Raw genomic sequence first — 57,035 nt, forward strand, 5'->3', positions numbered from 1 at the left:
CGCCTACACCCACAACCAGCAGGTCCGCCCCATGGGCGCCGGACTCGACCTCTACGGACTGCGCAAGGACGGCACCGAGTTCCCCGTAGAGATCAGTCTCAGCCCACTCGAGACCGCCGACGGCCTCCTCGTCTCCGCCGCCGTACGCGACGTCAGCGAACGCAAGGCCGCCGAAGAGAGGTTCCGGGGGCTGCTGGAGGCGGCGCCGGACGCGATGGTCATCGTCGACGACCAGGGCATGATCCGACTCGTCAACGCCCAGACCGAAGCCCTCTTCGGCTACCGCCGCGAGGAACTCCTCGGCCACCCCGTCGAACTCCTCGTCCCCGGCCGCTTCCATCACCACCACACCGAACACCGCAACGCCTACACCCACAACCAGCAGGTCCGCCCCATGGGCGCCGGACTCGACCTCTACGGACTGCGCAAGGACGGCACCGAGTTCCCCGTAGAGATCAGCCTCAGCCCACTCGAGACCGCCGACGGCCTCCTCGTCTCCGCCGCCGTACGCGACGTCAGCGAACGCAAGGCCGCCGAAGAGCGCATCAACGAACTCGCCGCGCTGGTCGAGTCCTCGCAGGACGCCATCCTCGCCAAGACCCTCGACGGTCACATCACGTACTGGAACGCCGCGGCCCAGCGGTTGTACGGGTTCACGGCGGACGAGGTGCTGGGGCGGCACGTGGCCGTGCTGGCACCGCCCGAGCGCGGGGACGAGATCACGGCGCTCCTGAAGCGGCTGCGCCAGGGCGAGAAGGTCGAGCACTTCGAGACGCTGCGGGTCACCCGCTCCGGAGGCCTGCTGGACGTGGACGTCACCCTGTGGCCGACCCGGGGCCGCAACGGCAAGGTCGTCGGGGCGTGCGCGATCGTCCGGGACATCGGCGACCGCAAGCGCGCCGAGGCCGAGCTGACGGAGCTGTACGAGCAGCAGCGGCACATCGCGCTCACGCTGCAGCGCAGTCTCATGGGCACGCCGCCCGCCATCCCGGGCCTCGCCACCGCCAGCCGCTACCTTCCGGCGACCCAGGGCGCGGGCGTGGGCGGCGACTGGTTCGACCTGATCCCGCTGGGCGCGGGCCGGGTAGGGGTGCTGATCGGCGACGTCATGGGCCGCGGCCTCGAAGCCGCCGCCGTCATGGGCCAGTTGCGTTCGGCCGCGCACGCGTTGGCCAAGACCGGAGTGCAGCCGCGGCAGCTCATGCAGACACTGGAGAGCGTCGTCGCCGACCTCGACGTCCCGGACCAGCTGGTCACCTGCTGTTACCTGGTGATCGCCGCCGACACGGGGGAGGTGACGATGTGCTCCGCCGGTCACCTGCCGGTCCTCGTCATCGCGCCGGGCCGGAGCGCCCAGGTGCTCCCGGCGCCCGTGAACGCCCCCCTCGGGGTCGGCGGTGTGATCTACGAGCAGCGCCGCACCACGGTCGAGCCCGGCGCCACTCTCGTGCTGTACACGGACGGGCTGATCGAGACGCCGGGGACCGACATCGAGGACCAGCTCACCGAGCTGATCGCCACGCTGGACAGGCTGCCGGACACGCCGCCCGACCTGGAGGCCGCCGCCGAACACGTCCTGTCCACGCTGCTCCCCGACGCGGACGGGCACGACGACGTCACGCTGCTGCTGACCCAGCTCCCCGCGGCGCCGCTGGCCACGGTCACGACGGACCTGCCCGCCGCCGCCGAGTCCGTACGGACCGGCCGCGACTTCCTGGGCAAGGCGCTTGTCGCCTGGGACTGCACAGGCACGGCGGACGACGCGCTCCTGTTGCTCTCCGAGGTCCTCACCAACGCCGTGCAGCACGCCCAGGGTCCGATCGGGGTGCACGTGTGCCGCACGGACACCGCCCTGACCGTGGAGGTCAGCGACCGCAGCCTGCATCTGCCCCAGCCCCGGCTGGCGACGCAGGACGACGAGTCCGGTCGCGGTCTGCTGCTCGTCCGCGCCCTCGCCGACGACTGGGGTGTACGCCCCACCGACGAGGGCAAGACGACCTGGTTCAGCCTCGGGCTATGAGCTCCGGCGACGCGCCGGGATGACGGAGGCGGCCGCCGCTGTTGTGTCCCTTGGTGGTCGACGGTGTCCCGAACCGGGACGTACAGTACCCCTAGGGGTATTTTTCGAGGAGTGATCGTGGAACTGGATCTCGCGGGTGCGGAACTCAAGTCCGTCCTGAACCGTCTGCGCCGCGCGCAGGGCCAGATCTCGGGCGTGATCCGGATGATCGAGGAGGGCCGGGACTGCGAGGAGGTCGTCACGCAGCTGGCCGCCGCGTCCCGGGCGCTGGACCGGGCGGGTTTCGCGATCATCGCCACCGGCCTGCAGAAGTGCATCACCGACATGGAGGCGGGCCGCAAGGACGGCGAGGACCCCGAGCAGATGCGGACGCGGCTGGAGAAGCTCTTCCTCTCGCTGGCCTGAGCGGCGCCGGAGGGGCTTTCCGTACAACCTCTTGATCGCGGCGGGTGTCTGATGGTCACCAGCACTCGTACTCCCAGAGAGACCGCACGTGACCACCGCCAAAAGACGCGCCCGACTCGCGCTCACCCTCGCCGGACTGATCATCGCCGCCATCGGGCTGATCATCTACGGCCAGGCCGCCGCCGACGGTGACGCCGCCGACCAGGCGGCCATCGACGCCTCCGCCGCCGACTGGGCCGACATCATCGGCTACGAAGCCCACCAGTCCGTCAAGGACGCCGCGTTCGAGGCCGAGCAGGACAAGCGCATCGCCGAGGAGGACAAGACCTTCGGCCTGGTCCTCGCCGGTATCGGCGTCGCGGTGTTCGCCGGCCGCTGGGCCGTCCGGCCGGCGGTGGCCACCAAGCCCGTACCGGCCGCGCTTGCCGTCCCACCCATGCCGGTGACCACCCCCGCCCCGGCTCCCCCGGCCTCGGTCGCCGACGAGCTGACCAAACTGGCCGCACTCCGCGACCAGGGTGTCCTCACCGACGCCGAGTTCGAGCGGCAGAAGCGGCAGCTCCTCGACCGATGACGCGACGGTGCCCGCGGGCACCGTCGCGTCATCGGCAGCGGCTCCTGCCCCTCGGCAGGCGTTCGGGAAGCAGGGCTCCCGTCAGTCACAAGGCGTAGCCGACCTCACCCGGTCGATGATCGCGGTGCTGCCGGACCACATGATCGCGGTGACCGGCGGGCAGTTCATGTACATGGGGTTGCCGCTCTCGATCTTCACGGGGCCGGCGTACTGGCTGTAGGTGCCCTCGTCGGTCTTGCAGCCGCCCTCCCGCAGGCCGGCGCACAACTTCAGCTTCATGTGCTTGGCGCCCGAGGTGTTGTTCTCGAACACGGAGCAGACGCCGTACGCGCCCCGCACGTCCTTGGTGTACGTGAACAGGGTGCCGAACCGGCGGGAGTCGGGCAGGCGTTCGGCGTTGTCCAGCTTGTAGCCGCTGCCGCAGAGCGTCGTCGCGGCGCCGACGGCGGCGGGGTCGGCGGCGGCGACCGCACGGGTGTCCGGGTTCTGAGCGCCACGGGCGGTGAGGTGAACGCCGGTGCCGGCGACGAGACGTTCGCCGTCGGGGGCACTGCGGGCGAACGCCTGCGGGGTGGCCAGGGTCGTGGCGGCGATCACCGCACCGAGGGCGGCCACACGGATGAACTTGCGCATGGGAGTGGGTTTTCCCTTCAGGACATGCCGGGGCCCAGGTGGCGGCATGGCAATGCGCCCCCGTGACGATTCCCCCGTCGTTGACAAGCGCGCCGCGGCAGCTGGTCGGGCTGCCCTACGCGCCGGTAACCATAGGCAGACGCCCGGCCGGAGCGTCAAGGGCCATCGGTGCCGGGCTGATGGGGAGTCACGTCTCCCCGGAGCCGCGACTTCCGACGAATCCTGACTGTTTTCAGCCATTACCGATCTTCACGAATGGCTCACATCTTCTTCCACTTCCGGAGTGGTTGACCGGCTTCACCGGCCATCCCCGCCGTCGACAGCGTCTGTTGGCACAGACTCCGTTTCACTGAGCGACTTTGCGCCACCACTGGATCCGGCCCTTCTGCCGGTGTTTCCCGTGTGTCTACAGTGACGGGCGCCCATCGCAGGCATCGGACCCGACCAGTCCGGCCGGGGCGCCGACCATCCACGGGGACCATCGATCCGCGACTCGCCGCGCCCACCCCTGCCCGCTCACGGAACGGGCCACCGGGACCGCACGGGCATGGCCGGGTTCGCGTACACGCGTGCCGGTCCAGCGCGGCGGAAGCGGCGGCACCCCACCGATGTCGTACTCCCGACACACCAGTGAGGAACACTCATGCGCAGGACGCTGACCACCGTCGGACTCGTCTCAACCGCCGTCGCCCTCGGCGCACTTCTCGCCGGTCCGGCCGCCGCCGCGACGACCGCGACCACCACCACGTTCGACGTCACCTTCCCCGGCAGCAAGCCGCAGACGGAGTACTACGTCGACAACAGCGCGGCACTGAAGAACGGCAAGCTCACCACGAGGTCGATGACGTACTGGCAGATCCTCGACGACCAGGTCATCGACAACTCCAAGCGGTTCACCAGCTTCAAGATCACGAGCCGGGTGGAGGAGCGTCTCACCAAGACCAGCGAGGACCACGTCGTCACCAGCAAGACCTGCGACCTGACCCAGCTCGTCAACGACAACTACACCTGGTTCCAGGACGAGCCCGCGAACAACTGCGTAGCTCCGTCCCCCGTCTACGACGGTGAGGTGTTCTGGTCGACCGACGCCACGATCGTCTACGACATCGAGGGCGACGGACACGGGGCCTTCACCAAGGAACTGACGGGGTCTCCGCTCGTCCACGGCTGAGACACGCTCTCGCACCGGGCTGAGGACGCTTCCCGCCGTACAGGTGGGCGGACCTGACCAGTTCGCCTCCTGTCGGTGAGGCCCCTCGCTTCCGCGCACCACAACTCCACATCAAAACGGGGAACACGGGGAATCTCTCTTGAGAGCAAGAAGACACAGACTCGCGCCGCTGGCCGCCGTGGTGGCCTGCACCGCGCTGACCGGCACCCTCATACAGGCCGCTCCCGCCCTCGCGGCGCCGCGCCCCGGCTCCGCACCGGACCGGTCCGGGCCGACGCCGCCCGCACGCGTCGCGCATCCCGACAGCCTGCTCGGCAGGGGCTGGAAGAGCAGCGCCGACCGGGCCGTGACCGCGGCCGCTGACACCGGCGGGCTGAAGATCATGGTGGCCGACAGCAGCCGGGCATACGAGTGGAAGACCGCCGCCGTCCTGTCGGAACCGGGCCTGACGGCGGACTCGTGGATCGGCAACCAGTGTGTGCTGGACCGCGACCATGTCGCGGCCGTCTACGCTCCGCGCACCTTCACGAACAAGCCCGACCTCATGCAGGGCGGCGCCTTCGCCGCCATCGTCAACACCGCCGACGGGCACGTGACGAAGCTGCCGTTCACGGTGTCCCTGGCCTACTTCGACCCGTCCTGCAACACCCGGACGCACACGGCCGCGTTCACCGCCTTCCGGAACATGAACGACCCCGCCAGGACACGCACCCGTGTGGTCACCGTCGACGCGGCGGGCAGGGCACTCGACGAGGCGGCGCTCAAGGGCGAGGTCACCAGTGCCGTCCCGGTCGCGGACGGTGCGGTGGCCGCGCGCGGCCGCGACCTGGTGCACATCGACCGCTCCGGCAAGGTGAAGAGCCTCGCCACCGGGGACAGCGTCCCCTTCGACATCCGGCCGACGCGGGACGGCCGGATCGGCTTCGTCGACCGCGAGGACACGAAGACCGTGCGGGCGAAGGTGTGGTCCGGGCACGGCAAGCCGGCCCTGGTCGCCACCGGGAAGCTCGGCGACCTCGACCTGATGCCGGGCGAGGCGGGCCGGGTGTTCCTCACCGGCCGCCCCGGGGGAGCCCCGAAGACACAGGGCACCGGGATCACCCGAATCGACGCCCCAGCCGACACGGACATCTCCACCCTGGGCCGGCTCGCCGTCGAACCGGTCCTCACCCCGGGCGTCCGCGCGGGCCTCGCGCACGTCAGGAACGCCGGCAAGGGCTTCTCCAAGGCGGAGCCCCGCCCGCAGGGCGACCCCGCGCCGACCCCCGAGACCGTGGCGGCGGACCAGCCGGTGACGGTCACCAGCACCGCCACCGCCACCGGCAGGAAGGTGGAGCAGACGGTCGCGGACACGACCGCGCCGGGCGGCAAGAACCCCTCGCCCGCGCTCCCCGGCACCGGCGCCAAGGCCGGGCGGCCCTCGCTGTCGGGTGTCGCGGACCCGAACGCGCAGTTCGACCCGCGCGACACCGACCGCATCTGCGCCGTCTCCCGCAACGACGTGAACGCGCAGGCGCTGCAGCCGACGCCGAACCAGGTCGAGTGGGCCGTCGACATGGCCGTCCGCGGCCAGCTGCGCGCACAGTACCTGCGGCAGGGCGGCTACCGCAGCCAGGCCGTCCTCGGCAACATCGACCCGCAGAGCCTGTTCCCGGTGCCGAAGCTGGCGGGCGGTGACGGCAAGGGACGCATCCCGGCGAACGTGCTGCTCGGCATCGTGGCGCAGGAGTCCAACCTGTGGCAGGCCGAGAACGGCTCGATCCCCGGCCAGATGGGCAACCCGCTGGCGGCGATGGACGGTTACTACGGCCGCAAGGCGGTCAAGGACGACCCGAACGCGTACTGGCAGATCCACTGGGACAAGTCCGACTGCGGTTACGGCGTGGGACAGGTCACCGACGGCATGCGCCTGGCCGGGCACGAGAAGACCGACGACAACGGTCACAAGGAGACCGCCCTGTCCCCAGCCCTGCAGAAGCTGATCGCGACCGACTACGCCACGAACATCGCGGCCTCGATGTCGATCCTCGCCGACAAGTGGAACGAGGTCCACGAGAGCGGGCAGAAGGTCACCGTCAACAACGACGACCCGGCGATGGTGGAGAACTGGTTCACCGCCGTGTGGAACTACAACCTCGGCTTCAACCCGGCCTCGGACGCGGGCAAGAACGCCGGCCACTGGGGGCTGGGCTGGTACAACAACCCGGCCAACCCGCTCTACAAGAAGAGCTGGGGCCACCCGTTCATGGACACCGACGTGGACGGCCCGGAGGCGAACAAGGACGCCGCGCGCCCGCAGGACTGGCCGTACGAGGAGAAGGTGATGGGCTGGGCCGCCTGGTCCATCGACACCGGTTTCTCCTACGGCACCGACGGCCACCAGGACTGGCCGGGTGACTCCGGGTTCTCCTCGGCCGGCTTCCAGCCCGCGTGGTGGACGATGAAGGCCTACCGCAGCATGGTCTCGCCGCCGCTGGACGCGTTCTGCAACACCAAGAACGGCTGTGACGCGAACGTCCCGCCGAACTGCTCCAACGAGGACTGCTACAAGCAGTACTGGTGGAACCAGCCCAACGTGACCTGGAAGTCCGACTGCTCCATGAGCTGCGGACACGAGAACATCAAGTACCAGACGCTGATCTCGGAGCCGGGACAGGGCCATCGGCTGAAGGACGGCACCCCGGTGTGCACCGGCGCACCGTCGGGGGCGAAGGTCGTGGCCTCGGTGGCGGACGGGACACCGACGTGGTCCGACTGCGGCCCGGTCAAGTCCGCGGGATCCTTCGGGTTCCACTTCAACGCCGACAAGGACGGCCGCTACGAGGGCAAGGAGGACCTCCACCAGGTCGGCGGCGGCTACGGCGGGCACTTCTGGTACGCCCACACGCGCGACGCCGACCACCTCGGCGGCGACGCCGGCCGGATGACCACCACCGGCACCTGGACCCTCGGGCAGAACATGACCTGGGCCCGCGTGCTGGTGCACCTGCCGGACACCGGCGCGCAGACGCGGCTCGCGGGCTACCACGTCCTGAACAGCGACAGCAAGAGCCCGGAACGCTCCGTGCAGCAGCGCGCCGGGCGCTGGGTGAGCCTGGGCGCCTTCCACTTCACGGGACGGCCGGCGGTGACCCTGTCGAGCTCCACCCAGGACGGCACGGCCGACGAGGACATCGCCTGGGGCGCGGTCGCGTTCCAGCCGCTGGCGGGGAAGCCGAAGAACTCGGTCGTCGCGATGGGTGACTCGTACTCCTCCGGCGAGGGCGCCTCCGAGGGCGACCGGGACTACTACCCGGAGACCAACTACCGCAGCAAGCTGGACGACAACGCCCGTGACGCCTGCCACCGCTCCACCCAGGCGTGGTCGCGCCAGGCGAAGCTGCCCGGGGCGTCGAAGTCCATCGGCGAGCTGGACGACTCGCTGGACGCGAACATGGACTACCACCTGATCGCGTGCTCCGGTGCCCGCACCTACGACGTGCTGACCAAGGAGAAGCAGATCGACGGCGCGTACCAGGGCGGTGTGGTGCAGACCAACAGCCGTGAGCTGCCGCAGATCGACAAGGGCTACCTGGACCAGAACACCACCCTGGTCACGATCTCCATCGGCGGCAACGACTCCCGCTTCTCCGACATCTTCCAGAAGTGCCTGCTGTCCTTCGGCGGCGGCAACTGCAAGGACAAGAAGTTCGAGGAAGGGGACATGGACGGCGACGTCCACGGGCGAGACGGAGGATTCGTCGGGCAGACCCTGGAGACGGCCGTGCCGGGCGTCATCAACCAGGTCGTCCGCCCGGACATCTTGAAGACGCTGGCGCAGATCCACGCGAGGGCGCAGAACGCGAAGATCGTCCTCATGGGCTACCCGCCGCTGCTCTCCGACAAGGGCTCCTGCCTGAAGATCAGTGCGCTCGGTCTGTCCTCGGAGTCCGCGGACTGGCTCAACGCCACCGCCGGCACGCTGGCGGCAGCGATGCAGGGCGCGTCCGACGACGCGAAGAAGAAGGGGATCAACGTCTGGTTCTCCAACCCGGCGAGCGACTTCGCGGGCAAGGGCGTGTGCGGTGACCCGGAGCAGGTCCACGGCATCGTCAAGACGCTCGTGAAGTCCGACAGCCCGAGCAACGACTGGCCCTGGCTCAGGGACTACGGTCTGTCGGCCCAGTCGTTCCACCCGAAGATCGGGGGCGCGCGCCTCTACGCGAACTCCCTCGAGCGCACCATGGCAGGCATGGGCCTGTGACGATCACCCGTGATCGCTCCGATCACTGACCACTCCGGGGCAGCCCGCACAGGGCTGCCCCGGCTTCGATCACGAAGGGACACCGGCGATGAGGGTGAAGTCAGGTCTGCTGCTCGCGCTGCTGCTGTGCGCGGGCACGGCCACCGGCTGCGCTCACGACAATCGAGCCGTGAGCCCGGAGGAGGCCCGGAAACTAGCCGGAAGCAGCCAGGCGGTCGCGGCCCGGCAGAAGGTGGAGAAGCGGCTGCGGAAGGTGGTGCGGGAGTACGCCGACCGCACTCCGCTCACCCTCGGCATGGTCGCGGTGTGGGACGACTGCCGGACGGGGAAGGGCAAGCAGCCGTTCTTCCAGGACGGCAGTGACACGTACAAGATCAAGTGCGGGATGACCGTCACCGCGTACTTCGGTGCCGATCCCCGGCACATGGACGATGTCGTCGACGGAATTCTCACCGCCGGCGAAAGCGGCTCGGACATACCGTTCACGCATGACGAGGCCGGCAGCAAGCTGCTCGCCTACTACCGGCACGACGGCCCGAATCCCAACGGCCCCAAGGACGCGGACCCCAGCGAGGTGTTCGCCTGGGGGGACACGCTGACCTGGGACCCGGTGCGCGACCACGACCCCGGGCGCCTGGTCCGTGAGCCGTACGCCGCGAAGAACGATCCACCGGTGCGGCGGTTCGTGCGGGAGCCGCGGTCGGCGACGGTCGCCGGCGTCCGCAAGCGGTACGGCATGGTGTTCCGGCTCGAGTTGATGTCCGGCGACTACTACACGGTGTTCAAGAGCGGCCGGACGCGGACTGGATGACCCTCTCCCGCCACGGGATCCAGGTCGCCGCGAGGGTGACGATCAGCGCCGAGGCGGCGACCGTGGCCATGCCCAGGGTCAGGCCGCCCGCGCCCGCCACGAAGCCGATCAGCGCGGGGCCGGCGAGCAGGCCCGTCGTTCCCATCGCGGCGACCAGGGACAGCGCGTCCGGGCCGCGTTCGGCGGCGGCCACGTACACGCACGGGGTCACCGCGGCCGCGCCCAGACCGACACAGGCGAAGCCGAGCAGGGTGGGCACCACCCCGCCCGCCGGCAGGGCGAGGGCCAGGCCGAGGCCGGCCACGGCGCTGCCGGTGCGCACCACGCGGGCGTCGCCCCAGCGGTCGCGCCAGTGGTCCGCGCGCACCCGGGCCAGCAGCATCATGGCCGAGACGACGGCGATGCCCATCGGCGCGACGGCGGGCGAGGCCCTGACGACGTCCTTCAGGTAGAGCGTGGACCAGTCGTTCATGGCGCCTTCGGTGATGGTGCCGAACGCCATGGCGCAGCCCATGACCAGGGTCTTCCCGGAGGGCGTGGCCAGGCGTGACCGCTTCTTCGGGGTCTCGGGGCCAGGGACCGTGTGCGGCAGCAGGCCCCGGCGCGCGGCGGCGAGCAGCAGGAGCAGGAGCGCCGCCGCCACCGCGAAGTGGGCCGGGACGGACGGGGTGACCGCGGTGACGCCGGAGGCCAGGAGCGCGGCGGCGAGCAGGCCCGCGCTGAACGTGGCGTGCAGCTGGGACATGGCGGTGCGGCCGTGGGCCGCTTCCAGCGCCGCGCCCTGCGCGTTCATCGCGACGTTCAGGCAGCCCACGGCGACACCGTCGGCGCAGATCACCAGCAGGGCCAGCGGGTAGTCCGGCACCACCGACAGGGCGGCCAGCAGCGCGGTGAGGCACAGGGCGGAGGCGAGGGACAGGCGTCGGGAGCCGACCCTGCGCATCAGGTGGGCGACCAGCGGGAAGGAGGCCGCCGCGCCCGCGCCGCAGGCCATCAGCAGCAGACCCACCTCGCCGGCGCCGAGGTCCAGCCGTGCCCTGAGTGCGGGCAGCCGCGCGGCCCAGGTGGCGTACTGCAGGCCGAGGAAGCAGAACAGCGCGGCGATGGACCACTTGGCGCGGCGGAAGTCGGAGCGCTCCATCAGCCGGCCCTCCGGTGCGCGGAGGTCACCGGCGCGGACATGTACACCGCGTCACCGCCGTAGCCTGCGGGCAGTCGTGCCCCGGGGTGCGGCTGGTAGCCGTTGGTCCGCCAGAAGGGCTCCTTGCCGGCGACCGCGATCAGCGACATCGTGCGGTAGCCGCGCGCGTCCGCCGCGTGGGTCAGGTGGCGCACCAGGCGGCTGCCCAGTCCGCTGCGCCGCAGGGGGGCGCTGATCACGAGGTCGTGCAGATGGAGGTTGGGCGACCGGTGGGCGACGCGCTCCGGCCGGGTCAGGTCCGGGTAGCGGAACATCGGGTAGGGCAGGGCCAGTACGTAGCCCGCGAGGCGGCCGTCGAGGTCCAGGACGAAGCAGGTGCCCGCCGCGGCCCGGGAGCGCAGTCCGGCCTCGCCCTCGGTGAGCGAGGTGTCCGCGTACGCCCCGGCCTCCAGGGCCGCGACCTGGGGCCAGTCGGCCTCGGTGATGCCGCGTATCACGTCTGTCATGTCAGTGTTGTCCTTCCGGACCGCGCGTGCAGACGCACGGCAGCGGGCGGATGCCGTTGAAACCCCGGGTGGTGTAACTGGTGGCGTAGGCGCCGGCGGAGAGGATCCAGACCGGGTCGCCGGAGGCCGCGGCGCGGGGGACGTGGGCCGGGTGCCGGCCGCCGCCGTAGGCGTCGTCGCTGTCGCAGGTGGGGCCCGCGACGACGGCGGGTACGCGGTCCCCGTCCGGGTGGGTGGGGAAGAGCAGCCGGTGGCTCACCTGGTCCATCTCGTACAGGCCGTTGAACCGGCCCACGCTGAGGTAGAGCCAGCGGGCGTGGCTGCCGTCCGGCTGTGTCCGCCCGGTCAGGCGGTAGACGTGCGCGCGGATGGCTCCGTGGTCGGCGACGAGGTGCCGCCCGGGTTCCATGACGAGGCCGAGCGGGCCGGCGGTGAGACCGCTCAGGCGCTCCATGCCCTCGCGGATCACGGTGAGGATCTTGTCCAGGGGCGGGTCGAGGGGTTCGCCGTGCCGGTCGAGGTAGCCGAGCGCGGGCAGGCCGCCGCCGAGGTTGACGTGGTCCGGCGCGATCCCCAGCCCGTCCAGCGTCACGAGCACCTCGGCGAGCAGGTCGAGGGCCTGCTGCCAGGCCTCGCCGGTCATCTGCTGGGAGCCGACGTGCACGGAGAGGCCGGCCGGGGTGAGTCCGGACGCGCGGGCGGTGGTGAGGATGCGCACGGCGTCCCCGGCGGAGCAGCCGAACTTGCGGTTCAGGCCCCACAGGGCGCCGTCACCGCTGGTGGCGAGGCGGCAGAACACCCGGGCGCCGGGCGCGTGTTCGGCGATCGCCAGGACGTCCTGGAGGCTGTCGGTGGCGAAGGTGCGGACGCCCAGCCGGTGGGCCTCGGCGATGTCCGCGTCGGACTTGACGGTGTTGCCGTAGTGCACGCGGTCGGCGGGTACTGCGGTGCGCAGGGCCTGCCGGATCTCGGCGGGGCTCGCCGCGTCGAAGCCGGCGCCCCGGTCCGCCAGGCACCGCAGGACCTCGTCGACGGGGCAGGCCTTCAGGGCGAAGCGGACCTGGACCCCGGGCAGTTCGGCGCGCAGCCGGTCGAGTTGGTTCTCGATGCCGACGAGGTCGTAGACGATGCGGTCCGCCGGGGCGTCGGCCAGTGCGGCGGCCAGTCGCGGGCCGGGTCTCACGGTGACCCGCTTCCGGGTGCGGTGTCGCGGGCCGCGTCGACCAGCGCGGGCCAGGCTTCCACGAGCAGGGCGAAGTCGTCGATGTCCCGGCGGGCCCGGTCCAGCAGTTCCTCGCGCCGGTACGTGAGCCGCTCGGCGAACTCCTCGTAGCGCCCGCCGAGTGTGCGGTAGGCGGTGTCGATCCGGTCCAGGCGCCACGCGTTCTCGGCGCGGTCCAGGGTGGTGCTCTCGCGCAGGAACTCCACGACCGGTCGGGCCCGTACGCGCTGCCGGTCGTCCAGGAGGGCGGCGCCCGCCGCCGCCATGCGGTCGTAGACGTGGTGTAAGTACAGCATCGAGAGCAGGAACTTCACGAAGCGGGTCTGGTACGCGAGGAAGCCCGCGTCGGTGCGGCGTTCCGGGGTGTGGAAGTTCTCGATGTGCCGGTTGTGCAGGACGCCGGGGAGCGTGGCGTCGTGGACCAGGTGGGTGAGGAAGTAGTCGCTGCCGATGGTGTCGGTGGCCGGGGGCAGCGGGATCCGCTCGTACACGTCGTGGTGGAGGGCGATGTTGCACATGTCCACCCGCATCGGGTCCACGAGGGTCAGGGTGGAGTGGTCGCGGGTGAAGGGGGTGGTGCCCGCTCCGGTGAAGGACTCCTCCACCAGCCGGTGCCTGGCCTCCGGGTGGCAGTCGGCGGGCGCCCACAGGCCGACGACGTCGTGGTAGACCCCCTCGTCGAGGCGCCTTATCTCGGCGATGTCGACGGAGAGTTCACCGATGAAGGAGGCTCCGGCCAGGGACACCGGGCGGCCGGTGTGGGCCGGGTCGAGGTCGGTGACGGTCACGTGGGCCGAGGCGTCGGCGGCCCGCAGGCCCAGCGAGGGCAGTTCGTGGTGGACGGGGAAGACCTTCTCCCCGTGCCGGACCTGGTAGGTGCTGTCGGAGTCCCTGCGGTGCACCGACCGGCAGCCGAGGGCGGCGGCCAGCAGGAAGGCGCGGTCGGTGCAGGCGCCGTAGGAGACGCCGGCGGGGAGCAGGAGGCCGAGCATGCGGTCCGGCTCGGGCAGGCCGGCGCGCCGGATCGCGCGGCGCAGGAAGTCCCGCTGCGTCTCCTCCCCGAGGTGGTGCACGGTGACCCCGGCCGTCGGCGGGAGCCGCGCGACCACGCGGGCGTGTTCGGCCCGGGTGCGGTCGTCGCAGGAGTCGAGGATCAGCAGCTGGACGTCGGCGCCGAAGTGCCGTGCCGCGTAGGTCGCTTCCTCGTGGATGGCGCGGATGGTGGCGGGGCAGGCCCGGTTGGTGGGCAGGCACAGACAGACGCGGTTCACTGTGCCCCTTCCGTGCCGGACCAGGAGTCCAGGCCGAGCACCCTGCGCCCGAGTCCGTCGAGTTCGGCGGGTCCGTAGCGCAGCGCCTCCGGCCGGCGGGCGTCACCGAGCAGCGTCGCGTTCCAGTCGGGGGTGCTGAGCGTGCGCCAGGACTCGACGCGGGACCGCCGCAGCTCCGTGTGCTCCTCCAGGGCGGGCATCATCGACAGGTACTGGACGGCCCGCAGGCCGTGGTCGGAGCGGTTGGGTGCCACGCCGTGCGCCAGCAGCCCGTTGAAGATGAGCAGGTCGCCGGCCTGGAGGTCGGGCCGGACCACGGGGAACTCGGCGCGGTCGGCGGCCGGGCGGACCGGGTCGCGGCCGGCCGGCTGGGCGAGGCGCCACTCCTCGAAGCGGCGGAACAGTTCGGGGGCGCACTGGAATCCGCCGAGTTCGGGGCGGGTGTCGGTGAGCGCGATGATGCCCTGGACCCGCTGCGGCAGTACGGCGAGGGTGGTGTCGACGTCCCAGTGCAGCTCGATGTCGAAGCCCTCGTCGGTGGGTTCGATCAGGGAGCGGGAACGGGTTCGGATGTTGGGCGGGTTGAGGTTGAGCCGGTCCAGGGTGACCCACAGCTCCTCGCAGTCCCAGACGTCCACGAAGGCGTCGTGGACGCGGCGGGTCTGGCGGCTGTCCCAGATGAGCTGGTGGTGGTAGGCCTCGACGAAGCCGTAGATGAACAGGTGCCGGTCGAGTTCGGAGCGGAACTCCGGTTCCACGTACCAGGTTTCGGGGCGGTCGGGGTCGAGGCCCTGGAAGTCGAGGGCGAGGCCGAGCAGGCCCTTGGCCTCGCCGGGGGTGATGGCCTCCCGGACGACGACGTAGCCGTAGGTCTGCCAGAAGGCGAAGTCCTCCTCGGACAGCACCCTCAGGGGCTGGGACTTCTCCAGGTCGCGCAGCGGGGTCGGGGCGAGATAGGTCTCGCCGTCCGCGCTGAAGTAGGGGCGGCCGGAGGCCGCTCGGTGGAGGTAGGGGGTGGTGGGCTGGTGCATGCCGTCACTCCGTGGTGATCGAACAGAAGCGCCCTCCCAAGCTGGACTAGACCAATTGAGGGTGTCAACGACTACCGGTCGGTACCCCGGCAAAGTGCCGCCCGACTGCCGCCGCAATGCCGCTTGTCGGGCATGGGAAAGGCCGGCACCGGGCCCCGGTGGGGGGCTCGGTGCCGGCCTGGTGACGGCTCCGGCGTGGCTGCCTCAGCCCGCGACGACGGCCTCCGCCGCCGCCACACCGCAGACGCGGGCGGCGCCATGGGTGGCGATGTGCGCGGCGCCGCGCGGCGCGGCCTGCGGGACGCCCATCTCGACCACGACGGTGTCCGGGCGGGCGGCGAGCAGGGCGTCCAGGGCGGAGCCCATCCAGCCGTGCCGGTGCTCGTCGCGGACCACGGCGACGATCCGCCGGCCGCCCGCCGCCGCGAGGGCCTCGCGGCCCGCGTCGGGCCCGGTGAACGAGCCGGCCGTGCTGCCCGGGAGCAGCCGCGTCAGCTCGGCGGCCACGCCCCACGGCGTCTCGTCGCCGACGGCGATGTTCGGCGCCGGGTCGAACCGGGCCACGTACACCGGTTCCGTGACCGGCGCGGCGGCTCCGCCGCGGGTCACGGTCAGCGCGCGGCGGGCCGCGACCAGGCCGATCTCCGGTTCGGGCACGACGGTCCCGGCGTCCTTCCGGGCCGCGGCCGTCCACCCCGCCAGTTCCCGCACCCGCGAGGCCGCGTCGGCCAGCCGCTCCTCCGGCAGCTCGCCGGAGCGCACGGCGGCCACCAGCGCGTCCCGCAGGTTCAGCACGGTGGCCTCGTCGCACAGGCCGCCGCCGACGCAGATCGCGTCCGCGCCCGCCGCGATCGCGAGGACCACCCCGTGCTCCAGGCCGTAGGTCCCGGAGATGGCGCGCATCTCCATGCCGTCCGTGACGATCAGGCCCTGGTAGCCCAGTTCGCCGCGCAGCAGGTCGGTGAGGACACGGCGGGAGAGGGTGCCGGGGCGGTCCGGGTCGAGGGCCGGGACCAGGATGTGCGCGCTCATCACGGCCCGGCTGCCGGCCGCGATCGCGGCGCGGAACGGGGGCAGTTCACGCGCGTACAGCGTCTCGGCGTCCACGTCGATCCGCGGCACCGCGTGGTGGGAGTCGACGTTGGTGTCGCCGTGCCCGGGGAAGTGCTTGGTGCACGCGGCGACACCGGTGGACTGCAGGCCCTCGACCCAGGCGGCGGTGTGCCGGGCCACCAGGTCGGTGTCCGCGCCGAAGGCCCGCACCCCGATGACGGGGTTGTCCGGGTCGGCGTTGACGTCGGCGGACGGCGCCCAGTCGAAGTTGACGCCGCAGGCGGCCAGGCGCCGGCCCAGCTCGCGCGCCACGCCCCGGGTGAGGCCGGGGTCGTCGACGGCGCCGAGCGCGTGGTTGCCGGGGAAGGACGAGCCGGTGCGCACGTCCAGGCGGGTGACGTCCCCGCTCTCCTCGTCGATGGCCACCAGCAGGTCGTCCCGCTCCGCGCGCAGTTGCGCGGTCAGCGCGGTGACCTGCTCCTCGGTGACGACGTTGCGGCCGAACAGGGCGACGGAGGCGAGGCCTTCGCCGAGCCGGCGGCGCACCCAGTCCGGGGCGGTGGTGCCGTCGAACCCCGGCTGCAGCACGGCGAACGCGTCCCGGGTGAGGGTGTCCGGCCCAGTGGCGAGTGTGGTCATCGGGGGCGTCATCCCTTCACGGCGCCGTCGGTGAGACCGCTGACAGCCTTGCGTTGCAGGAAGATGAACAGGATCAGGATGGGCAGCGCGAACAGGGACGAGGCTGCCATCGTGGCGCCCCAGTCGTCACCGAAGGCGGTCTGGAACTGGGACAGCCACAGCGGCAGGGTCTGCTTCTCGATGTCCTTGTTGAGGATCAGGACCAGCGGGAACTCGTTCCAGGCGGTGATGAAGCCGAACAGCGAGGTGGCCATCAGACCGGGGGCGAGCAGCGGGAAGATCACCCGGACGAAGGCCTGGGTACGGGTGCAGCCGTCGACCATCGCGGACTCCTCCAGCTCCTTCGGCACGGCGGCCACGTAGCCGCGCAGCGTCAGGATGGTCAGCGGCAGCACCATGATCGCGTAGAAGACGGTGAGCGGGACCAGGCTGTCGAGCATCTCGTTGTCGCGGACCAGCATGTAGATGGCGATGACCATGACCTCCCAGGGCGCCATCTGCGCCAGCATGAAGGTCACGATGAAGCCGCGCCGGCCCCTGAACCGCATCCGGGCGAGCGCGAAGGCGGCGAACAGGGCGATGACGAGTGACAGCAGCACCGCGCTGACCGTGACGGTGACGGAGTTGAGGACCAGGGTCCAGAAGTGGTCGGCGTCCACGGCCTTGGCGAAGTGGCCGGCCGTGATGTTCGTCGGGAACCACACCGGGTTCTCGGAGATGATGTCGCCGGTCGGTTTGAAGGCCGTCGCGAACATCCAGTAGACGGGGAACACGAAGCCGGCGAAGAGGATGACGGCGGTCGCGTTGGGCCAGATACGGCCGAAGACCGAGCGCTTCACAGCTCGTCCTCCTCTTGCTTGAGCACCATGCGCAGGTAGTACGAGGTGATGACGAGCAGCACCAGGATGGTCAGGAAGGAGATCGCCGCGCCGACTCCGAAGTGCTGGTTGCCCACGCCCTCGACGAAGGCGTAGATCGGCAGGGTCTCGGTGAGGTGGTCGGGGCCGCCCTCGTTGATCGCGAAGATCTGCGGGAACGCCTTGAACACCCAGATGACTTCGAGGAACGTCGTGGCGTAGAGGAACGGCCTGAGGAACGGGAAGGTCACCGAGGTGAAGCTCTTCCACGCGCCGGCACCGTCCAGGGACGCGGCCTCGTACAGCTCCTTGGGGACCGTGGTGGTGGCCGCGTACAGGTTGATCGCCACGAACGGGATCGACTGCCAGACGATCAGCAGCGTGATCACGGAGAAGGTGGAGAGCTGGGAGCCGAACCAGTTGTAGTCGGCCATGGAGTGCCAGCCGAGCTTGTCCAGCACCCAGTTGACGACGCCGAAGCGCTGCGCGAACAGCCACTGGTAGACCGTGGTGGCCGCGATGACGGGCATGGCCCAGGCGAGCACCAGGCCCAGCAGGAGCAGCAGCCGCATCTTCTTGCCCAGCCGGGCCAGCAGCAGCCCGGTCAGGGTGCCGAGCAGCATGATCAGGACGACGTTGACCGCGGTGAAGACCACCGACCGTTCGACGACGTGCCAGAAGTCCGAACCGGACAGGACCTCTTCGTAGTTGTCGCCGCCGTTCCACTCGGTGAGGTGCTGGATGAGCTGCCGCGGGTTGAGGTTCTGGAACGACAGCATGCCGTTCTTCACCAGGGGCCAGCCGAGCAGGATCAGTGTGGCCAGCAGTGCCGGCAGCAGGAGCAGATAGGGAGCTGCGGCGCCGCGGCGGGCGGACGGGGCGGAGCCGCCGTCCTCACCCCTCGGCGGCGCCGGCACCCGGGCCTTGTGGACAGCGGGCTCCCCGGCCGTGTCCGTGCCTTCGGTCTGCACTGACATGAGTTGCCATCTCTTCCGTGACCGTACGGGCCGTGTGGGCTGTACGGGCTGTACGGGCTGTACGGGCTGTACGAACGACTGAGCCGGGGGCGTCCGCCGACGCCCCCGGCGCGGGTCATCAGTTCTGCTGGGCCAGGCGCTTGTTGATCTCGCCCTCGACCTGCTTGGCGGCGGCCGCCGGGGACTTACCGTTCAGCACCGCGGTCATGTAGGACTTGATCGGGTTGGGGGTGTTCTCCACCGCGGCCCACTCGGGGATCAGCGGGGTGGTGCCGCCGGCCGCGGCGCCGGGAGCGGCGGCCTCGGCGGCGCCGTTGCCCTTGAGGTTGCTCTCCAGCGACTCCTTGTTCGGGATGACGCCGTTGAGCTTGGCGAGCCGGCCCTCGTACTCGTCGGACAGGGCGATCTTCAGGAACTCCTTGGCCAGGGCCTGCTTCTTGCTCCCCTGGGCGACGGCGAGGTTGGAGCCGCCGAGGAAGACGCCCTCGGGCTTGTCGGCGCTCTCGCCCGGGATGGTGAAGTAGCCGAGGTCCTTCTCGATGGACTTGTCGGCCTGGATCGCCGTGCCGGCCTCCCAGCCCATGCCGATGAAGGCGCCGGTCTTGCCCTTGGCGAAGATCGTGGCCTGCTGCGGGGTGGCCTCGTCCTTGTCCTTGGGGGCCTTGGAGTAGGAGGCGTACTTCTTGTAGAGCTCCATGGCCGCGGAGACCTTGGGGTCGCCGAGGTTGGACACGTACTTGTCGCCCTGCTTCTTCACCAGGTCGGCGCCCTGGCCGATGGTCAGGCCGTCGAAGAAGTACCAGTTCTGGCCGGGCAGGTAGAGCGGCTCGGCGTCGGTCTTCTTGCCGATGGCCTCCAGGTCCTTGAAGAACTCGTCCCGGGTCTTCGGGGTGTCCTTGATGCCGGCCTTCGCCCAGATCTTCTTGTTGTAGATGACGACGCGGTTGGCGAAGTACCAGGGAGCGGCGTACTGCTTGCCTTCGAAGACGGAGGACTGCGAGACGGACGGAGTCCAGTCCGAGCCGATCTCCTGCTTGAGCTCGCCGAGCTCGGCGAGACCGCCGGTCGCGGCGTAGGCCGGGGTCTGGGTGTTGCCGACCTCGATGACGTCCGGCGGGCTGGACTCGGAGAGGGCGGTGGTGATCTTCTGCTGGATCCCGTCCCACTTCTGGATCTCGAACTTCAGTTTGGCGCCGGTCTTCTTCTCGAAGGCGGCCTGCACGTCCTTGGACCACTGCGGCGGCGCCGAGCCGTCCATCGTCCAGACCGTCAGGGTCTGGCCCTTGAAGCTGTCCGGTCCCGCGTTCTTGCCCGTGTCCTTGTCGTCGCCGCCACAAGCTGAGACGGAGACCATCATGCCCGCGATCACGATCGCGGCAGCAAGCTTGCGCTTCACGCCACCCTCCTCAGGGATGCCATTAATCCCCCCACGCCCTCGGCGGTGACCTGCGTACGACGCTGTTGCACGTAGGGCTCTGGGACCTGGTCACTAATGGTGTAGACCAGTACGGTGGAGCTTGGCCTAGACCTTTTTGGGTGTCAAGGGTGGTTCGGAAAGGCGTTGTGGCCGTTACGAGAAAGTCACCGGAGCACCTCCGTCCCTTTCCCGCCCGGCGCGTCTGCTGGACTAGACCTCTCGCGCCAGTTGGACTAGACCATAAGGCAGTTGGTCGCTATAACGGGAGCCCCCACACCCACAGCCGGGAAGGCAGGCATGGCCACCGACGTCAGCAGCGCCCAGCACCCCAGGGGGGCGCCCGGCCGCACCGCGCGCGTGCCGAAGTACTACCGGATCAAGCAGCAGGTGCTGGAGATGACGCAGGCGCTGGAGCCCGGCTCGGCGATGCCCGCGGAGCGCCTGCTCGCCGTCCGGCTCGGCACCTCGCGCACCACCGTCCGGCAGGCGCTGCAGGAACTGGTCGGAGAGGGCCGGCTCGACCGCATCCAGGGCAAGGGCACCTTCGTCGCCCAGCCCAAGCTGTACCGGACCCTGCAGCTCACCTCGCACACCGAGGACATGCACGCGCAGGGCCTGGAACCCGCCTCGCAGGTGCTGGACATCGGCGAGGTGCCCGCGGACGCCCGGCTGTCCGCGCTCCTCGGCATCGACGCCGGCGAACGCGTGCTGCGCATCGAGCGGCTGCGACTGGCCAGCGGCGACCCGATGGCGATCGAGACGACCCATCTGTCCGTACGGCGCTTCCCCGGGCTGCGTCGCTCGCTGACCACGTACCCCTCGCTCTACACGGCCCTCGCCGAGGTGTACGGCGTGCATCTCGCGGAGGCCGACGAGACCATCGAGACCTCGCTGTCGACGCCGCGCGAGGCCCAGCTCCTCGCCACCGACGTGGGCCTGCCGATGCTGCTGCTGTCCCGGCACTCCCGGGACAGCGAGGGCACTCCGGTGGAATGGGTGCGCTCGGTGTACCGGGGCTCGCGCTACAAGTTCGTCGCCGCGCTGCGCCGGCCGCTGAGCGGACCGTCCGTGGTGTCCGTCCGGGAGAACGGGTGACGTTCCCGCCCCCCTCCGGGGCCGGGCCGCACCTCCCGGGGCCCGGGCCGAGCCTCGCCGTGGCGCTGGTACGGGCACGGGAGTCGGCCTGTCTCACCCAGGACGAGCTGGCGGTGCGGTCGGGGCTGAGCGTGCGGGCGATACGGAATCTGGAGACCGGGCACACCGCCCGGCCGCGCAGGCAGTCGCTGGTGCTGCTGGCCGAGGCGCTCGGGCTGGCGCCCGCCGAGGTGCGGCGGCTGTTACGGCTGCCCCGGGGAGGCGAGCGGCCGGCCGGTGCCGCCGCTCCACCCGGATCCACCGTGCCGGCCGAACTGCCTCCGGCGCCCCCGAACCGCCTCGCCGGACGGGAGGCGCTCGCGGACGCGCTGGCGGCGCGCCTGCCCGGCCGGGGCGGGCCCGCCGTGGTCGTCGGGCCGCCGGGCGCCGGGAAGACCGCCCTGGTGCTGCGCACCGCGCACGCGGCGCGCGACCGGTTCCCGGACGGCCAGGTCTACGTCGACCTGCACCCCACCTCCTGCGTCCCCTTCACCTCCGACCAGCTGGTCCACCGCGTCCTGCGGTCCCTCGGCCGGAGTGCCGGCGTCCGCGGCCCCGAGGAGGCGCGGGCCCGGCTGCGGGACGCGCTCAGCGGACGGCGGGTGCTGGTGGTGCTCGACAACGTGGTCACCGAGGCGCAGGTGCGTCCGCTGCTCGTGGACGGCGGGCGCAGCGCCGTCCTGGTCGCCGCGCGCCGCGAACTGCCCGCCCTGCCGGGGCGATCGGGCCACCGGATCGGCGCGCTCGGCCGGCCGGACGCCTGCCGGGTGCTGGAGGACCTTGCGGGTGCGGCCCGGGTCCGGGCCGACCGGCCGGCCGCATTCGACATCGTGCGGTACTGCGGCGGGCTGCCGCTCGCCCTGCACCTCGCCGGGCTGTGGCTCTCGGCCCGCCCGCGCCGGTCGCCGCGCGACCTGGCCGACCGGCTGGCGGACGAGCGGGACCGGCTGGCCACGCTGTCCGTCGGGGACCTGTCCCTGCGGGCGAGCGTGGCCGCCTACCACCGGCCCCTGCCGCCCCCGCTGAAGGCATCCCTGTACCAACTCCGCGATGTGAGTGACGACTTCGGCGTCGAGGACATGCTGGACCGGGTGACCCCGTCCCGGCGGCTCGCCGTGGACCTGCTGGAGGAACTCCTGCACCGCCAGATGATCCGGGCCGGCGAGCCGGACCGGTCCGGCCGGGTCCGCTACCGGCTGCACGAGGCGGTGCGCCTGTACGTGGCGCACGGTGCGTGAGGCGCCGACGCACCATGCCTGGTGCCGTGGCCGGAAAGGTTTGCCGGGCGTCGCGAGCCGGTGAACCCTTCCGGTCGCAGCACTAGTCCAGGAACGCCGTCTCTATCCAGCGGCGTACCGCCCGCGGGCGCATCCGGTGCAGCCCGCCGACCGTGTCGGCGACCTCGTGCGAGCCGCCGGCCGACAGGAACTTCTCCCGCACCAGTCCGGCATGGTCCGCCCGGGTCTCCGGACCGGCGGCGCCGACCGGGATCAGCCGGGTGCGGGAGACCGTACGGCCGTCCGTCAGCCGTACGGTGACCCGGGCGCCGGTGGCCTTGGTGGACCGGGAGAAGTCCCGGTCGTCGGCCTGCAACGCCCCGACCAGGTCCACCAGTTCGTCCCCGCCGAAGCCGCGCAGCCAGGGCACGGCCGACTCCCCCGCCTCGCGCACCGCCTCGCCGAACGGCGCGTCGGACAGGAACAGTTCACGGGTCATCTCGGTGTCGTGCTCCAGCCGGATCCGCTTGGCGAGCGCCCAGCGGTCGAGGTCGTCCACGGCGGGCGAGGAGAAGTCGTCCACCGAGAACTCGCCGGTGAGCAGGGTGGTGGCCACCGGGTAGGGCACGTCCAGGACCAGCGCGCCCAGCGGGGAGCCGGGGCCGGTGACGTAGCGGGCGGCCCGCTCCCCCGCGAACAGCGTGTACAGCGAGGCCTCGACGACCACCTCGGCCACGTCCCGGGGCCTGAGCGCGCCGAGTTCGCGGTGGATCTCGGTGGCACAGTCCACCGCCGCGTCGATGCCGGGGCCGCCGGGATGCATCTTGAACGAGAGGGTGTCGGTGTGCCAGCGGCGGCCCAGCCCCTTCGCCACCGCCTGCGGCAGCGGCACGGTGGCGAACCGGGCCAGGAAGCCGTCGCTGTGCTCCAGGATGTCCGGCGCCCCGCGCAGCCCGGCGTACGCAGCGTCGCAGGCGTCCATCGCGGTGCGCACCGGGGTGAAGGTGTTGAACAGACGGGCGTCGCTGGCCAGGAAGGCGCGCATCAGCGGCCAGTTGGGCATGGCGAAGGCCAGCCCGAAGGCGTTCTCGAAGAGGCTCGCGGAGGCCCGGTCGCTGTGCAGCCGCCCCGCCACCGCGCCGGCCAGATGGGTGTGGACGGCGCTCTGGCCGCGCAGCGGGCCGAGGGTCGCGGAGGCGGTGATGCGGGCCGCGCACTCGTTGGCCGCGACCACCGCGGTGAGCAGCGAGAGCCCGTCGAGCCCGCGGGCGTAGGCGAAGGCGAGGGGGACCGCGACCGTGGAGTTCGACAGGTGCCCGGCGTAGGCGGTGTCGTCCAGGTTGAGCCAGGAGCCGAGCGCGGCGAACACACCGGCGGCCTGCCGGGGGTCTCGCTGCATGGGGTGCCCGAAGGCGGCCACCAGCTTTCTGCCGAGGGGGTGCTGGAGACCGGCCCGGATGGAGGCGATCTGCGACAGCACCTGGCTCGCGGCGAGCTTCAGCACCCGGCACGGGATGTGCTGCGGGCGCAGGCCGGCGGCCCAGTGCGAGAGTTCCCGCAAGGGGGTGTCGGCCGGTGCGCGGCCGGGGGCGGCCCGGGGCAGGGTGTGTGCCTGCTCGGCCCAGTCGGCGCACAGGGCCTGGGCCACGCTCTCCCCGAGGACAGCGGTCATGAGGCGGCTACCTTCCTTGCCGTGCGTGCGTCGGCGGTGTGCGCACGAACGCGGGAGCACCGGCGGTCCCGGTGCTCCCGCGCTGGGTGCGTGCTCAGGCGGCCGGGACCTTGTCCAGGAAGCCGTAGACGCCCTGGATCTTGCCCTGCTCGTTGGTGACGAGGACGTCGAAGCCGATGGCGATCGGCTCGGCGCCCGGCTCGGTCACCAGGCCCCACTGGAAGCGGGCCTGGTTGTGGTGGGCGTCGACGGTGCCGTGCAGTTCGAAGGTGAGCCCCTTGAACTGGTCGCGGGCGCCGGCCACCACGGCCCCGAAGCCCTCGGGGCCCTCGACCGCGGCGAGCGGGTCGATGTACGGAGCGTCGGCGGTGAACAGCTCGGCGATGGCCGCGGCGCGCTTGTCGGCGTCCGCCTCGTTCCAGATGTCGAGGTAGCGGGAGACGGTGGTGGTCAGGTCGCTCATGCGGGCGTTCTCCTCTGTGTCTTGCTTACTTGTGATTCCGGCAGGTGGCTTGGTACGGGCTTCAGGGGGTGGCCGGCGCCCAGACCGGGAGGGCTCCGGGGAGCACCTCGAAGGTGGCCGAGTCGCCGATGCCGTGCTGGTACTCGCCGTCGTGCTCCAGCGGCAGCCGGTGGCCGTCGGTGCGCTCGACGGTGATCCGGCGGCCGCGCGCGTACACGGTCGCCGGGTGGTCCATGTGCGCCGCCTCCAGCGTCAGTCCGGGCACGTCGGCCGCGGGGACCCCGCCGCCGATGACACAGACGTCGAGCAGTCCGTCGTCGAGCAGCGAGTCGGGCAGCACCTTGAACCGGCCGCCGCGGTAGGGACCGCCGCCGACGTTGGCGAGGACCGTGGGGCCCTCGTGCACCACCCGGCCGTCGACGGTGACCCGGCCCGGATAGGGCGCGTAGCCGGCGGCCGTGTCGGCGAAGGCGCGGGCGTAGCGCTCGCGCCCGGTCAGCGGCAGCTCCCGGGCGGTGATCAGCGCGTCGGCGATCACGCCCGAACAGGCGCCCAGGTAGACGTAGTTGCGGGTCTCGGCGAGGCGGGCCAGGTCGAGCCGGCGCAGGCGGGCGCTGCCGCCGATGCCGGAGTCGGTCAGGACCGCCTTCAGCGACTCGGTCCAGGGGCGGTCGCCCCACAGCATCTTGTAGCCGGAGTTCCCGGTGCCGCCGGGCACGACGGCCAGGGTCGCCCGGCCGGCCGCGGGGACGAGCCCCTGGACGACCTCCCGGACCGTGCCGTCACCGCCGATGGCGACGACCAGGTCGGGTGCGGCGTCCTTGCGCTCCAGCGCCCGGCGCACCGCGCCGGTCGCGTCGCCCGGCGCGCTGGTCAGGTGGACCTCGGCGCGGTCCAGGCAGGACTCGCACAGCTCCGCGACCTGGCGGACCAGTTCGGGGCTGTGACTGCCGGAGGCCGGGTTTGCCACGATCAGGGCCCGGGTCGGCCCCGGGGCTGCGGTGTCTGCCATGACGAGCGTTCTCCTCACGTCGGACGCGCCGGCGGACCGGCACGGCAACGATGGGGGGTGTCCCCGCCACGGGCGGACGCGGGCCACGGATGCGGCCCCGGCTCGGGCGAGGAGGAGCGTGCGACAGGGACGACTCTGCCAAGTGCCGCTGACCCGCCTCTGACACGCGCCTGACACCGCAAAGCGGGTCGCCCGGAATGATCAGCGAAGTGTCAGGCGGCCCGGTTCGAATGGCGGGGTGCCCCGGCGGCCGGAGGATCGTCGGGGCACCGATCCGTGCACATTCCATCGACCGGAGTGAGACCTCATGACCGCACAGGCGTACGTTCCGCTGCCCATGGACCGCTGTACCTCCGAACTCCGCCGGGAGGCGGCCCGCTTCGCGGACGCCGCCCGGGACCTTCCGCTGACGGAGCCGGTTCCGACCTGCCCCGGATGGACACTGGGCGACCTGGTGCGGCACTTACGCCAGGGCCACGAATGGGCGACGACCATCCTGGCCACCCGGAGCACCGAGTTCGTCCTGCCGGGCGGTGACCCCGCCGGCGGCGCCGACGACGACACGAGCTGGACCGAGCGGGTGGCCGGGCTCGGGGCGCGGGAGACCGCGGAGGACAGCCGGCTGCTGGACCCCGGACTGCGGGCGCGGTTCGTCACCGAGGGCGCGGACCGGCTGGTCGAGGCGATCGGCGGGATCGGTCCCGAGGTCCCCGTCTGGGCACCGCACGGCAAGCAGAACAAGGAGTTCTGGCCGCGCTGGGCGATGTACGAGACGACCGTGCACCGGGCTGACGCGGACCTGCTGGCCGGCCGGCCCTTCGAGTTGGCCATGGATGTCGCCCTGGACTGCGTGGACTTCTGCGTGGCCGCCTTCGGGGTGCCCGAGGCCAGGCCCTTCCACTCCCCCCTGTTCGCCGAGGTGCCGCGCGGCGGTGAGACGCTGAGCTTCCGGTCGGCCGGGGGCGCGCCGGGCCGGGTCTCGAGCTGGCTGGTCACCTGCGCCCCGGACGGTGTGCGGGTCACCCGGAACGCCCCGGACGGCACCCCGGCCGACGCCACCGTGGTCGCCTCGCCCTCGGACCTGCTGCTCGTGGTCAAGGGGCGGCTGCGGCCGGAGAGCCCGCGCGTGACGGTGTCGGGCGACCGCGAGCTGCTGGACTTCTGGCTGAGCCACGCCATCTCCTGACCGCCTCGCACGGAAGAGGGCGAGCACGCCGCTGCGTGCTCGCCCTCTCTCATGGCCCCGGGCGGGGCCCCGCCACGCTCAGGAGGCGGGGGCCGGCTTGGGACGGGGGATGAGCTGGACCAGCGCGGCCACGGCGAGCGCGAGCGGCGCCAGCAGGTAGACGCTGGCCTTGAAGGCGTCTGCGTAGGCACCGGGGCCGGTGCCCTGTCCGAGGACGTGGTAGAAGACCACGCCGACCGCGGCCACCCCCACCGCGCCGCCGACCTGCGCGGCCGTCGAGAGTACGCCCGAGGCGGCTCCGGCGTAGCGCAGGTCGGTGCCGGCGAGGGCGATGGAGGCCAGCGGGGCCATCACCATCGCCATGCCCGAGCCGCCCACCAGCAGTCCGGGCACCAGCCAGCCCACGGCGCCCTCGGTGCCGATGTGGTCGACCGCGGCCCACAGCCCGCCGAGCCCGGCCAGCAGCACCAGGGCGCCGACCGCGAGGACCTGACGGCCGAGCAGCGCCGCCACCTTGCGGGCCAGCAGCGAGGTGGCCAGGAAGCCGACGCCGAGCGGCAGGAAGACCAGGCCCGACTCCAGGGCGGTCAGCCCCACCCCGGCCTGCAGGTACAGGGCGAGGACCAGGAAGAAGGACGCCATGCCGGAGTAGTACACGACACCGGTGACGACGCCGACCGTGAACGGCCGCTTGTGGAACAGCACGGGGTTGACCAGCGGGCTGCCGCCGGAGTTCGCCAGGCGCCGCTGGTACACCGCGAAGAGCAGGAGCAGCACGGGCGACGCGGCCAGGCACAGCCACGTCCACAGCGGCCAGCCCTTCTGCTGGCCCTCGGCGAGCGGCAGGACCACCGCGACCAGGCCGGCCGAGACCAGCACCATGCCGAGCGGGTCGAGGCGGGCCCGGCCCTCGGCGCGGGACTCGGGGATGAGCCGCGGTCCGAGCAGCAGCGCGGCGATGCCGACCGGCACGTTGACCAGGAAGCAGGTCCGCCAGCCGAGACCGGCGATGTCGGCGTGGATCAGCAGGCCGCCGATGAGCTGTCCGAAGACGCCCGCGAGGCCCATGGTCAGACCGAACGCGTTGAAGGCTTTGACCCGGGCCTGGCCCTCGTAGGTGACGCCGATGATGGCCAGCACCTGCGGGCCCATCAGCGCGGAGGCGAGGCCCTGCGCGATCCGGGCCACGACGAGCTGACCGGCGGTCGGCGCCATGCCCGCCCAGGCGGAGGAGAGGGTGAACAGCGCGACGCCGAGCAGGAACATCCGCCGCCGGCCGTACAGGTCGCCGAGCCGGCCGCCGGTGATGAGGCCGGCGGCGTAGGCGAGGGCGTATCCGGCGACCACGAACTCCACGGCGGAGGCGCTCGCGTGGAGGTCGCGCTGGGTCTCGGGGATGGCGACGTTCACGATGAACACGTCGAGCGTGATCACGAACGTACCGACCAGGATGAGCGGCAGCGTCGCCCAGTGCGGGCCGGCCGGCGCCCGCTCCCTGGTCTCGGCGCCGGCTGTCCGCGCTTGCTGCAGGGACATGGTTGACGGTTCCTTTCTTGTCCTGCGTGTGCCCGGCCGGCAAGGCGGACCGGAACCGGTGGGCACGCGCGGCTACTGCCAGTCGGGAAGGTCGAGGATCTCGACCACGGCGGCGGAGAAGCTGAAACCGGCCCCGGCCGCCACCATGAGGACGAGGTCGCCCGGGCCCACGGCCCGCTGCTTCACCAGGTGTTCGAGGCCGAGGAACTGGTCGCCGGCGCCGATGTGGCCCACCCGGCGGCCCAGGTCCCAGGTGCTCTGCTTCTCGGTGAAGCCCAGCACGTCGTAGTTCTCGGGGTACTCGCCACGGTGTATCAGCGGGGTCACCACGCGGGATATGTCCTCGGTGGTGACGCCCGCGTCGGCCAGCGCGCCGGCCGTGGTGTCCTTCAGCCCGGCCTCGATGCGCTCCCAGGAGCCCTCGGCCTCCGCGGTGACGGCGTGCTGGCGGCCGCGTGCGCGCAGCGGTACGGGCATCTCCCGCCCCGGTATGGTGCCGAACGGCTCCAGGCCCCGGTTCCAGCGCTCGAGTGAGTTGTCGGCGCCCACGCGGGCGGAGACGACCCGGGCGAAGCCGCCGCGGCCGGACAGCAGCAGGGCGCTGCCGCCGTCGGCGAAGATCAGGTTGAGCTGGACGTTCCAGCGGTCCACCCACGGCGGCGCGAAGTTGTCGCCGCTGGTCAGCAGGACCGCCTCGGTGAAGCCGGCGGCGATCTGCCCGGCGGCCAGGGTCAGCGAGGCGAGCCCGGCGTTGCAGCGCTGCTGCAGGTCGAAGCCGGCCGCCGCGCGGCCCACGGTCTCATTGGCGACGTACGACGCCGTCGGCCACATGTCGTGGCCCTGGTAGCCGCACGTGGAGTGCAGGACCAGGCCGACCTCGTGGCCGTCGGTCCCGGCCCGCTCGAGCGCCAGCCGCCCCGCGCGCACCGCCATGTCGGGACCGGAGACGCCCTCGGCCACCGTGATGGACTCGTAGCCGAGGTTCTGGTGCTCCTCGTCGACGAGGCCCGCGGCTACGGCCTCGCCCAGCGGACGGGCGTCCGGGAGCCAGGAGGCGGCGGAGGCTATGTACAGCTCTGTGTCCAGCTTCATGTCTTCTCGATCCTTCGCTCAGGGGTGGGGGGGTGGCATGCCCTGCCCGCCTGCGCGCGGACGGCGGCGGTCTCCCGTGTGCGTCGGACGGCCACTGTCCCGCAGCCCGCTGACACGGCGCTGACGCGCCGGCCGGACGGGCCGCGGGAGCGGCACCCGCTACTGCCAGTCGGGGACGTCGAGGATCTCGACCACGGCGGCGGAAAAACTGAAGCCCTCGCCGGCGGCCACCAGCAGGACGAGGTCGCCGGGGCCCACGGCCCGCTGCGCGACGAGGTGTTCGAGGCCGAGGAACTGGTCGCCGGCGCCCATGTGGCCCACCCGGCGGCCCAGGTCCCACGTGCTCTGCTTCTCGGCGAAACCGAGGAGCTCGTAGTTCTCCGGGGACTCGCCCCGGTGGATGTGCGGTACGACGGCCCGGGCGATGTCCTCGGTGGTGACCCCGGCGTCGGCCAGTGCCCGTGCCGTGGTGTCCAGCAGGCCGGCCTCGAAGCGCTCCCAGGAGCCCTCGGCCTCCGCGGTGACGGCGTGCTGGACCCCGCGTTCACGCAGCCGCAGCGGCAGTTCACGGCCGGGCGTGGTACCGAACGGCTCCAGGCCCCGGTTCCAGCGCTCCAGCGAGTTGTCGGCGCCCACGCACAGCGAGACCACCCGGGCGAAGCCGCTCCGCCCGGACAGCAGCAGCGCGCTGCCGCCGTCGGCGAAGACGAAGTTGAGCTGCACGTTCCAGCGGTCCACCCACGGCGGCGCGAAGTGGTCCCCGGTGGTCAGCAGCACCGCGTCGGTGAAGCCGGCGGCGATCTGCCCGGCGGCCAGCCACAGCGAGCCGAGCCCGGCGTTGCAGCGCTGCTGGACGTCGAAGCCGGCCGCCGCGCGGCCCACGGTCTCGTTCGCGACGTACGACGCCGCCGGCCACATGTCGTGGCCCTGGTAGCCGCACGAGGAGTGCAGGACGAGACCGACCTCGTGCCCGTCGGTCCCGGCCCGCTCGAGCGCCAGCCGCCCCGCGCGCACCGCCATCTCGGGGCCCGAGACGCCCTCGGCCACGGCGATCGACTCGTAGCCGAGGTTCTGGTGCTCCGCGTCGACGAGGCCCGCGGCTACGGCCTCGCCCAGCGGACGGGCGCCGGGCACCCAGGCCGCGGCCGCGGCGATGTACAGGTCGTGGGGTGGTCTCATGTGTCTCTCACTCTCGCTTCTCGGGGCGCCGGCGCGGCTCGCTCCGAGCGCGTGCGGCAGAGGCCGGCCCGGTCGGCCGCTGCCATGGAAAAGGGGTGCTCAGGCCGGCTGGGTCGCGGCGATGCGCTGCAGCCGGTGGGCGAAGTGGGCGGTGACGGACTGGGCGTGGGTGTCGATGTAGAAGTGGCCGCCCGGGTACTCGTTGTGGCCCAGGTAGGCGGGGGTGCGCCCGGCCCAGTGGGACATGGCGTCCGGGTGCTCCTGGAGCGGGTCGGAGCGGCCGCCGTAGGAGGCGAGCGGGCAGTTGACCCCGGCGCCGTCGTCGTCGTGGTCGGCGGCGACGCGCAGGTCGGCGCGGAGCGCCGGCACCACGAGGGCGAGCATCTCGGGGTTGTCGTAGATCTCGGCCGGGAAGGAGCCCAGCTTCTTGATCCACTGGACCATCTCGGGCTCGGGCATCCGGCTCTGCTCCTCGGTGGGCTTGAAGAAGCCCTGCGGAGACCAGCCGGAGGTGCCGACCAGGACGGGCGACGGGCCGCCCTCCTCCTCCATGCGGATGGTGAGCCGGAACGCGAGCTGGGCGCCGAGGCAGTGCCCGAACAGGGCGAACGGGCGGTCGTCGAGGTCGTCGAGCACGGCCTCGTGCAGCGCCTCGAGCAGCGGTTCGAACTCCTCGTACGTCTGCTCCTCGCGGCGGTTGTGCCGGCCGGGCAGGGTCACCGCCTGCGGGGCGATGTCGGGCGGCAGCAGCCGCTCCCAGTCGCGGTAGATGATGGCCCCGCTGCCCGCGTGCGGCAGCATGAACAGCCGGATCGAGGCGTCGGGCGAGGGTTCCGCGGGGTGGAACCACTGCCCCGCGCGGGACATGTCCTGGCCGACGGCGGCGATGGCACTGGTCACGACTGGGTGCTCCCAACGGTGTGGCCGAGGGCGCGTACCGCGGGCAGCAGCACCTCGGCGATCTCCTTCAACTGCGGTTCGGGGTCGAGGGATCCGATCCGTACGACCAGGTGCCGGGCGCCGGCCCGGACGTACTCGCCGAGCCACTCGGCGCACTTCTCGGCGCTGCCCCAGGCGTAGGCCTGGATGGTCCGCATCTGGTCCAGGGAGCGGCCGTAGTAGTGGCTGATGTAGTGCTCCAGTTCGGCCCTGGCCGCCGTCTCGTCGCTGTTCACGGTGACCGTGGCGTACAGCGCGGGGGTGACGGCACCGGCGCCGCGCCCGGCCTCCTCGGCGAGTTCGGCGATACGGCGGCGGGCGCGGCCGTAGGCCTCGACGTCGGGCAGGAACGGCAGCCAGCCGTCGTAGCGGGTGGCGGCGCGGGCGAGGACCTTCGGGGTGTCGCTGCCGGCCAGCCACAGCGGGGGGCCGCCGGCGACGGCCGGGGAGGGCAGCCGGTCGAGGTGCTCGGCCTGCCAGAACCTGCCCTGGAACTCGGTGGGTTCACCGTCCTCGCCGGAGCGCCAGGCGGTGCGCCACAGCGCGGTGATCTCGTCCAGGCGGCCCACGCGGCCCTGGAAGGAGGCGCCGACCGAGGCGAACTCCTCCTCGGTCTCGGGCATCGGGAAACCCGAGCCGAGGCCGAGGACCAGCCGGTCCGCGGCGACATGGCTAAGGCTCGAGACCATGTTGGCGCCGATCAGCGGGTGGCGCAGGGCGGGGGTGAGGGCCGCGGTGCCGACCGTGATGCGCTGGGTGGCCGCCGCGGCGGCCGACAGGACGACGAGCGGGTCCAGGCGGGGGCGGGCGGTGAGGGAGTCCCCGGCCCACAGCGAGTCGAAGCCGAGCGCTTCCGCCTGGCGGGCGAAGTCCAGCAACGGCGCGGCCGCGTAGGTGCCGTTGATGGCCTGTTCCCGGGTGGGAAGGAGGATGCCGATCCGCAGGGGCTCGGTGCTCATGGTCAGGTCCCTTTCGGGCATGGGGTGCTGGGTCGGTGTCATACGGTGCTCGCGAGCGGGTCCCGGGCCGGTGCCGTGAGCTGTTCCCGTACCGCGCGGCGCAGGATCTTGCCCGAGGGGTTGCGGGGCAGGGACTCGGCGAAGTGGTAGGTGCCGGGGATCTTGTAGTCGGCGATCCGGCCGCGCAGGGACAGCAGGAGCTCGCGCGGGGTGGCCCTCGTCCCGGGCCGCAGGACGACCACCGCGTGCACGCTCTCGCCCCAGCGCTCGTCGGGCAGTCCGACCACGGCGGCGTCGGCGACGGCCGGGTGCGCGGCGAGCGCCTTCTCGACCTCGGCGGGGTAGATGTTCTGCCCGGCGACGATGATCGTGTCGTTGATCCGGTCGCACAGGTGGAGATAGCCGTCGTCGTCGAGGTAGCCGGCGTCACCCATGTGCAGCCACTCCCCCACCAGGGTGCGCGCGGTGGCCTCGGGCAGGTTCCAGTAGCCGAGCATCCGGGAGGGGGCGCGGACGCAGATCTGGCCGATGGCGCCGGGCGGGAGGGTCTCGCCGTCGGGTCCGACCACCTTGATCTCGTTGCCGGGGCAGGGTTTGCCGACCGAGGTGAGCACGGTGCTGCCGGGGTGGTGCGCCTCGGGCGGCAGGCAGACCGCCACGCTGCCGGTCTCGGTGCTGGCGTAGATCTGCGCGAACTCGCAGCCGAAGGTCTCCAGGCACTGCTTCAGCAGCGTCCCGGACATCGGGGCCGCGCCGTACGCGATCTTGCGCAGGGAGGTGAACGCCTCGGGTCCCGCGCCGCGTTCGGCCGCCATCGCCTGCAGCATGGCCGGTGCGGCGAAGGTGGTGGTCACCCGGTGGGTACGGATGAGCCGTACCGCTTCCTGCGGGTCGAACTGCGGCATGATCACGTTGGTGCCGCCGGCGTTGAAGGTGTGCAGGAACCAGCCGATGCCCGCGACCCCGAAGCCCGGCAGGGAGATCAGGCCGACGTCCTCGGGCAGCCAGTCGATCCAGTCGACGCCGCGCTCCCGGCTGGCGTGCGGCAGGGTGAAGAAGCTGCGGTGGGCGAGGACGGCGCCCTTGGGCAGGCCGGTGGTGCCGCTGGTGTAGATCTGGATGACCGCGTCGTCGGGGCCGGTGCCCGCGGTGAGGTCGGTGTCCGGCTGGTTCGCGGCCCAGGCGGGCAGTCCGGCGCCGCGGGCGGGTTCGCCGTCGGCGTCGGTGCCGTCGACGCGGATCACCTTGCGCAGTCCGCGCAGTTGGTGGCGGACGGTGGCGACGGTGTCCCAGAACTCGTCGTCGACGAAGATCAGGGCGGCGCCGGAGTCGCGCAGGATGTGGTCCACTTCGCTGGGCGTGAGCCGCCAGTTGACCGGTACCAGGACCGCGCCCGCCTTGGCGCAGGCGATCATCACCAGGTAGTAGTTCTCCGACTCGCGGCCCAGGTAGGCGATCCGGTCGCCGCGCCGGACACCGCAGGCGCGCAGGGCGTGCGCGGCGCGGTTGCTGTCCCGGTGGAACTTGTCGTAGGTGGTGACGCGGCCCTCGCAGACGATCGCCGGATGGTCCGGACGGCTGCCGGCGTGGGCTCGGGCGGAGTGGTGGAGCGTCCAGCGCTCCCTCGGTATGCCACTTGAGATGTCAGTCATGGTCGTGTGTCCTTGTCGTCCGTCACGCGGCCGGTGCCGGGCCGATCCGCTCGCCGAGAAAGCCGGCGAGCTGCCGTACCGTCGGGTGGTCGTGGGTGAGGGAGGCCGGCAGGGGCAGCCGGAAGGCCTGCTCCAGACCGGACCTGACCTGCTGGGCCATCAGTGAGTCCAGGCCCAGCGACACGAACTCGGTGTTCGGATCCAGTTCGTCGCCCTCCTCGAGATGCAGCACGGCGGCGACCTTCTCCCTGACCACGGCGGTGACGGCCGTGGCGCGTTCCCCCGGGGGCAGGGCGGCGAGCGCGGCGACGTCGAGGCCGCCGTCGTCCTCGGGGGCCCGGCGGGCCAGGCGGTCGAAGAACAGGTCGCCGGTGACCCGGCCCGCCATGTAGCGGTCCCAGTCGAAGTCGCCCACCACACGCTGGCCGCGCGGCTGGTCCCAGAGGCTGACCAGGGTGTTCAGCGCCCGGGTCGGCGAGAACAGGTGGACGCCGCCGCGCTCCAGCTCCTGGATGAGGACGTCGTTCATACGGGAGGACATGCCGACCCTGGACCAGGAGCTCCAGTTGAGGGCGAGTCCGGGCAGGCCGCGGCGGGCGCGCCAGTCGGCGAGGCCGTCGAGGGCGGCGTTGCCGGCGGCGTAGTGCCCCTGGGCGACGAAGCCGCCGAGCACCGAGGAGACGGAGGAGTAGACGACGAAGAACTCCAGGTCGGGGAAGGTCTGTTCGGTGGCCTCGTGGAGCAGCCAGCCGCCGTACGCCTTCGCCTCCAGCTGGCCCTCGATGGACTCCCAGGTCAGTTCGGAGATCAGCCGCTCGTCGTAGGAGCCGCCGGCGGCGTGCACGATGCCACCCAGGGAGTGCGGCCCGGACTCGATGTGGCGCACCAGCCGGGCGACGTCCTCGGCGCGGCCGAGGTCGGCGCGGACGATGTCGACCTCCGCCTCCTCGGCGAGGCCGGCGAGCAGCTCCGCTGCCTCGGGGGCGGGCTTGCCGCCGCGGCTGACCAGCGTCAGGTGCCGGGCGCCGAGCGCGGCCAGCTTCCGGGCGGTGGCGAGACCGAGGCCGCCGAGGCCGCCGGTGACGAGGTAGGTGCGGTCGTCGCGCAGGCCGGCCGGCTGCCGCTCGGCGGGTTCCCGCCGCCGGGCGGCCGGGTCCTCGGGCAGGGTCACCCAGACCGGGCCGGTGGGGTCGGCGAGGGTGGTGCGCAGTGCCTCGCCGGTCTCGTCGATGCCGAAGTGGGCCGCTCCGTCGCCGGGTTGGGGTGCCGGGGCGTGCACGACGGCCGTCGCCGGCAGGGTGAGTGTGGAACGGAAGGTGCCGTCGTGGCGGACGAGGACCTCGTCGCCCGGCGCGAATCCGGTGCCCGCCGCTGCCGTGACGACCGTCCCGTGGGCGGTGCGGCCGAGCACGGGCGGCGGCGCGGCCTCGCCGTCCTCCTCCTCGTACTCCTCGCGGTCGGCGCGGCCGGTGTCCAGCGCGGTGCGGGCGTCCTCGGCGGTCAGGCCCACCAGGCGGACGCGCACCTGGACCTCGCCCTCGGCGGGTGCCCGGCCGGCGGCCGGCGCGGGGGCCAGGTCGGACAGGTCGCCGGACTCGGCGGCGCGCAGTTCGAAGTCGCCGCTCCAGTTCAGCGCCTCGTCGCCGGCGAGCAGCCGGCGCACGTAGCGGCGGCCGGACCGGTAGGCGACCTGGTACTCGCCGGCGGGCTCGGTGCGCCACTCCTCCAGCAGCGGGGTGAGGCCGCTGCCGGGGCCGAGGTCGACCAGGGTGGTGCGCAGCTGCGGGTACTCGGTGAGCAGCACCCGGCCGAAGCCCCACAGGGTGGCGGCGGCGAGGTGGCCGCCGTCGCCCGCCGGGTCGCCGGGCAGCGCCTGGGCACCCTGGGTGACCAGCCACAGCCGCGGCGGCCGGGACAGGCCGGCCGCGTCCAGCACGCCGACCAGGGCGAGCAGTTCACGGTAGTTGTCCTCGGACTCGGCGCGCAGCCGGGCCACGGACATCTCGCCGGGCCGGGTGCGCCAGACGCGGACGATGTCGGTGACGGTCGCGTCGTCGAGCACGGCCTTGAGCTCGGTGGGGTCGGCGAGCCAGGTGACCTTCAGGCCGGGCTCGCCGGCGAGTTCGGCGGCACGGGCGGCGGCCGGGTCGAGCAGCACCGCGTGCCGTTCGGCGGGCGCGGCCTCGGTGGCGGGCAGGGCCCGGCGGATCCACTCGGGGCGGTGCAGGAAGCGGCGGCGGCCGGTGCGGTCCTCGGGGCGGGCCAGCCGGACGCCGAGGAGTTCGGCGACCGGGTCGCCGTTCTCCAGCAGCAGCACGTCGGCGAGGCGGCGGTCCTGCTCGCCGCGGATCCGGGCGAGGACCCGCAGGTTCTCGCCGCGCGGCTTGCGGAAGTGCCGCACGGAGGCGATCTCGCGGGGTACGAACACCGGGCCCTCGGGGTCGAGGACGACCAGCGCCTGGACGGCGGCCTCCAGCAGCTCCGCCGGGACGTGTTCGACGGCGGTGGCGTCGCGCCCGGTCAGCTCGCCCGTGACCAGGCCGTCCTCGCCGTGCCGGGTGACGTGGTGGAGCAGCCGCATGCGGGGGCCGGCGGGGCGGCCGACGGAGGCGAGGTCGGTGTAGATGTCCTCGTCGTCGATGCGCTGCCCGGCCGGGGCGAGCGCGGCGTCCAGCTCGGCCAGCTCGGACACCGGGACGAGTGCCTCGCGTTCGGCGGCGACCACGGCGGTGGCGTGCGGGTTCTCCTCGCCGCCGACGACGGTGAACACCTCCACGTCGGCGCCGCCCTCGGGGCGCGGCCGCCAGCGGGTGGTCAGGGTGAGGGTGGTCTCGGCGGGCAGCTCGAGCGGGGCGAGCAGCATGAGGTCGCGGATCGCGGAGCGGGTGTGGCCCTGGACCGCGTCCTGCGCGGCGAGCAGCAGGTCGACGTAGGCGCCGGCGGGCAGGGTGGCGCGGCCGCCGTCGGCGAGGTCGGCGAGCGCGCCGAGTTCCTCGGGCGTGAACTCCGCCGTGAACTCCCGTACCCCGCTGGCGAACCGCTCCTCGGTGCCGAGCAGCAGGTGCCGGGCGCTGCCGCCCGCGGCGGAGCGGCGGGGGGTGACGGAGGGCAGCCAGTAGCGCTTGCGCTGGAAGGCGTACGTGGGCAGGTCCACCTTGACGGGGGTGGCGTACCCGGCGTGGTAGCCGTCCCAGGAGACGCCGAGGCCGGCGGCGTAGTAGTCGGCGAGCGCGGTCAGGGTGGTGGCCGTGGTGGTGTCGCGGCGGCGCAGGCTCGCCAGCCACACGTGGTCCTCGACGGTGACGCCGCGGCGGGCGAGCGCGGTGAGCGCGGCCTGCGGGCCGATCTCGATCAGGGCGTGCCGGCCGCGCTTGGCGACGGCGCGGATGCCGTCGAGGAAGCGGACGGGTTCACCGATGTGCCGCACCCAGTAGTCGGCGTTGCCGATCTCGCGCAGGCGGGCGAGGCGCCCGGTGACGTTGGAGATCAGGCTGATCTTCGGCTCGTGGAAGGTGATGCCGTCCAGGGCGGCCCGGAAGTCGTCGTAGACCTCGGCCATCAGCGGCGAGTGGAAGGCGTGCGAGACCGTGAGCCGGTCCACCCGGAACCCCCGCTCGGCGAGGATGCCGGTGACCTCGTCGAGGGCGGCGGTGGCGCCGGAGACGACGGTCTGGTCGGGGGCGTTGACCGCGGCCAGCGCCAGGTCGTCGCGGCCTTCCAGCAGCGGGGCGACCTCCTCGGCGGGCGCGGCGACGGCGGCCATGCCGCCCTCGGCGCGCACCGCCTGCATCAGCCGGGCGCGGGCGGCGACCAGCTTCACGGCGTCGGGCAGGGTGAACAGGCCCGCGACGGCGGCCGCGACGACCTCGCCGATGCTGTGCCCGATGAGCACGTTCGGGCGTATCCCCCAGGCCATCCACTGCTGGGCGAGGGCGTATTCGAGGGTGAACAGCGCGGGCTGGGTGTACTCGGTGCGGTCGATGGCCTCCGGGTCGGCGGCGGTGCCGAGCAGCAGCTCGCGCACGGAGCGGCCGAGGGGTCCGGCGAAGAGGCGGTCGCACTCGTCGACGTGGGTGCGGAAGACGGGCAGCGCCTCGTAGAGGGCGGCGCCCATGCCGGCGTACTGCGAGCCCTGGCCGGTGAACATGAAGGCGGTCTTGCGGATGCCGGTGGGGCCCTCGTGCTCGGCCTCGGCGGCCCGGTCCAGCAGCCGGGTGAGCGCGGCGCGGTCGGCGACCGGGGCGGCGACCCGGTGGGGGTGGTGGGTGCGCGCGACGTTGGCGGTGTACGCCAGCGCGTCGACCGGCAGTCCGGGCTCGTCCTCGAGGAGCTGACGGTAGCGGGCGGCCTGTTCACGCAGGGCGCCGGCGCTCTTCGCGGACAGGGTGAACACCGGTGCGGCGTAAGGAAGTCCGGGCTCCTCGCGCTCGGCCGGCTCGGGGGCCTCCTCCAGCACGACGGCGCCGATGGTGCCGGCGAAGCCGAAGCTGTTGACGACGGCCCGCTTCACCTCGGCCTGCCACGGCTCGCACTCGGTGGGCACGCGCAGCGGGTACAGGTCCCAGGGGATGCGTCCCGACGGGGTGTTGAGGTTGACGTGCGGGTAGACCGTGCCGGAGCGCAGCTGCAGCACGGTCTTGATGACGCCGACGATGCCGGAGGCCGGCTCCATGTGACCGAGGTTGGTCTTGACCGAACCGACCAGCACCGGCCGGTCCTTGGTGTGGGAGTCGACGAACACGTCGCCGATCGCGCCGAACTCGATGGGGTCGCCGAGCGGGGTGCCGGTGCCGTGCGCCTCGACGTAGGAGATGTCCTCCGGGCCGAGGTGGGCGGTGGCCAGCGCGCTGCGGATGACCTTCTCCTGGGCGGGGCCGTTGGGCACGGTCAGGCCGGCGCTGTCGCCGTCCTGGCCGACGGCCGTGCCGCGCACCAGGGCGAGGACGCGGTCGCCGTCGCGCTGGGCGTCGGAGAGCCGCTTGAGGACGACGATGCCGCAGCCCTCGGCGCGCGCGTAGCCGTCGGCGGCCTCGTCGAAGGTCTTGCAGTGGCCGTCCGGGGACAGCATCTGGGCGTTGGAGAACATCACCGGGATGCGCGGGTGGTGCAGGGCGTTGACGCCGCCGCACAGCGCGATGTCGCTCTCGCCGGCGCGCAGCGCCTGCACGGCCAGGTGCAGGGCGACCAGCGAGGAGGAGCAGGCGGTGTCGACGCTCATGCTCGGGCCGCGCCAGCCGAGGAAGTACGACAGCCGGCCGGACAGCGGGAACATGGTGATGCCGGAGGCGAGATGGCCGTCCAGCTCCTCGTAGGGCAGGGAGTCCAGCTCGAGGGCGTAGTCGATGGAGCTGGCGCCGATGTAGACGCCGCCGTTGCCGCGGCGCAGCGGCGCCGGGTCGATGCCCGCGTGCTCCAGGGCCTGCCAGGCGGTCTCCAGCAGCAGCCGCTGCTGGGGGTCCATGTAACGGGCTTCCTTCGGACTGATGTTGAAGAAGCCGGCGTCGAACAGGTCGATGCGGTCAAGGAACCCGCCGGCCCTGGCGATGATCTTGCCCTTGTCGTCGGGCCCCTCGGGCGTGAACGCCTCGACGTCCCAGCGGTCCCGGGGGATCGGGCCGATTCCGCTGCGGCCCTCCCGCAGGAAGGCGTCGAACTCGTCGGGCGAGCCGCTGCCGCCGGGGAACCGCAGACCGATTCCGACGATCGCGACCGGTTCGGGCGCCTGCTCTGATTCCGTACGCGGCATGGAACGACTCCTCAAGCGTCCTGGATTTCCTGGGTCAGGTGGTCCACGAGATGGGCGACCGTCGGCTCGTTGAAGAGCACGTTGACGTTGATCGACAGGTCCAGGAGCAGCTCCAGGCTCTGCCGTATCTCGGTCAGCCGCAGCGAGGTGAGGCCGAGATCGAAATAGCTGATGTCGAGGGGAAGGTCCTCGGACTCGTCCATGAGAAGGACCGCCCTGAATTTCTCCAGGACGATTGACTCGATTTCTTCGGCGAGTTCGCTGCGCGGCAGGTCGCGCAACCGCTGGATCGTGCTCTCGACAGGTGGCATGCGGTCATGCAAGCAGCGCCGGCTGACGCCTCACTGACGGCCGGGAGTCGAAGCGTTGGCCGGATCGGCGCGGTCAGTCACGTGTCAGCGCCGGGTCAGATTCCGCTGTCAGGCTCGCATTGCTTCAAGAAATCCACACGCCATATCCGAAAGGCTGAAGATGCTTCGCGAAGCCGCGCAGGAGCAGGAGGAGAGTGCTGAGGCACCTTCCGGATTGAAGAGTTACGACCTCTACATCGCGGGCAAGGACGTGGCCGGCGACGGCTGGGTCTACACCGTCAGCGGGCGTTCGCTGCTGGAGGACGTTTTCACGAGCGTCAGCCTGAAGCGCTCCCTGGAACAGGACCCGGAGTCCGAGGCGGCCAAGCACCCCTATGTCGTCGGGCGCTGCGCGATCGCGGACGACTCCGCCATCGACCTGGCCACCCAGGCGGCCGCCGCTGCCGCCCCCGACTGGGCGGCCGTACCGCTGGAGCGGCGGATGCAGCTGGGCACCCGCTTCCGCGAGGAACTGATCAAGCACCAGGACGAGTTCCTGCGCATGCTGGTCGCCGAGTCCCACCCCGTGAAGCTCGCCCGGTGGGAGCTGAGCTGCCTGCTGCAGATCTACGCCCCGGGCTCCCTGCGCTGGTATCTGAAGCAGATGCGGGTGGAGAAGGAGTACAACGGCCGCAAGCTGATCCTGCACCGTCAGCCGGACGGCGTGGTCGCCTTCAACCCGCCGCAGAACGCCCCGCTGCCGAGCGCCGCCCTGTGCGTGCTGGCGCTGATGGCGGGCAACGCCGTGGTGGTGCGGGCGCCGCGCTCGATCGCGCTGTCCACCATGTGGTTGCTTCGGGACATCGTCGCCCCGCTGCTGGAGGAGATCGACGCGCCGGCCGGTGTGCTGAACGCGGTGTGCTCCAACCCCAAGCAGACCATGGACCGCTGGATCGCCGATCCGCTGATCGACGACATCTTCTACATCGGCGGCAGCCAGGAGGGTCTGCGCTTCGAGCAGAGCTGCGTGGCGCACGGCAAGAAGCCGATCCTCGAACTCGCCGGCAACGACGGCATCGTGGTCTGGAAGGACGCCGACGTGAAGTGGGCGGCCGAGGCCATCACCGAGTCGTTCTACGGCTCCGGGCAGATCTGCATGGTGCCCAACTACGTCCTGGTCCACCCGGAGATCGCCGAGACGCTGATCGCCGAGGTGAAGGAGCAGGTCAAGGGCATCAGGCCGGGCCTGCCCGAGGAGGAGGACGTGCTGCTGTCGCCGGTTCGGCGCAGCGAGCGCTTCTTCCGGCTGCTGCGCCAGGCGCTGGACAACGGCGCCGAGCTGGTCACCGGCGGCAACCGCACCGAGGTCGACGGCACGGTGTCGGAGACAGGTGTCTTCCTGCAGCCGACGGTGGTGCGGGTGGACGGCCTGGACCGGGCCCGGACGTACGACGTGGTCCGCGAGGAGACGTTCTTCCCGCTGATCCCGATCGTGGTCCCCGAACGCGACAACGACGACGCCCTGCTGGAGTCCTTCCTGCAGTTCGTCAACAGCAACGACTACGGGCTGCGCAACTCCCTGTGGTCGCGTTCGGACCACGTCATCGAGACCTTCGTGCGCCGCGTGGTCAACGGCGGTCTGCTGAAGGTCAACGACTCCCACATCGGCTTCCTGCCGTACCTGCCGAGCCACGGCGGCACCGGCCGCACCGGCGGCGCCTTCGGCGAGGCCAACTACCCGATGCTCAAGACCTCCCACATCCAGGGAGTCAGCATCGCCCGCGACGTGAGCCCGTACGACGCGGTCTTCGGCGCCTGACCGCCTTCGCTTTCGACGTCTTCCGGAGGTTTCCGTTGCGTTCCCTCGATGCTGCCCGGACCGTGTGCGAGCGGTTCCATCCCGGACTGCTCAAGGAGCTCGAGCAGATCCCGTACGCCGAGCGGGAGCAGCCCGGCAGCCCGGTGATCGACCTGTTCCGCATCCACGGCGGGGTGGGCCTGCTCATACCCGAGAGCTACGGCGGCCACGGCGCCGCCCCGCTGGAGGCGCTGCGGGTGCAGCTCGCCCTCGGCGCGCTGTCCCCGTCGCTGGTCGCGGCCGGCTCCATGCACCACTTCACCGCCGCGATGCTGTACTCGCTGGCGGTCAAGGCGGGCCGGCTCACCGACGCGCAGACCGCACTGCTGCACCGGATCGTTCCGGACCAGCAGGTGATGGCCTCCGGCTGGGCCGAGGGCCGGACCGCGCAGAACATCCTGAAGCCGGCCGTGACCGCGCGGCCCGTGGAGGGCGGGTTCCTGCTGTCCGGTTCGAAGAAGCCGTGCAGCCTGGCCCGTTCGATGAGCCTGCTCACCGCGTCCATCGCCATCCACGGCGAGGACGGCGCCGAGCCGGAGCTGGCGCTCGCGCTGGTGCCGTCCGACGCGCCGGGGCTGTCCGTGCACGCGTTCTGGGGCAACGACCTGCTGGCCGGCGCGGAGAGCGACGAGGTGCGCCTGGAGGACGTGTTCGTCCCCGCGGACATGGTCGTCCGGGCCGGCGCCGACGACCCCACCCGCCTCGACGACCTGCAGTCGGCCGGGTTCGTCTGGTTCGAGATGCTGATCTCCGCCGGATACGCGGGCGGTGCCGCCGCCCTGGTCGAGCAGGTGCTGGAGCGGCGGCGGGGCAGCGCCGGCGAGCGGGCCGCGCTCGCCGTGGACATGGAGGCCGCCCTCGCGCTGCTGGAGGGCGTGGCCCGCGGCACCGGCCAGGAGCCCGGCGACGAGGAGTCGGTGGCGCGGGTGCTGATCGCCCGGTACGCCGTGCAGAACGCGCTGCCGGACATCGTGGCGCGGGCGCTGGAGCTGCTCGGCGGCCTGGACTTCATCGTCAACTCGACCAGCGCGCAGGTCGCCGCCGCGACGCGTGCCCTGGCCTTCCACCCGCCGTCCCGCATCGCCGCCGCGGAGCCGCTGCTCACCTACTTCGACGGTGGCCCGCTGGTACTGGCCTAGTGCCGCGGCCGAAGGCCGCCCGACCCACCCACACCCTTGGAGTGAGCGACACGTGACCGTCATCCAGGACTCCCCGGCGCCGGCGCCGGTCTCCGCCGCCGACTACGAGGCGGACATCCTCAACCTCTACCGGGCCCACCTCAGCAAGGGCCGGGCCACGCTCGCCGAGCTGTTCGGCAGCCACATGGAGACGGCGTCCGAGGGCGCCTGGCTCACCACCAGCGACGGCGAGCGCTTCCTGAACGCCGGCGGCTACGGCGTGTTCATCATGGGCGCCCGCCACCCGATCGTCATGGAGGAGGTGGAGCGCCAGCTGCGCACCCACCCCACCGCGACCCGCATCCTGCTGGAGCCGACGGTGGCCCGCGCCGCCGAGTCCCTGGTCTCCGTGATGCCGCCCGGTCTCGACCGCGTGCACTTCGCGCTGTCCGGCGCCGAGGCGGTGGAGACGGGCCTGAAGCTGGCCCGCGCGAACGGGTTCAAGCGGACGATCTCGATGCGCGGCGGCTACCACGGCAAGACCCTCGGCGCCCTCTCGGCGACCGCCAAGGAGGTCTACCAGGCGCCGTTCCGCCCGCTCGTCCCCGACTTCCAGCACCTGCCGTTCGGCGACGCCGACGCCCTGGAGGAGGAGCTGAGGGCCCACCCCGGTGAGGTCTGCGTGATCCTCGAGCCGGTGCAGGGCGAGGGCGGTGTCATCATCCCGCCGAAGGGCTACCTCAAGCGGGTCGAGGAACTGGTCCGGGAGTACGAGGGCTTCCTGATCCTCGACGAGGTCCAGTCCGGCTTCGGGCGGCTCGGCGAGTGGTGGGGCGCCGACATCGAGGGCGTCGTCCCGGACGTCCTGCTCACCGGCAAGGCGCTCGGCGGCGGGGTGATGCCGGTGTCGGCGGCCGTCGCCACCCGCAAGGCGTTCCGCCCCTTCGACAAGGACCCCTACGTCCACACCGCCACCTTCTCCGGGCAGCCGGTGCTGATGGCGGCGGTGCAGGGCGCGATCCGCGCCGTCAAGGAGGAGCGCCTGGTCACCCGTGCCATGGACCTCGGCGCCCGACTGCTGCCGCGGATCACCGAGGTCGCCCAGCGCAACATCCCCGAGCTGGTCGTCGAGGTGCGCGGCCGGGGCCTGCTCATCGGCGTGGAGCTCGTCGAGGCCGGACTGGCCGGCGAGCTGCTGATCGAACTGTTCAACCACGGCGTGGTCGCCAACCACTCCATGAACGGCAGCTCGGTGGTGCGGTTCACCCCGCCCGCCGTGCTGGACGACACCGACGTGGACTTCCTCGTCAACTCCTTCGACCTGGCCACTCGCGACCTGATCAAGGGCGCGGCCAAAATGCCGGAAGGCGGTAACTGATCGTGCGGCACGTCGAACTCGATGCCCTGATACCCGCGGAGCAGGCCGAAACGGTCCTGCACGCCGTACGGCGCTGGGAGCGTTTCCCTGACCTGGCGCCCCACGTCAACGCGACCACCGTGCACGCCTCCTACCCCGACCCCAAGGCCTCCTCCAGCTGGGAGCTGCACTTCCGCAGCGGCCTGCTGCGCTGGACCGAGGACGACACGGTGCTGCCGGAGAGCGGCGAGATCCGCTTCGAGCAGTCCGACGGCGACTTCGACTCCTTCTCCGGGACCTGGTCCGTCCAGCAGTCCGGGGACGACGTCGCCGTCCGCTTCGACGCCGACTTCGACTTCGGCATCCCCAGCCTGGAGGGCATCCTCGACCCGATCGCCGAGCGGGTCATCAAGGAGACCGTCGCCTGGGCGCTGACCGGCCTGTTCCCGGGTGTGCGCATCCAGGGCGGCATCGAACTCACCGAAGCCGCCGCGGTCGGCGCCTAGCACCCCCACGAGGAGCTGACCATGGACCAGGCGAACCCCTTCGAGACACCGCGCACGTACTCGCTGCACCGCGCCGAGTACCTGGTGGGCCTCGCCGTCACCACCGGACTGATCGTCTACCACTTCGGCGACATCCGCTGGCTGCCGGCGATCGGACTGTTCCTCTACATCGACCTGATCGGCTACATCCCCGGTGCCATCGCGTTCCGCAAGAGCGGGGGCCGGCCGATCCACAAGGCCTACTACGTCCTCTACAACGTCATGCACAGCCTCATCACGCAGGGCGCGGTGGCCGCACTGTGGTGCTGGCTGGTCAAGCCGGAGTGGGCGCTGCTGGTACTGCCGTTCCACCTGTTCGGCGACCGCGGCCTGTTCGGCAACTTCATGAAGTCCTTCGCGCTGCCCTTCGAGCCGGTGCGCCAGCAGGGCTACCTGCGGCTGCTGGACGACCTGGGCCTGCCCCACCCCAAGCCGGTCGGGCACGCCATGGACCCGGAGCCGGTCGGTCACGTCCCGGCGCGGCCGGTCGTCCGGGAGACGGAGGCCGTGGGATGACCACCGCGACCGATGTGCGCGCCGCCCGGCCGGTCCGCCAGGACCCGGCCGAGCGCCGCCGGGCGCTGTACCACCTGGCGTCCCCGGTGTCGGTGCTGACCACCGGCCCCGAGGACCGGATGCACGGCACGACCGCCAGCACGGTCACCCTCGTCTCGCGCTCGCCGCTGCTGGTCGGCGTGGTGCTGCGGTCGGGCTCGTCGTTCGCCCGGCTGGCCGCCGCCGAGGGCCGGTTCGCGATCAACGTGCTCGGCGGCGACCAGGCCGACGTGGCCCGGCGGTTCGCCGACAGCGGCCGTCCGGACGGCGACGCGGCCTTCGCGGGCCTGGCCTGGACGGCGGACCGGTACGCGCACGCCCCGCTGATCGCGGGCGCGCTCGCCCACTACGTCTGCCGTTTCCACTCCGCGCACGCGACGGGCGACAGCGAACTGCTGCTCGGCCATGTCGTACGCGCCACGGCCGACCCGGGTCTGCCGCTGTTCAGTTACGCCGGCGGGCTGTTCGCCGGCTCCCTGCGTCCGGCGAAGGAGGCCGCCGCATCATGACCGCACCCATTGCCCCCGAGGCGGACTGGGACAAGGCGCCCGGTCTGCTCGACGGCGCGAAGGAACTCACCCTCGGCCCCGAGGAGTGCGACCTCGCCTACTGGATCACCTCGGTGGCCCAGGGAACCCTGCGCGACCGCGGGGCCACCGGCCACCACGAGAACGCGATCACGCCCGACTTCCTGAAGGCGCCCGGCCCGCTGCGCGAGGCACTGGTGCTGGAGTTCGGCTTCCGCGCGCTGGCGGAGGAGCTGGCCACCCGGCTGCTCGGCCACTACGTGTCGATCGCGCCCGGCATCCCCGAGATGGAGTTCTACGCCACCCAGCTCATCGACGAGGCCCGGCACGCCCGGGTCTTCCGGCAGCACCTGGTGGAGCTGGGCATCCCGGCGGGCACCCTGCTGAAGGACATCGAGGAGATGGCCCGGGACTACCGCAAGCGGGTCCTGGACCCGGTGGTGGACTTCACCCTGGACATCGTGCGCGACCAGGCCGACTTCCCGGGCGGCGTCGCGGTGTTCGCCATCATCATCGAGGGTGTGCTCGCCCCGGCCGCCGAGCTGAGCGAGCGCAAGTGGACCCCGCTGTCCCCGGCGACCGGCGAGATCTCGCGGGGCACCGCGATCGACGAGATCCGCCACCTCACCGTGGCCAGCACCATCCTGCGCGACCACGTGGTCGCGCACCCGGAGTACAAGCCGCGGCTGCTGGAGATCCTGCGCTCGGGCGTGAAGCTGTGGGACGAGATCCCGGACCGGGAGTTCGTCATCCACCGCGAGGAGCTGTTCCAGCAGGGCATGTTCGAGCACGCCGACAAGATCGGCGACTACGAGGTCTGGCCGGGCGTGCGGCTGCTCGACACCACCGCCGAGCAGCGCTACGACATGGCCGAGCGGTGGACCGACGAGATGGCCGAGGTCCGCATGAAGTACATGGGCCTGCCCGTCGAGGTCCTGGCGTCCCAGCAGGCGACGTCAGCCTCGGAGGCCGGCGCATGAGCACCGGGCGGGCCGCGGTCATCACGGGGATCGGCTCGTACGTCCCGCCCAACGTGGTGACCAACGACGACCTGTCGGAGCGGCTCGACACCTCGGACGCGTGGATCCGCTCCCGTACCGGGATCGTCGAGCGGTGCTTCATCACCCCGGGCACCTCCACCGGCGACCTGGCGGTGGAGGCGGGCCTGAGGGCGCTGAAGTCGGCGGGCGCCGAGCAGGTCGGGGCGGTGGTGCTGGCCACCACCACCCCCGACCAGCCCTGCCCGGCGACCGCACCGCAGGTGGCGGCCCGGCTGGGGCTCGGGCAGGTGCCCGCCTTCGACGTGGCGGCCGTCTGCTCGGGCTTCCTGTACGGGCTGGCCTCGGCCGCCGGGCTCATCGCGGCCGGGGTGGCGGACAGCGTGCTGCTGATCGCCGCGGACGCCTTCACCACGATCATCAACCCCGAGGACCGCACCACCGCGGTGATCTTCGCCGACGGCGCGGGCGCGGTGGTGCTGCGGGCCGGCTCGGCGAACGAGCCCGGGGCGATCGGCCCGCTGGTGCTCGGCAGCGACGGCGAGCTGAGCCATCTGATCGAGGTGCCGGCCGGCGGCTCACGGCAGCGCTCCTCCGACCGGCCGGTCGACCCGGCGGACCGGTACTTCCGGATGCTCGGCCGGGAGACCTACCGGCACGCGGTGGAGCGGATGACGTCCGTCTCCACCGAGGCCGCCGAACGCGCCGGATGGCGGCTGGAGGACGTCGACCGGTTCGCCGCGCACCAGGCCAACGCCCGGATCCTGGAAGCGGTCGCCAAACGCCTCGGGCTGCCCGAGGACAAGCAGTTGAGCAACATCGACCGGGTCGGCAACACCGGTGCCGCCTCGATTCCGCTGCTGCTGGCCGAGGCCACCGCCGAGGGCCGGCTCGCCGCGGGCCACCGGGTCCTGCTCACCGCGTTCGGCGGCGGGCTGGCCTGGGGCGCGGGCACCGTCGTCTGGCCGGAGCTGCAGACCTTCTGACCGACCGTCAGTAACCCATACCGAATTCAGCGGTACGCGGGGTGCGTACGCCCTTCGAAAGGAACGGACATGCTGGAGCAGCTCAAGGAAATCCTGTCCAACAAGCTCAAGGTGTCGCCCGAGGCGATCACCCCGGAGGCCACCCGCGAGGACATCGAGCTGGATTCGCTCGCCGTGGTGGAGCTGTCGCTGCTGCTGAAGTCCGAGCTGGACCTGGACATCAGCGACGACGACCTCCTGGAGGCCGAGACCGTGGCCGACATGGTCCGGCTCATGGAGGAGCGGAGCGCGAAGGTCTGATGGCCGGCATGGACATCGCCGTCACCGGACTCGGTCTGGTCACCCCGGGTGGGATCGGGGTCGGGCCGAGCTGGGCGGCGGTCTGCGACGGCAGGCCGGCCGCCGCCCTCGATCCGGTACTGGCGAACAACCCCGTACAGATCTCCTGCCGGGTGCCCGGCTTCGACCCCGAGACGCTGCTCAGCGCGCGGCGCGCCCATCGTCTGGACCGGTTCGTGCAGTTCGCGCTGGTCGCCGCGCACGAGGCGGTGGCCGACGCGGGCCTGGACCCGCGGACCTGGGACGGCGCGCGGGTGGGTGTGGTGCTGGGCTGCGCCGACGGCGGGCCGGGCACCGTCGAGGAACAGCACCATGTGCTGCGCGAGCAGGGCGCCGACCGGGTGTCGCCGCTGCTGCTGCCCATGCAGCTGCCGAACATGCTGGCCGGTCAGACGGCCATCGAGTTCGGGGCGACCGGGCCCAACCTGGTGGTGGCCACCGCCTGCGCCTCGGGCGCGACCGCCATCGGGACCGCCCGGGACCTGCTCGTCCTCGGCCGCTGCGACATCGTCCTCGCGGGCGGCAGCGAGGCCATGATCACCCCACTGGTCATGGCCGGCTTCGCCCAGATGGGCGCGCTGTCGAAGCGGCACGACGATCCCGCGTCCGCCTCCCGCCCGTTCGACGTCGACCGGGACGGCTTCGTGGCCGGGGAGGGCGCCGGGATCCTCGTGATGGAGCGGGTCGCGGACGCCCGAGCCCGGGGCGCCCACGTGCACGGCCGGATCATCGGCTACGGCGCCACCGCCGACGCCCACCACATGACGTCACCCCACCCGGACGGCACCGGCATCGAGGCGGCGGTACGCGCGGCCCTCGCCGACGCGGGGGCCGATCCGGACGACGTGCAGCACGTCAACGCCCATGGGACCTCGACCCCGTTGAACGACCTGTCGGAGGCCCGCATGATCCAGCGGTCCCTGCGCGGGGACCCACTGGTCACGTCCACGAAGGGAGTCACCGGTCATCTGCTGGGCGCCGCCGGCGCGGTCGAGGCCGCGTTCGCCGTGCTCAGCGTCGAGCACGAGGTCATCCCGCCCGTCGCCAACCTGGTCATGCCCGATCCGCGGATCGAGATCAAGCTGGCGCAGACGGTCACGTCGATGCCGATCGATCTGGCACTGAGCAACTCGCTGGGGTTCGGCGGGCAGAACACGGCCCTGGCGATCGCCCCCGCTTAGACGCCCGCCGGGTCCGGTCCGCCCGGCACGTCGCAGCAGCCGTCCGCCGAGGAGTCTCGGCGGGCGGCTGTCCCCGTCCCTCTCCCCTGTCTCGGAGTCGTCATGTCCTCCAGTGGTTCCCCGCCCCCGTCCGGCCGGCTCGGCACCCGGCACATCCTCTTCCTGATCGTCGCCGCCGCCGCGCCGCTGTCCGCGATGGTCGGCACCGTTCCGCTCGCGTTCGCCTTCGGTGACGGGGCCGGTGTGCCGGCCGCCTTCCTGTTCGCCGGGGTCACCCTGCTGTGCTTCTCGGTGGGGTACGCGGTCAGCGCCCGCCGCACCGGTGGCTCCGGCGGCTTCTACGCCTCCGTCGCCGACGGGCTCGGCCGGCCGCCCGCGGTCGCCGCCGGCTATGTCGCCCTGCTCTCCTACAACTGCGCCACCATCGGCCTCGCGGGCGCCCTCGGCTACTTCACCCAGCTCGTGCTGGCGGCCCACGGGCTGACGGTGTCCTGGGAGTGGTGCGCGGCCGTCGGGCTCGTGCTGATGGCGGTGCTCGGCTACCGGGAGATCGCGCTCAGCGCCCGGGTGCTCGCCCTGCTGATGCTCGGCGAGATCGGGGTGCTGGCCGCGCTGGACGTGGCGATCCTCGCCCGCCACGGGCTGCACGCCCTGCCCACCGCCTCCTTCTCCCCGCACACCGCGGCCGGGCACGGCGCCGGCGTCTCGCTGATGTTCGCGTTCGTCTCCTTCATCGGCTTCGAGTCGGCCGCGCTGTACGGCAAGGAGGCGAAGGACCCGCGGCGCAGCGTGCCGCGCGCCACCTATGTGGCCGTCACCCTGATCGCCGGCTTCTACGCGCTCACGAGCTGGCTGGCGGTCGGCGCGGTCGGCAGCGACAACGTGCGCGAGGTCGCGGGCAAGCAGATGGGCGACCTGTTCTTCGTCCTCGGCGACGACTTCCTCGGCAAGGCGGGCAGCACCGGGCTGCAGATCCTGCTGTGCACCAGCCTGTTCGCGGCGACGCTGGCCCTGCACAGCGCCGCCGGACGGTACGCCCAGGTCCTCGCCGGGGACGGCCTGCTGCCGGGCGCGCTGGCCGCCGAGCACTCCCGGCACCGCTCCCCGCACCGGGCCAGCCTCGCGCAGAGCGCGCTGACCGCGGTCGTCGTGGCCGGCTTCGCCGTCGCGGGCCTCGACCCGTACGCCGACCTGACCACCAGCATGCTCGGTCTCGGCACCCTGGGCATCGTCGCCCTGCAGGCGTTGGCCGCGCTGTCCGTGCTCGGGCTGCGGGTGCGCACCGGCACCGGGCACTGGTGGCGGGAGACCGTCGCCCCGCTGCTGGGCTTCGCCGGTCTCGCCGCCTCGGTGTGGCTGGTGGTCGGCAACTTCGACATGCTCACCGGCTCCCCGTCCGAGGTGATCGCCGCGCTGCCCTGGCTGCTGCCGCTGGTCGCCGCGGGCGGCCTGCTGTACGCGGCCCGGCTGCGTTCGGCGCACCCGGTGCGCTACCGCCTGCTCGGCACCCAGCACACCGCCGACCCCGTCCCGGCCCCCTCCCCCGCCCTGTCAGGAGACCGTCATGCACGATCCCAGTGAGCTGATCGAGGCCGGCGAGGACGCCGTACGGCGCCTGGCCCGCCGCCGCCACGACCTCGACCTGGACACCCTCGGCACCGCGCTGCGCGCCCGCTCGGCCGCGCAGTCCGAGGTGACCCGGCTGCGCACCGAGCTGAACCGCACCGCCAAGGCCCGCCGTTCGGGGCCGCCCACGGAGGCGGAGAAGGAGGCCGCCCGCGCGCTGCGGGCCGAGGTGCAGCAGGCCGAGGCCACCGTCCGGACCGCCGCCGCCGGGCTGACCGAGCTGCTGCTCGGCATCCCCAACCTGCCGCTGGACGCCGTACCGGACGGCGACTCGGAGAAGGAGGCCGTGGAGATACGGCGCGGCGGCCCGGCCCCGCGTCCGGCGGCCGGTGCCCGGCACCATGCCGAGATCGGCGAGGCGCTGGGCATCCTGGACTCCCCCGCGGCGGCGCGGCTGTCCGGCGCCCGGTTCAGCGTCGCGCGCGGCGCCGGGGCGCGCCTCGAGCGGGCCCTCGGCGGCTTCTTCCTCGACCTGCACACCCAGGAGCACGGCTACACCGAGCAGTCGGTGCCGTTCCTGGTCAACCGGGACACCATGACCGGCACCGGGCAACTGCCCAAGTTCGAGGAGGACCTGTTCCGCACGAAGGTCGCGGACCGGGAGCTGTTCCTGATCCCCACCGCCGAGGTGCCGCTGACCAACCTGGTGGCCGGCCAGCTCCTGGACGCGCGCACGCTGCCGTACGCCTTCACCGCCCGCACCCCCTGCTTCCGTGCGGAGGCGGGGGCCTACGGCCGGGACACCCGGGGCGTGCTGCGACTGCACCAGTTCGAGAAGGTGGAGCTGGTGCGGATCTGCGCGCCGGAACAGGCGCAGGAGCAGCTCGAGCTGATGGTGGGGCACGCCGAGGAGTGCCTGCGCCGGCTGGAACTGTCGTTCCGCACCGTCCTGCTGCCCGCGGGCGACATGGGCTTCTCGGCCCGGATGACGTACGACATCGAGGTGTGGCTGCCCGGTGGCGGCGCGTACCGGGAGATCTCCTCGGTGTCCGACTGCGGCACCTTCCAGGCCCGCCGCACCGACATCCGGGTGAAGCGGGCCGACGGCCGCAAGTCGCCGGCGGCCACGCTGAACGGCTCGGCGCTGCCGATCGGGCGGACGGTGGCCGCGCTGCTGGAGCAGGGCGTCCAGGAGGACGGCTCCGTGGTCCTGCCCGAGGCGCTGGTGCCGTACGCCGGCTTCCGGCGGATCCTGCCGGGTGGCGCCACCGAGTGACCGCACGCGAAAGGGGCGGGAGCCGAGGACCGGTCCTCGGCTCCCGCCCCTTTCGGCGGTTCAGGCGCCCATCATGTGCACCCCGCCGTCCACGTGCACGATCTCGCCCGTGGTCCGCGGGAAGAAGTCCGACAGCAGCGCGACCACACCGCGTGCGGCCGGCTCCGGGTCGGTGAGGTCCCAGCCCGCCGGGGCGCGCCGGGTGGTCCACACGTCGGCCAGTTCCGTGAAGCCCGGGATGGACTTGGCGGCCATGGAGCGCAGCGGCCCGGCGGCGACGAGGTTGCAGCGGATGCCGCGGTCGCCGAGGTCCCGGGCGAGGTAGCGGCTGGTGGACTCCAGGGCGGCCTTGGCGACGCCCATCCAGTCGTAGTGCGGCCAGGCGACGGCCGCGTCGAAGGTGAGGCCGACGACCGAGCCGCCGCGCCGCTCCAGCAGTGGCAGGCAGGCCGTGGTCAGCGACTTCAGGGAGTACGCCGAGACCTGTACGGCCGTCGACACGTCCTCCCAGGTGCCGTCGAGGAAGGAGAAGGCGCCCTGGGGGCCGTAGGCGATGGAGTGCACGACGCCGTCGAGGGAGTCGGTGTGCCCGCCGATCCGCTCGGCGAGGCTGTCCAGGTGGCTCTGGTCGGTGACGTCCAGTTCGATGACGGGGGCGGGCTTCGGCAGCTTGCCCGCGAACCGCTCGATCAGGGAGAGCCTGCCGAAGCCGGTCAGCAGGACCTCGGCGCCCTCCTCCTGTGCGATCCGGGCCACGTGGAAGGCGATGGAGGCGTCCGTGACGACGCCGGTGACCAGGATCCGCTTGCCCGCGAGGATGCCGCTCATGCCACCGACACCCCCTCCGGCAGCGCGCCGATCAGCGGGGAGTCGTGGTCCTGCGGGCCGAGGGCGGCGCCGCCGCCGGGAGATCCGAGCCCGGCGAAGAAGGCGGCGTTGGACGCCGCGTGGTCGTCGCCCCACTCCTCGGGCATGTCGTCCTGGAAGTAGATGGCGTCGACCGGGCAGACCGGCTCGCAGGCGCCGCAGTCCACGCATTCCTCGGGATGGATGTACAGGGCGCGGCGGCCCTCGTAGATGCAGTCCACGGGGCACTCGTCGACGCAGGAGCGGTCCTTGACGTCGACGCAGGGCAGTCCGATGACGTAGGCCATGCTCAACTCCTCGGGTTGAGGGACACGTTCACTTGACCGGGACGCCGGTGGTGCGCTCGCCCAGGGTCAGCACGGTGACGGCGAGGACGGCCATGGCGGCGGCGATGACACTGAACAGGGCACCCGCGCCGTGCCCCTCCAGCACCGGCAGCAGCACGAACGGCAGTGCCGCGGCGCTGAGTTTGGACAGCGAGTAGGCGGCGCCGGAGGCGGTGGCGCGGATCGCGGTGGGGTACTGCTCGGACAGGTACACATGGCTGACGCTGGAAAAGACGTTGCTGAACAGGGTGTAGGCGAAGCCGCAGGTCACGATCAGCGCGGCCGAGCCGGCGTAGGCGAAGCCCATTCCGGCCACCACCATCGCGCCCGCCGAGAGGGCGACGAGGGTGCGGCGCTCCAGGCGGTCCACGACGGGCAGGACGAGGGCGGAGCCCACCGGGTAGCCGAGGAAGGACAGCGCGGTGAAGCCGAGCCCCGCGACGATGCCGTAGCCCTTGGCGGCGACGATCTGCGGGGCGAGCGTGCCGAAGCCGTAGTAGCCGACGACCGACAGCACGCAGAACAGCCACAGCACGAGGGTGCGGCGGCGCATGCCGGGGCGCAGGACGTCCCGCAGCCGGGAGTGCCCGGCGGCCGGCTCCGGTTCGGCCGCGGCGGGCTTCTCCAGGACCAGTCCGCGGCCCGCGGCCTCCGCCTCCATCCGGGCGACCAGCCGCTCCGCCTCCGCGGTCCGGCCGGCCGAGGCCAGCCAGCGCGGGGACTCGATGAGCCGGCGACGCAAGCCCCACACGACGGCCGAGCCGAGCGCGCCGAGCACGAACAGCCAGCGCCAGCCCGCCACGCCCAGTGGGGTGAGCGGCACCAGCCACAGCGCGGCGAAGCCCACCGCGGGCACTCCGCAGAAGGCGAGGGTGTAGGCCCAGGCTATGAACCGGCCGCGCTTCCTCGCGGGCAGCACGTCGGCCAGGTAGCAGTCGGACAGGGCCTGTTCGGCGCCGATGCCGACACCGGCCAGGAACCGGGTGACGATCAGCCAGGTGGCGTTCGGGGAGAACGCGCCGAGCAGCGAGAAGACCGAGTAGATGGCGAGGTTGATCAGGAAGGCCCGACGCCGGCCGAACCGGTCCGCGATCCGGCCGAGCGTCAGGGATCCGATGAACTGGCCGACGAACACGGAGGCCAGAACGAGTTTGAGCGAGGTCGCGCCGAAGGCGAAGTCGCTCTGCAGCACCTTGGCGATGGTGCCCGAGAGGTTGTTCTCGAAGGTGTCGAAGAACAGGCCGACGCCGATGACCGCGGTGAGTCTGCGGTGCAGGGGAGTGATCGGCATGCGGTCCAGGCGGACACCGATCGGGGCGGGAACGGTGACGTCACCCGCCGCCGCGGTGGTCTGGGACATGGGGCTGGCTCCTTACGAAACTCCTGGGGACCGGTGGTGCGTCGCTCCCGGGAAGGGAACCGCCCGGGCCGCCGACGGGCCCGGGCGTGTGGCCCGGGGGCCGGGGCGTGGGGGAATGGACGGTGCGGGACGGGTGTGGGGGGCGTGGGGGGATGTGGGGTGGGTGGGGGTCGCCTGCCGGACTCAGGCCGCTTCCATGGCCCGGCGCCGGATCTGCTCCTCCACGTCACCGCGCCGCACCGGCGCGCTGACCTCGTGCAGGAAGGAGGCGACCTCGCGGTACGAGGCCCAGAACCCGACCTCGTGGTACGGCACTCCGCGTTCGGCGCAGTACTCCATGGTCAGCTCCCGGGCGCGCCCCAGGTTCTTCTGCGGCATCGCCGGGAAAAGGTGGTGCTCGACCTGGTAGTTGAGACCGCCGTAGAGGAAGTCGATCAGCAGACTGGGCCGGATGTTGCGGGAGGTGAGGACCTGGCGCTCCAGCCAGTCCAGGGTCTCCGCCTCGCCGTCGCGCACCTGCATGCCCTTGTGGTTCGGGGCGAAGATCATCCCGAAGTAGACGCCCAGCGCGGCGTGCTGGACCACGATGAAGGCGACCGCGAGCACCGGGGACAGGACGGTGAAGACGAGGCCGAGGTAGACGGCGGTGCGCAGCACGATGAGGAAGGTCTCCAGCACGGGCCGCTTGGTCTTGCCCTGGACGATGGACAGGACGGCCGTCCGCAGCATCTTGAAGCCCTCGAGCACGAGCAGCACGAAGAACAGCACGCTCTGGTAGCGCACGACGAGCTTCTGGGTGCCGCTGCGGGTCGGGTACTGCTTGATGTCGAAGATGGCGGTGCGCCGGCCGATGTCCGGGTCCATGTCCAGGTGGTTGGGGTTGCTGTGGTGCCGGTTGTGGTGGTTGACCCACCAGCCGTAGCTGACCCCGTTGACCAGGTTGGCGTGGACGTATCCGACCGCGGAGGCGGCCTTCTTGCTGCGGAACATCGCCTTGTGGCCGGCGTCGTGCCACATGAACGCCGACTGGCCGCCGCACAGGCCCATCCACACGGCCGTGAGGAGTTGCCACCAGGAGTCGCCCAGCTCGAAGAAGGCGGCGAACCCGATCAGCAGCAGGGTGGTGTTGAGGGCAAGCTTGCCCACGTAGTACCGGGGGTCGAGGTCCAGCAGGCCCTCGGCCTTGACCCGTTTGAGCAGCTCGGCGAAGGTCGCCGAGGCACCGGTGCGCTGCCCGGCGCCGGCGCCTCCACCGGCGGCCAGGGCCGCGGCTTCTTGTATGTGCGGACGCTGCATGCGTTGCTCTCCTTGGGAGAAGTGCCCGGATCGGGCGGCGGCGCCGCTGCCCCGCGGACCTGCGGGCGCCGCGAGTCGACAAGGCTCCCGCGCGGGTGGCCGTCGCGGGATGGGCCCTGTCGTCGAACTCCCGGCGTACGCCCGGAGGGCGACGGCAGGGCCCCGTTTCGCCCGGCGGGCCCGGCGACGGGAGCACAGTGCGGTACTCCCGGTCCGGACCGCCGGGCGAACGTGTGTCCAGCGTTCCGTGGAGCGCTGATGTGGCACTGATACCGGTCTGACCGGGTGTGCGCCGGCACCCGCCGGCGCGCCCGGCAGCGGCTCAGGCGGCCGCCTCGGTGCGCAGCCGCTCGTCGAGGGCGCGGACGGCCGCGTCGGCGGCCTCGGCGACCGACTCGTCGTCGGGCGCGCCGATGACGGCCATCAACTGCTCGACGGTGGCGTGCTGGAGTTCCTCGGTGGACTGGCTCATCTCGGTGTCCTCTCGTCGTTCGCGGTGGCGGGTCAGAAGGCGTTGCAGGCGCGGAAGACGTGCGCGAAACCGGGCAGCGAGGCCTGCGGCCCGTCGAAGGCGACGTACTCCGGGATCAGCACGTCGGGGGCCCACTTCTGCTTGTACGACAGCTGGGTCTGCGCCGGGTACAGGGCGGCGCCCTCGGCCCACAGTGCGTGCATCAGCCACTGGAACGCCGGGCTGTGGCCGTCGAGTTCGTGGCTCGCGTCCAGGCCGGTGAACGGCGTGAACCCGAAGTGCAGCCACTCGACGCCCTCGGCCCGGAACACCTCGATGGCGTGCGCGTTGATGGCCTCCATCAGGCCCGGGGAGCCCTCC

At 72.1% G+C, this 57,035-nt stretch carries 48 protein-coding genes (1 of these 48 running past the window's edge); 21 read left to right on the top strand and 27 right to left on the bottom strand.

The features are described 5' to 3' along the window. The 3 genes from ACFVVO_RS05445 to ACFVVO_RS05455 form a co-directional block, all read left to right on the top strand. Positions 1–2,020, top strand: a 2,020-nt coding sequence (locus ACFVVO_RS05445; RefSeq protein ID WP_390051913.1) for a PAS domain S-box protein, incomplete at its 5' end; no start/stop codon positions are given. Positions 2,021–2,137: 117 nt separating this feature from the next. After that, positions 2,138–2,425: a metal-sensing transcriptional repressor gene (locus ACFVVO_RS05450; RefSeq protein ID WP_199212454.1), complete on the top strand. Its 288-nt coding sequence runs from the start codon at positions 2,138–2,140 to the stop codon at positions 2,423–2,425. Positions 2,426–2,513: 88 nt separating this feature from the next. Then, complete coding sequence (locus ACFVVO_RS05455; RefSeq protein ID WP_390051914.1) at positions 2,514–2,999, top strand: SHOCT domain-containing protein; 486 nt, start codon at positions 2,514–2,516, stop codon at positions 2,997–2,999. Positions 3,000–3,080: 81 nt separating this feature from the next. Here ACFVVO_RS05455 and ACFVVO_RS05460 read toward each other — a convergent pair whose 3' ends face one another. Beyond that, entirely contained in the window at positions 3,081–3,632 is a 552-nt protein-coding gene (locus tag ACFVVO_RS05460) for a hypothetical protein (protein ID WP_390051915.1), read from the bottom strand. A gap of 643 nt (positions 3,633–4,275) precedes the next feature. Here ACFVVO_RS05460 and ACFVVO_RS05465 point away from each other — a divergent pair. From ACFVVO_RS05465 to ACFVVO_RS05475, 3 genes are all read left to right on the top strand, one after another. Then, positions 4,276–4,803 carry a hypothetical protein gene (locus ACFVVO_RS05465; RefSeq protein WP_390051916.1) on the top strand — a complete coding sequence of 176 codons (528 nt, stop codon included), beginning with the start codon at positions 4,276–4,278 and terminating at the stop codon, positions 4,801–4,803. Between the two features lie 139 nt (positions 4,804–4,942). Next, entirely contained in the window at positions 4,943–9,046 is a 4,104-nt protein-coding gene (locus tag ACFVVO_RS05470; protein WP_390051918.1) for an SGNH/GDSL hydrolase family protein, read from the top strand. Positions 9,047–9,134: 88 nt separating this feature from the next. Continuing rightward, positions 9,135–9,857, top strand: a complete 723-nt coding sequence (locus ACFVVO_RS05475; protein WP_390051920.1) for a hypothetical protein — start codon at positions 9,135–9,137, stop codon at positions 9,855–9,857. On the opposite strand, the gene ACFVVO_RS05480 is transcribed toward ACFVVO_RS05475, so the two are convergent. The 9 genes from ACFVVO_RS05480 to ACFVVO_RS05520 form a co-directional block, all read right to left on the bottom strand. Next, the gene (locus ACFVVO_RS05480) at positions 9,829–10,998 is read right to left on the bottom strand and encodes an MFS transporter (protein ID WP_390051922.1); all 1,170 of its coding nucleotides are present in this window, start codon (positions 10,996–10,998) and stop codon (positions 9,829–9,831) included. The genes ACFVVO_RS05475 and ACFVVO_RS05480 overlap by 29 nt on opposite strands. Further along, positions 10,998–11,504: a GNAT family N-acetyltransferase gene (locus ACFVVO_RS05485; RefSeq protein ID WP_390051924.1), complete on the bottom strand. Its 507-nt coding sequence runs from the start codon at positions 11,502–11,504 to the stop codon at positions 10,998–11,000. The genes ACFVVO_RS05480 and ACFVVO_RS05485 overlap by 1 nt, the downstream gene beginning before the upstream one ends. A 1-nt stretch (position 11,505) precedes the next feature. After that, entirely contained in the window at positions 11,506–12,687 is a 1,182-nt protein-coding gene (locus ACFVVO_RS05490; protein WP_390051926.1) for a type III PLP-dependent enzyme, read from the bottom strand. Then, entirely contained in the window at positions 12,684–13,997 is a 1,314-nt protein-coding gene (locus tag ACFVVO_RS05495; protein ID WP_390051928.1) for a DUF6271 family protein, read from the bottom strand. The genes ACFVVO_RS05490 and ACFVVO_RS05495 overlap by 4 nt, the downstream gene beginning before the upstream one ends. Then, positions 13,994–15,028 carry a phytanoyl-CoA dioxygenase family protein gene (locus ACFVVO_RS05500; RefSeq protein WP_390051929.1) on the bottom strand — a complete coding sequence of 345 codons (1,035 nt, stop codon included), beginning with the start codon at positions 15,026–15,028 and terminating at the stop codon, positions 13,994–13,996. Before ACFVVO_RS05500 ends, ACFVVO_RS05495 begins: the two co-directional genes overlap by 4 nt. A 204-nt stretch (positions 15,029–15,232) precedes the next feature. Further along, a complete protein-coding gene (locus ACFVVO_RS05505) occupies positions 15,233–16,720 on the bottom strand; it encodes a glycoside hydrolase family 3 protein (RefSeq protein ID WP_390051931.1) in 1,488 nt (495 codons plus the stop codon). Positions 16,721–16,728: 8 nt separating this feature from the next. Further along, a complete protein-coding gene (locus tag ACFVVO_RS05510) occupies positions 16,729–17,559 on the bottom strand; it encodes a carbohydrate ABC transporter permease (protein ID WP_390051933.1) in 831 nt (276 codons plus the stop codon). After that, entirely contained in the window at positions 17,556–18,554 is a 999-nt protein-coding gene (locus ACFVVO_RS05515) for a carbohydrate ABC transporter permease (protein ID WP_390051934.1), read from the bottom strand. The genes ACFVVO_RS05510 and ACFVVO_RS05515 overlap by 4 nt, the downstream gene beginning before the upstream one ends. A gap of 118 nt (positions 18,555–18,672) precedes the next feature. Beyond that, on the bottom strand, positions 18,673–19,950 hold the full coding sequence (locus ACFVVO_RS05520) for an extracellular solute-binding protein (RefSeq protein ID WP_390051936.1): 1,278 nt from the start codon (positions 19,948–19,950) through the stop codon (positions 18,673–18,675). Positions 19,951–20,268: 318 nt separating this feature from the next. Here ACFVVO_RS05520 and ACFVVO_RS05525 point away from each other — a divergent pair, with 318 nt between their 5' ends. Beyond that, positions 20,269–21,066 carry a GntR family transcriptional regulator gene (locus tag ACFVVO_RS05525; RefSeq protein WP_390051938.1) on the top strand — a complete coding sequence of 266 codons (798 nt, stop codon included), beginning with the start codon at positions 20,269–20,271 and terminating at the stop codon, positions 21,064–21,066. Continuing rightward, positions 21,063–22,343 (top strand): NB-ARC domain-containing protein, encoded by a 1,281-nt coding sequence (locus ACFVVO_RS05530; protein WP_390051939.1) that lies wholly within the window; start codon positions 21,063–21,065, stop codon positions 22,341–22,343. The genes ACFVVO_RS05525 and ACFVVO_RS05530 overlap by 4 nt, the downstream gene beginning before the upstream one ends. 82 nt (positions 22,344–22,425) lie before the next feature. On the opposite strand, the gene ACFVVO_RS05535 is transcribed toward ACFVVO_RS05530, so the two are convergent. The 3 genes from ACFVVO_RS05535 to ACFVVO_RS05545 form a co-directional block, all read right to left on the bottom strand. Further along, positions 22,426–23,994, bottom strand: coding sequence for an MmgE/PrpD family protein (locus ACFVVO_RS05535; RefSeq protein WP_390051940.1), 1,569 nt, complete (start codon positions 23,992–23,994; stop codon positions 22,426–22,428). Positions 23,995–24,088: 94 nt separating this feature from the next. Beyond that, a complete protein-coding gene (locus tag ACFVVO_RS05540) occupies positions 24,089–24,457 on the bottom strand; it encodes a nuclear transport factor 2 family protein (protein WP_390051942.1) in 369 nt (122 codons plus the stop codon). A gap of 61 nt (positions 24,458–24,518) precedes the next feature. Further along, on the bottom strand, positions 24,519–25,469 hold the full coding sequence (locus ACFVVO_RS05545) for a diacylglycerol/lipid kinase family protein (protein ID WP_390051943.1): 951 nt from the start codon (positions 25,467–25,469) through the stop codon (positions 24,519–24,521). 307 nt (positions 25,470–25,776) lie between these two features. Here ACFVVO_RS05545 and ACFVVO_RS05550 point away from each other — a divergent pair, with 307 nt between their 5' ends. Beyond that, the gene (locus ACFVVO_RS05550; RefSeq protein WP_390051945.1) at positions 25,777–26,655 is read left to right on the top strand and encodes a maleylpyruvate isomerase N-terminal domain-containing protein; all 879 of its coding nucleotides are present in this window, start codon (positions 25,777–25,779) and stop codon (positions 26,653–26,655) included. Between the two features lie 78 nt (positions 26,656–26,733). Here ACFVVO_RS05550 and ACFVVO_RS05555 read toward each other — a convergent pair whose 3' ends face one another. The 8 genes from ACFVVO_RS05555 to ACFVVO_RS05590 all read right to left on the bottom strand — a co-directional run bounded on the left by ACFVVO_RS05555 (position 26,734) and on the right by ACFVVO_RS05590 (position 40,069). Continuing rightward, positions 26,734–28,191, bottom strand: a complete 1,458-nt coding sequence (locus tag ACFVVO_RS05555) for an MFS transporter (RefSeq protein WP_390051946.1) — start codon at positions 28,189–28,191, stop codon at positions 26,734–26,736. Positions 28,192–28,263: 72 nt separating this feature from the next. After that, on the bottom strand, positions 28,264–29,283 hold the full coding sequence (locus ACFVVO_RS05560) for a ketoacyl-ACP synthase III family protein (RefSeq protein ID WP_390051947.1): 1,020 nt from the start codon (positions 29,281–29,283) through the stop codon (positions 28,264–28,266). A 159-nt stretch (positions 29,284–29,442) separates the two neighbouring features. Beyond that, the gene (locus ACFVVO_RS05565; RefSeq protein ID WP_390051948.1) at positions 29,443–30,462 is read right to left on the bottom strand and encodes a ketoacyl-ACP synthase III family protein; all 1,020 of its coding nucleotides are present in this window, start codon (positions 30,460–30,462) and stop codon (positions 29,443–29,445) included. A gap of 99 nt (positions 30,463–30,561) precedes the next feature. Beyond that, positions 30,562–31,329 (bottom strand): thioesterase II family protein, encoded by a 768-nt coding sequence (locus tag ACFVVO_RS05570; protein WP_390052350.1) that lies wholly within the window; start codon positions 31,327–31,329, stop codon positions 30,562–30,564. A 29-nt stretch (positions 31,330–31,358) separates the two neighbouring features. Continuing rightward, positions 31,359–32,360, bottom strand: a complete 1,002-nt coding sequence (locus ACFVVO_RS05575) for an LLM class flavin-dependent oxidoreductase (protein ID WP_390051949.1) — start codon at positions 32,358–32,360, stop codon at positions 31,359–31,361. Between the two features lie 38 nt (positions 32,361–32,398). Next, the gene (locus ACFVVO_RS05580) at positions 32,399–34,012 is read right to left on the bottom strand and encodes a fatty acid--CoA ligase (protein ID WP_390051951.1); all 1,614 of its coding nucleotides are present in this window, start codon (positions 34,010–34,012) and stop codon (positions 32,399–32,401) included. A 22-nt stretch (positions 34,013–34,034) separates the two neighbouring features. After that, positions 34,035–39,758: an SDR family NAD(P)-dependent oxidoreductase gene (locus ACFVVO_RS05585; protein WP_390051952.1), complete on the bottom strand. Its 5,724-nt coding sequence runs from the start codon at positions 39,756–39,758 to the stop codon at positions 34,035–34,037. Between the two features lie 11 nt (positions 39,759–39,769). Next, the gene (locus tag ACFVVO_RS05590; protein ID WP_390051953.1) at positions 39,770–40,069 is read right to left on the bottom strand and encodes an acyl carrier protein; all 300 of its coding nucleotides are present in this window, start codon (positions 40,067–40,069) and stop codon (positions 39,770–39,772) included. A gap of 160 nt (positions 40,070–40,229) precedes the next feature. Between ACFVVO_RS05590 and ACFVVO_RS05595 the strand changes: the two genes are divergently transcribed. The 12 genes from ACFVVO_RS05595 to serS all read left to right on the top strand — a co-directional run bounded on the left by ACFVVO_RS05595 (position 40,230) and on the right by serS (position 52,354). Further along, the gene (locus ACFVVO_RS05595) at positions 40,230–41,867 is read left to right on the top strand and encodes an aldehyde dehydrogenase family protein (RefSeq protein WP_390051954.1); all 1,638 of its coding nucleotides are present in this window, start codon (positions 40,230–40,232) and stop codon (positions 41,865–41,867) included. A gap of 35 nt (positions 41,868–41,902) precedes the next feature. After that, a complete protein-coding gene (locus ACFVVO_RS05600; protein WP_390051955.1) occupies positions 41,903–43,045 on the top strand; it encodes an acyl-CoA dehydrogenase in 1,143 nt (380 codons plus the stop codon). 52 nt (positions 43,046–43,097) lie between these two features. After that, entirely contained in the window at positions 43,098–44,402 is a 1,305-nt protein-coding gene (locus ACFVVO_RS05605) for an aspartate aminotransferase family protein (RefSeq protein WP_390051956.1), read from the top strand. Positions 44,403–44,404: 2 nt separating this feature from the next. Then, on the top strand, positions 44,405–44,887 hold the full coding sequence (locus tag ACFVVO_RS05610; protein ID WP_390051957.1) for a type II toxin-antitoxin system RatA family toxin: 483 nt from the start codon (positions 44,405–44,407) through the stop codon (positions 44,885–44,887). A 21-nt stretch (positions 44,888–44,908) separates the two neighbouring features. Next, entirely contained in the window at positions 44,909–45,442 is a 534-nt protein-coding gene (locus tag ACFVVO_RS05615) for a hypothetical protein (protein ID WP_390051958.1), read from the top strand. Beyond that, positions 45,439–45,990 carry a flavin reductase family protein gene (locus ACFVVO_RS05620; protein ID WP_390051959.1) on the top strand — a complete coding sequence of 184 codons (552 nt, stop codon included), beginning with the start codon at positions 45,439–45,441 and terminating at the stop codon, positions 45,988–45,990. The genes ACFVVO_RS05615 and ACFVVO_RS05620 overlap by 4 nt, the downstream gene beginning before the upstream one ends. Next, a complete protein-coding gene (locus tag ACFVVO_RS05625) occupies positions 45,987–46,988 on the top strand; it encodes a VlmB-like protein (protein WP_390051960.1) in 1,002 nt (333 codons plus the stop codon). The genes ACFVVO_RS05620 and ACFVVO_RS05625 overlap by 4 nt, the downstream gene beginning before the upstream one ends. Next, positions 46,985–47,992: a beta-ketoacyl-ACP synthase III gene (locus ACFVVO_RS05630; protein ID WP_390051961.1), complete on the top strand. Its 1,008-nt coding sequence runs from the start codon at positions 46,985–46,987 to the stop codon at positions 47,990–47,992. Before ACFVVO_RS05625 ends, ACFVVO_RS05630 begins: the two co-directional genes overlap by 4 nt. Positions 47,993–48,061: 69 nt before the next feature. Further along, positions 48,062–48,292 (top strand): phosphopantetheine-binding protein, encoded by a 231-nt coding sequence (locus tag ACFVVO_RS05635; protein ID WP_046422004.1) that lies wholly within the window; start codon positions 48,062–48,064, stop codon positions 48,290–48,292. After that, complete coding sequence (locus ACFVVO_RS05640; RefSeq protein WP_390051962.1) at positions 48,292–49,512, top strand: beta-ketoacyl-[acyl-carrier-protein] synthase family protein; 1,221 nt, start codon at positions 48,292–48,294, stop codon at positions 49,510–49,512. Before ACFVVO_RS05635 ends, ACFVVO_RS05640 begins: the two co-directional genes overlap by 1 nt. Before the next feature lie 102 nt (positions 49,513–49,614). Next, positions 49,615–51,093 carry an APC family permease gene (locus ACFVVO_RS05645; RefSeq protein ID WP_390051963.1) on the top strand — a complete coding sequence of 493 codons (1,479 nt, stop codon included), beginning with the start codon at positions 49,615–49,617 and terminating at the stop codon, positions 51,091–51,093. Further along, positions 51,077–52,354: a serine--tRNA ligase gene (gene serS / locus ACFVVO_RS05650; protein ID WP_390051964.1), complete on the top strand. Its 1,278-nt coding sequence runs from the start codon at positions 51,077–51,079 to the stop codon at positions 52,352–52,354. The genes ACFVVO_RS05645 and serS overlap by 17 nt, the downstream gene beginning before the upstream one ends. A 60-nt stretch (positions 52,355–52,414) precedes the next feature. Here serS and fabI read toward each other — a convergent pair whose 3' ends face one another. The 6 genes from fabI to ACFVVO_RS05680 form a co-directional block, all read right to left on the bottom strand. Beyond that, positions 52,415–53,182, bottom strand: coding sequence for an enoyl-ACP reductase FabI (gene fabI, locus ACFVVO_RS05655; RefSeq protein ID WP_390051966.1), 768 nt, complete (start codon positions 53,180–53,182; stop codon positions 52,415–52,417). Then, on the bottom strand, positions 53,179–53,508 hold the full coding sequence (gene fdxA, locus ACFVVO_RS05660) for a ferredoxin (protein ID WP_390051968.1): 330 nt from the start codon (positions 53,506–53,508) through the stop codon (positions 53,179–53,181). The genes fabI and fdxA overlap by 4 nt, the downstream gene beginning before the upstream one ends. Positions 53,509–53,536: 28 nt before the next feature. After that, the gene (locus ACFVVO_RS05665; RefSeq protein WP_390051969.1) at positions 53,537–54,907 is read right to left on the bottom strand and encodes an MFS transporter; all 1,371 of its coding nucleotides are present in this window, start codon (positions 54,905–54,907) and stop codon (positions 53,537–53,539) included. Between the two features lie 183 nt (positions 54,908–55,090). Further along, on the bottom strand, positions 55,091–56,203 hold the full coding sequence (locus tag ACFVVO_RS05670) for a fatty acid desaturase family protein (protein ID WP_390051971.1): 1,113 nt from the start codon (positions 56,201–56,203) through the stop codon (positions 55,091–55,093). A gap of 322 nt (positions 56,204–56,525) precedes the next feature. Next, entirely contained in the window at positions 56,526–56,675 is a 150-nt protein-coding gene (locus tag ACFVVO_RS05675; protein WP_390051973.1) for a hypothetical protein, read from the bottom strand. 32 nt (positions 56,676–56,707) lie between these two features. Next, positions 56,708–57,035, bottom strand: partial view of a DUF2156 domain-containing protein gene (locus ACFVVO_RS05680; protein WP_390051975.1) — the 3' end only. The gene runs 680 nt beyond the window's last position; the window shows 328 of its 1,008 coding nt (coding positions 681–1,008); its start codon lies beyond the right edge, outside the window; its stop codon occupies positions 56,708–56,710.

It is taken from the genome of Streptomyces sp. NPDC058145 (assembly GCF_042884245.1).
Classification (GTDB): domain Bacteria; phylum Actinomycetota; class Actinomycetes; order Streptomycetales; family Streptomycetaceae; genus Streptomyces.

What these genes read in the sequence shown, in the direction of transcription:
- ACFVVO_RS05615 (WP_390051958.1), top strand. Translation starts at nt 44,909, where the DNA reads ATGGACCAGGCGAACCCCTTCGAGACACCGCGCACGTACTCGCTGCAC.
- ACFVVO_RS05480 (WP_390051922.1), bottom strand. Translation starts at nt 10,998, where the DNA reads ATGGAGCGCTCCGACTTCCGCCGCGCCAAGTGGTCCATCGCCGCGCTG.
- ACFVVO_RS05515 (WP_390051934.1), bottom strand. Translation starts at nt 18,554, where the DNA reads ATGTCAGTGCAGACCGAAGGCACGGACACGGCCGGGGAGCCCGCTGTC.
- ACFVVO_RS05540 (WP_390051942.1), bottom strand. Translation starts at nt 24,457, where the DNA reads ATGAGCGACCTGACCACCACCGTCTCCCGCTACCTCGACATCTGGAAC.
- ACFVVO_RS05580 (WP_390051951.1), bottom strand. Translation starts at nt 34,012, where the DNA reads ATGACTGACATCTCAAGTGGCATACCGAGGGAGCGCTGGACGCTCCAC.
- ACFVVO_RS05595 (WP_390051954.1), top strand. Translation starts at nt 40,230, where the DNA reads ATGCTTCGCGAAGCCGCGCAGGAGCAGGAGGAGAGTGCTGAGGCACCT.
- ACFVVO_RS05630 (WP_390051961.1), top strand. Translation starts at nt 46,985, where the DNA reads ATGAGCACCGGGCGGGCCGCGGTCATCACGGGGATCGGCTCGTACGTC.
- ACFVVO_RS05665 (WP_390051969.1), bottom strand. Translation starts at nt 54,907, where the DNA reads ATGTCCCAGACCACCGCGGCGGCGGGTGACGTCACCGTTCCCGCCCCG.
- ACFVVO_RS05545 (WP_390051943.1), bottom strand. Translation starts at nt 25,469, where the DNA reads ATGGCAGACACCGCAGCCCCGGGGCCGACCCGGGCCCTGATCGTGGCA.
- ACFVVO_RS05575 (WP_390051949.1), bottom strand. Translation starts at nt 32,360, where the DNA reads ATGAGCACCGAGCCCCTGCGGATCGGCATCCTCCTTCCCACCCGGGAA.
- ACFVVO_RS05585 (WP_390051952.1), bottom strand. Translation starts at nt 39,758, where the DNA reads ATGCCGCGTACGGAATCAGAGCAGGCGCCCGAACCGGTCGCGATCGTC.
- ACFVVO_RS05640 (WP_390051962.1), top strand. Translation starts at nt 48,292, where the DNA reads ATGGCCGGCATGGACATCGCCGTCACCGGACTCGGTCTGGTCACCCCG.
- ACFVVO_RS05460 (WP_390051915.1), bottom strand. Translation starts at nt 3,632, where the DNA reads ATGCGCAAGTTCATCCGTGTGGCCGCCCTCGGTGCGGTGATCGCCGCC.
- ACFVVO_RS05625 (WP_390051960.1), top strand. Translation starts at nt 45,987, where the DNA reads ATGACCGCACCCATTGCCCCCGAGGCGGACTGGGACAAGGCGCCCGGT.
- ACFVVO_RS05500 (WP_390051929.1), bottom strand. Translation starts at nt 15,028, where the DNA reads ATGCACCAGCCCACCACCCCCTACCTCCACCGAGCGGCCTCCGGCCGC.
- ACFVVO_RS05565 (WP_390051948.1), bottom strand. Translation starts at nt 30,462, where the DNA reads ATGAGACCACCCCACGACCTGTACATCGCCGCGGCCGCGGCCTGGGTG.
- ACFVVO_RS05535 (WP_390051940.1), bottom strand. Translation starts at nt 23,994, where the DNA reads ATGACCGCTGTCCTCGGGGAGAGCGTGGCCCAGGCCCTGTGCGCCGAC.
- ACFVVO_RS05475 (WP_390051920.1), top strand. Translation starts at nt 9,135, where the DNA reads ATGAGGGTGAAGTCAGGTCTGCTGCTCGCGCTGCTGCTGTGCGCGGGC.
- ACFVVO_RS05505 (WP_390051931.1), bottom strand. Translation starts at nt 16,720, where the DNA reads ATGACCACACTCGCCACTGGGCCGGACACCCTCACCCGGGACGCGTTC.
- serS (WP_390051964.1), top strand. Translation starts at nt 51,077, where the DNA reads ATGCACGATCCCAGTGAGCTGATCGAGGCCGGCGAGGACGCCGTACGG.
- ACFVVO_RS05555 (WP_390051946.1), bottom strand. Translation starts at nt 28,191, where the DNA reads ATGTCCCTGCAGCAAGCGCGGACAGCCGGCGCCGAGACCAGGGAGCGG.
- ACFVVO_RS05620 (WP_390051959.1), top strand. Translation starts at nt 45,439, where the DNA reads ATGACCACCGCGACCGATGTGCGCGCCGCCCGGCCGGTCCGCCAGGAC.
- ACFVVO_RS05465 (WP_390051916.1), top strand. Translation starts at nt 4,276, where the DNA reads ATGCGCAGGACGCTGACCACCGTCGGACTCGTCTCAACCGCCGTCGCC.
- ACFVVO_RS05675 (WP_390051973.1), bottom strand. Translation starts at nt 56,675, where the DNA reads ATGAGCCAGTCCACCGAGGAACTCCAGCACGCCACCGTCGAGCAGTTG.
- ACFVVO_RS05560 (WP_390051947.1), bottom strand. Translation starts at nt 29,283, where the DNA reads ATGAAGCTGGACACAGAGCTGTACATAGCCTCCGCCGCCTCCTGGCTC.
- ACFVVO_RS05635 (WP_046422004.1), top strand. Translation starts at nt 48,062, where the DNA reads ATGCTGGAGCAGCTCAAGGAAATCCTGTCCAACAAGCTCAAGGTGTCG.
- ACFVVO_RS05645 (WP_390051963.1), top strand. Translation starts at nt 49,615, where the DNA reads ATGTCCTCCAGTGGTTCCCCGCCCCCGTCCGGCCGGCTCGGCACCCGG.
- fabI (WP_390051966.1), bottom strand. Translation starts at nt 53,182, where the DNA reads ATGAGCGGCATCCTCGCGGGCAAGCGGATCCTGGTCACCGGCGTCGTC.
- fdxA (WP_390051968.1), bottom strand. Translation starts at nt 53,508, where the DNA reads ATGGCCTACGTCATCGGACTGCCCTGCGTCGACGTCAAGGACCGCTCC.
- ACFVVO_RS05570 (WP_390052350.1), bottom strand. Translation starts at nt 31,329, where the DNA reads ATGTCCCGCGCGGGGCAGTGGTTCCACCCCGCGGAACCCTCGCCCGAC.
- ACFVVO_RS05550 (WP_390051945.1), top strand. Translation starts at nt 25,777, where the DNA reads ATGACCGCACAGGCGTACGTTCCGCTGCCCATGGACCGCTGTACCTCC.
- ACFVVO_RS05525 (WP_390051938.1), top strand. Translation starts at nt 20,269, where the DNA reads ATGGCCACCGACGTCAGCAGCGCCCAGCACCCCAGGGGGGCGCCCGGC.
- ACFVVO_RS05590 (WP_390051953.1), bottom strand. Translation starts at nt 40,069, where the DNA reads ATGCCACCTGTCGAGAGCACGATCCAGCGGTTGCGCGACCTGCCGCGC.
- ACFVVO_RS05485 (WP_390051924.1), bottom strand. Translation starts at nt 11,504, where the DNA reads ATGACAGACGTGATACGCGGCATCACCGAGGCCGACTGGCCCCAGGTC.
- ACFVVO_RS05670 (WP_390051971.1), bottom strand. Translation starts at nt 56,203, where the DNA reads ATGCAGCGTCCGCACATACAAGAAGCCGCGGCCCTGGCCGCCGGTGGA.